This window comes from Salmonella sp. SSDFZ69 (genome assembly GCF_004010755.1).
Classification (GTDB): Bacteria; Pseudomonadota; Gammaproteobacteria; order Enterobacterales; family Enterobacteriaceae; genus Salmonella; species Salmonella enterica.
The window spans coordinates 803,716-861,386 of record NZ_CP034831.1 but is presented as its reverse complement, the minus strand read 5'-3'; the positions used below and the strand labels follow the sequence as shown (position 1 = coordinate 861,386).

The 57,671-nt window shown below is 52.7% G+C and carries 54 protein-coding genes, 1 tRNA gene, 1 other RNA gene and 1 pseudogene (2 of these 57 only partly in view); 15 read left to right on the top strand and 42 right to left on the bottom strand.

The features are described from left to right. The 7 genes and pseudogenes from EOS98_RS04275 to vapC all read right to left on the bottom strand — a co-directional run. Positions 1-553: the 5' portion of a fimbrial protein gene (locus tag EOS98_RS04275; protein WP_126523849.1), read on the bottom strand. 515 nt of this gene lie to the left of the window's left edge; only the first 553 of its 1,068 coding nucleotides appear in the window; the start codon lies at positions 551-553; its stop codon lies beyond the left edge, outside the window. Further along, positions 550-1,293, bottom strand: coding sequence for a fimbrial biogenesis chaperone StdC (gene stdC, locus EOS98_RS04270; protein WP_000798491.1), 744 nt, complete (start codon positions 1,291-1,293; stop codon positions 550-552). Before stdC ends, EOS98_RS04275 begins: the two co-directional genes overlap by 4 nt. 40 nt (positions 1,294-1,333) lie before the next feature. Next, positions 1,334-3,823: a fimbrial outer membrane usher protein StdB gene (stdB, locus tag EOS98_RS04265; RefSeq protein ID WP_064013109.1), complete on the bottom strand. Its 2,490-nt coding sequence runs from the start codon at positions 3,821-3,823 to the stop codon at positions 1,334-1,336. A 119-nt stretch (positions 3,824-3,942) separates the two neighbouring features. Then, positions 3,943-4,530 carry a fimbrial protein gene (locus tag EOS98_RS04260; protein WP_001244645.1) on the bottom strand — a complete coding sequence of 196 codons (588 nt, stop codon included), beginning with the start codon at positions 4,528-4,530 and terminating at the stop codon, positions 3,943-3,945. A 718-nt stretch (positions 4,531-5,248) separates the two neighbouring features. Further along, the gene (locus EOS98_RS04255) at positions 5,249-5,881 is read right to left on the bottom strand and encodes a YfdX family protein (RefSeq protein ID WP_001727960.1); all 633 of its coding nucleotides are present in this window, start codon (positions 5,879-5,881) and stop codon (positions 5,249-5,251) included. Positions 5,882-5,927: 46 nt separating this feature from the next. Next, entirely contained in the window at positions 5,928-6,464 is a 537-nt protein-coding gene (locus EOS98_RS04250) for an STM3031 family outer membrane protein (RefSeq protein ID WP_001038500.1), read from the bottom strand. A gap of 801 nt (positions 6,465-7,265) precedes the next feature. Then, a pseudogene (vapC, locus tag EOS98_RS24595) lies at positions 7,266-7,436 on the bottom strand (tRNA(fMet)-specific endonuclease VapC); the annotation flags it as partial. Between the two features lie 190 nt (positions 7,437-7,626). On the opposite strand from vapC, the gene EOS98_RS04235 reads away from it, so the two are divergent. Then, on the top strand, positions 7,627-8,433 hold the full coding sequence (locus EOS98_RS04235) for a DUF1460 domain-containing protein (protein ID WP_077951111.1): 807 nt from the start codon (positions 7,627-7,629) through the stop codon (positions 8,431-8,433). A gap of 131 nt (positions 8,434-8,564) precedes the next feature. Here the strand turns inward: EOS98_RS04235 and EOS98_RS04230 are convergent. After that, positions 8,565-8,638, bottom strand: a tRNA-Gly gene (locus EOS98_RS04230). 79 nt (positions 8,639-8,717) lie between these two features. Then, entirely contained in the window at positions 8,718-9,476 is a 759-nt protein-coding gene (gene actS, locus EOS98_RS04225; RefSeq protein ID WP_000244328.1) for an amidase activator ActS, read from the bottom strand. Between the two features lie 264 nt (positions 9,477-9,740). On the opposite strand from actS, the gene idi reads away from it, so the two are divergent. Then, positions 9,741-10,286 (top strand): isopentenyl-diphosphate Delta-isomerase, encoded by a 546-nt coding sequence (idi, locus tag EOS98_RS04215; RefSeq protein ID WP_000133985.1) that lies wholly within the window; start codon positions 9,741-9,743, stop codon positions 10,284-10,286. Positions 10,287-10,361: 75 nt separating this feature from the next. On the opposite strand, the gene lysS is transcribed toward idi, so the two are convergent. From lysS to xerD, 5 genes are all read right to left on the bottom strand, one after another. Beyond that, positions 10,362-11,879 (bottom strand): lysine--tRNA ligase, encoded by a 1,518-nt coding sequence (lysS, locus tag EOS98_RS04210; RefSeq protein WP_000003339.1) that lies wholly within the window; start codon positions 11,877-11,879, stop codon positions 10,362-10,364. A gap of 9 nt (positions 11,880-11,888) precedes the next feature. Further along, positions 11,889-12,987, bottom strand: a protein-coding gene (gene prfB / locus EOS98_RS04205; protein WP_010989230.1) for a peptide chain release factor 2 whose coding sequence is annotated in 2 segments (ribosomal slippage) — positions 11,889-12,911 and positions 12,913-12,987 — 1,098 coding nt in all. Because the reading frame shifts where the segments join, the coding sequence is not laid out codon by codon here. Positions 12,988-13,091: 104 nt separating this feature from the next. Further along, complete coding sequence (gene recJ, locus EOS98_RS04200; protein WP_064012850.1) at positions 13,092-14,825, bottom strand: single-stranded-DNA-specific exonuclease RecJ; 1,734 nt, start codon at positions 14,823-14,825, stop codon at positions 13,092-13,094. 5 nt (positions 14,826-14,830) lie between these two features. Next, complete coding sequence (gene dsbC / locus EOS98_RS04195) at positions 14,831-15,544, bottom strand: bifunctional protein-disulfide isomerase/oxidoreductase DsbC (RefSeq protein WP_000745614.1); 714 nt, start codon at positions 15,542-15,544, stop codon at positions 14,831-14,833. A 23-nt stretch (positions 15,545-15,567) separates the two neighbouring features. After that, positions 15,568-16,464 (bottom strand): site-specific tyrosine recombinase XerD, encoded by an 897-nt coding sequence (gene xerD, locus EOS98_RS04190; protein ID WP_000434302.1) that lies wholly within the window; start codon positions 16,462-16,464, stop codon positions 15,568-15,570. 112 nt (positions 16,465-16,576) lie between these two features. Here xerD and fldB point away from each other — a divergent pair, with 112 nt between their 5' ends. Continuing rightward, complete coding sequence (gene fldB, locus EOS98_RS04185; protein ID WP_001055885.1) at positions 16,577-17,098, top strand: flavodoxin FldB; 522 nt, start codon at positions 16,577-16,579, stop codon at positions 17,096-17,098. Positions 17,099-17,150: 52 nt separating this feature from the next. Here the strand turns inward: fldB and EOS98_RS04180 are convergent, their stop codons facing one another. Both EOS98_RS04180 and sdhE read right to left on the bottom strand, forming a co-directional pair. After that, a complete protein-coding gene (locus tag EOS98_RS04180; RefSeq protein ID WP_000244756.1) occupies positions 17,151-17,564 on the bottom strand; it encodes a protein YgfX in 414 nt (137 codons plus the stop codon). Further along, complete coding sequence (gene sdhE / locus EOS98_RS04175) at positions 17,545-17,811, bottom strand: FAD assembly factor SdhE (protein WP_000351186.1); 267 nt, start codon at positions 17,809-17,811, stop codon at positions 17,545-17,547. The genes EOS98_RS04180 and sdhE overlap by 20 nt, the downstream gene beginning before the upstream one ends. 249 nt (positions 17,812-18,060) lie before the next feature. On the opposite strand from sdhE, the gene ygfZ reads away from it, so the two are divergent. Next, positions 18,061-19,041 carry a tRNA-modifying protein YgfZ gene (ygfZ, locus tag EOS98_RS04170; RefSeq protein WP_023254245.1) on the top strand — a complete coding sequence of 327 codons (981 nt, stop codon included), beginning with the start codon at positions 18,061-18,063 and terminating at the stop codon, positions 19,039-19,041. A 115-nt stretch (positions 19,042-19,156) separates the two neighbouring features. Here the strand turns inward: ygfZ and trhA are convergent, their stop codons facing one another. Both trhA and yqfB read right to left on the bottom strand, forming a co-directional pair. Beyond that, positions 19,157-19,816 carry a PAQR family membrane homeostasis protein TrhA gene (trhA, locus tag EOS98_RS04160; protein WP_000250289.1) on the bottom strand — a complete coding sequence of 220 codons (660 nt, stop codon included), beginning with the start codon at positions 19,814-19,816 and terminating at the stop codon, positions 19,157-19,159. A gap of 163 nt (positions 19,817-19,979) precedes the next feature. Further along, on the bottom strand, positions 19,980-20,291 hold the full coding sequence (gene yqfB, locus EOS98_RS04155; RefSeq protein ID WP_001182976.1) for a N(4)-acetylcytidine aminohydrolase: 312 nt from the start codon (positions 20,289-20,291) through the stop codon (positions 19,980-19,982). A 157-nt stretch (positions 20,292-20,448) separates the two neighbouring features. Here yqfB and bglA point away from each other — a divergent pair, with 157 nt between their 5' ends. Continuing rightward, entirely contained in the window at positions 20,449-21,882 is a 1,434-nt protein-coding gene (gene bglA / locus EOS98_RS04150) for a 6-phospho-beta-glucosidase BglA (protein WP_001230141.1), read from the top strand. A gap of 47 nt (positions 21,883-21,929) precedes the next feature. Here the strand turns inward: bglA and EOS98_RS04145 are convergent, their stop codons facing one another. The 8 genes from EOS98_RS04145 to EOS98_RS04105 form a co-directional block, all read right to left on the bottom strand. Beyond that, on the bottom strand, positions 21,930-22,823 hold the full coding sequence (locus tag EOS98_RS04145; RefSeq protein ID WP_126523847.1) for a transporter: 894 nt from the start codon (positions 22,821-22,823) through the stop codon (positions 21,930-21,932). Positions 22,824-23,278: 455 nt separating this feature from the next. Beyond that, the gene (gcvP, locus tag EOS98_RS04135; protein ID WP_000194964.1) at positions 23,279-26,152 is read right to left on the bottom strand and encodes an aminomethyl-transferring glycine dehydrogenase; all 2,874 of its coding nucleotides are present in this window, start codon (positions 26,150-26,152) and stop codon (positions 23,279-23,281) included. Between the two features lie 162 nt (positions 26,153-26,314). Next, the gene (gene gcvH / locus EOS98_RS04130) at positions 26,315-26,704 is read right to left on the bottom strand and encodes a glycine cleavage system protein GcvH (RefSeq protein ID WP_001295377.1); all 390 of its coding nucleotides are present in this window, start codon (positions 26,702-26,704) and stop codon (positions 26,315-26,317) included. 25 nt (positions 26,705-26,729) lie between these two features. Then, a complete protein-coding gene (gcvT, locus tag EOS98_RS04125; protein WP_000068738.1) occupies positions 26,730-27,824 on the bottom strand; it encodes a glycine cleavage system aminomethyltransferase GcvT in 1,095 nt (364 codons plus the stop codon). A gap of 454 nt (positions 27,825-28,278) precedes the next feature. Next, on the bottom strand, positions 28,279-29,481 hold the full coding sequence (gene ubiI, locus EOS98_RS04120) for an FAD-dependent 2-octaprenylphenol hydroxylase (RefSeq protein WP_001192144.1): 1,203 nt from the start codon (positions 29,479-29,481) through the stop codon (positions 28,279-28,281). A 125-nt stretch (positions 29,482-29,606) separates the two neighbouring features. Beyond that, positions 29,607-30,785 (bottom strand): 2-octaprenyl-6-methoxyphenyl hydroxylase, encoded by a 1,179-nt coding sequence (gene ubiH / locus EOS98_RS04115; protein WP_023138765.1) that lies wholly within the window; start codon positions 30,783-30,785, stop codon positions 29,607-29,609. After that, the gene (pepP, locus tag EOS98_RS04110) at positions 30,782-32,098 is read right to left on the bottom strand and encodes a Xaa-Pro aminopeptidase (protein ID WP_000193681.1); all 1,317 of its coding nucleotides are present in this window, start codon (positions 32,096-32,098) and stop codon (positions 30,782-30,784) included. Before pepP ends, ubiH begins: the two co-directional genes overlap by 4 nt. Positions 32,099-32,123: 25 nt before the next feature. Next, positions 32,124-32,702, bottom strand: a complete 579-nt coding sequence (locus EOS98_RS04105) for a YecA family protein (protein ID WP_000027236.1) — start codon at positions 32,700-32,702, stop codon at positions 32,124-32,126. A gap of 166 nt (positions 32,703-32,868) precedes the next feature. Here EOS98_RS04105 and zapA point away from each other — a divergent pair, with 166 nt between their 5' ends. The 3 genes from zapA (at position 32,869) to EOS98_RS04090 (ending at position 34,040) form a co-directional block, all read left to right on the top strand. After that, positions 32,869-33,198 carry a cell division protein ZapA gene (gene zapA / locus EOS98_RS04100; RefSeq protein ID WP_001276011.1) on the top strand — a complete coding sequence of 110 codons (330 nt, stop codon included), beginning with the start codon at positions 32,869-32,871 and terminating at the stop codon, positions 33,196-33,198. A 41-nt stretch (positions 33,199-33,239) separates the two neighbouring features. Next, positions 33,240-33,423: non-coding RNA, 6S RNA (gene ssrS / locus EOS98_RS04095), on the top strand. Positions 33,424-33,443: 20 nt separating this feature from the next. After that, positions 33,444-34,040: a 5-formyltetrahydrofolate cyclo-ligase gene (locus EOS98_RS04090; RefSeq protein ID WP_079981935.1), complete on the top strand. Its 597-nt coding sequence runs from the start codon at positions 33,444-33,446 to the stop codon at positions 34,038-34,040. A 380-nt stretch (positions 34,041-34,420) separates the two neighbouring features. Here the strand turns inward: EOS98_RS04090 and serA are convergent, their stop codons facing one another. Next, the gene (serA, locus tag EOS98_RS04085; RefSeq protein ID WP_001151627.1) at positions 34,421-35,653 is read right to left on the bottom strand and encodes a phosphoglycerate dehydrogenase; all 1,233 of its coding nucleotides are present in this window, start codon (positions 35,651-35,653) and stop codon (positions 34,421-34,423) included. Between the two features lie 266 nt (positions 35,654-35,919). Next, entirely contained in the window at positions 35,920-36,579 is a 660-nt protein-coding gene (gene rpiA / locus EOS98_RS04080) for a ribose-5-phosphate isomerase RpiA (RefSeq protein WP_000189741.1), read from the bottom strand. Positions 36,580-36,731: 152 nt separating this feature from the next. Between rpiA and argP the strand changes: the two genes are divergently transcribed. Beyond that, positions 36,732-37,625 (top strand): DNA-binding transcriptional regulator ArgP, encoded by an 894-nt coding sequence (argP, locus tag EOS98_RS04075; RefSeq protein WP_000828345.1) that lies wholly within the window; start codon positions 36,732-36,734, stop codon positions 37,623-37,625. A gap of 265 nt (positions 37,626-37,890) precedes the next feature. Here the strand turns inward: argP and EOS98_RS04065 are convergent, their stop codons facing one another. From EOS98_RS04065 to epd, 7 genes are all read right to left on the bottom strand, one after another. Next, positions 37,891-38,637, bottom strand: coding sequence for an oxidative stress defense protein (locus EOS98_RS04065; RefSeq protein ID WP_126523845.1), 747 nt, complete (start codon positions 38,635-38,637; stop codon positions 37,891-37,893). A 93-nt stretch (positions 38,638-38,730) separates the two neighbouring features. Next, positions 38,731-39,366 (bottom strand): arginine exporter ArgO, encoded by a 636-nt coding sequence (gene argO, locus EOS98_RS04060; RefSeq protein ID WP_000626863.1) that lies wholly within the window; start codon positions 39,364-39,366, stop codon positions 38,731-38,733. Positions 39,367-39,566: 200 nt separating this feature from the next. Further along, on the bottom strand, positions 39,567-40,427 hold the full coding sequence (locus EOS98_RS04055) for a small-conductance mechanosensitive channel MscS (protein WP_000389833.1): 861 nt from the start codon (positions 40,425-40,427) through the stop codon (positions 39,567-39,569). 289 nt (positions 40,428-40,716) lie between these two features. Beyond that, on the bottom strand, positions 40,717-41,175 hold the full coding sequence (gene tnpA, locus EOS98_RS04045; protein ID WP_000502119.1) for an IS200/IS605-like element IS200F family transposase: 459 nt from the start codon (positions 41,173-41,175) through the stop codon (positions 40,717-40,719). A gap of 189 nt (positions 41,176-41,364) precedes the next feature. Then, positions 41,365-42,444, bottom strand: coding sequence for a class II fructose-bisphosphate aldolase (fbaA, locus tag EOS98_RS04035; protein ID WP_000034387.1), 1,080 nt, complete (start codon positions 42,442-42,444; stop codon positions 41,365-41,367). A gap of 101 nt (positions 42,445-42,545) precedes the next feature. Beyond that, positions 42,546-43,709 (bottom strand): phosphoglycerate kinase, encoded by a 1,164-nt coding sequence (gene pgk / locus EOS98_RS04030; RefSeq protein ID WP_000111274.1) that lies wholly within the window; start codon positions 43,707-43,709, stop codon positions 42,546-42,548. 21 nt (positions 43,710-43,730) lie between these two features. After that, positions 43,731-44,777 carry an erythrose-4-phosphate dehydrogenase gene (gene epd / locus EOS98_RS04025; RefSeq protein WP_000218338.1) on the bottom strand — a complete coding sequence of 349 codons (1,047 nt, stop codon included), beginning with the start codon at positions 44,775-44,777 and terminating at the stop codon, positions 43,731-43,733. Between the two features lie 373 nt (positions 44,778-45,150). Between epd and EOS98_RS04015 the strand changes: the two genes are divergently transcribed. From EOS98_RS04015 to EOS98_RS03995, 5 genes are read left to right on the top strand one after another with little or no spacing between them, the layout of a single operon-like run. Continuing rightward, positions 45,151-45,576 carry a PPC domain-containing DNA-binding protein gene (locus EOS98_RS04015; RefSeq protein WP_094914083.1) on the top strand — a complete coding sequence of 142 codons (426 nt, stop codon included), beginning with the start codon at positions 45,151-45,153 and terminating at the stop codon, positions 45,574-45,576. Between the two features lie 25 nt (positions 45,577-45,601). Further along, positions 45,602-46,180 (top strand): ECF transporter S component, encoded by a 579-nt coding sequence (locus tag EOS98_RS04010; RefSeq protein ID WP_126523844.1) that lies wholly within the window; start codon positions 45,602-45,604, stop codon positions 46,178-46,180. Continuing rightward, positions 46,181-46,888 carry an energy-coupling factor transporter transmembrane component T gene (locus EOS98_RS04005; RefSeq protein WP_001524856.1) on the top strand — a complete coding sequence of 236 codons (708 nt, stop codon included), beginning with the start codon at positions 46,181-46,183 and terminating at the stop codon, positions 46,886-46,888. Then, positions 46,876-47,553 (top strand): ABC transporter ATP-binding protein, encoded by a 678-nt coding sequence (locus tag EOS98_RS04000; RefSeq protein ID WP_164550765.1) that lies wholly within the window; start codon positions 46,876-46,878, stop codon positions 47,551-47,553. Before EOS98_RS04005 ends, EOS98_RS04000 begins: the two co-directional genes overlap by 13 nt. Next, the gene (locus EOS98_RS03995) at positions 47,547-48,203 is read left to right on the top strand and encodes an ABC transporter ATP-binding protein (protein WP_126523842.1); all 657 of its coding nucleotides are present in this window, start codon (positions 47,547-47,549) and stop codon (positions 48,201-48,203) included. The genes EOS98_RS04000 and EOS98_RS03995 overlap by 7 nt, the downstream gene beginning before the upstream one ends. A gap of 43 nt (positions 48,204-48,246) precedes the next feature. On the opposite strand, the gene tkt is transcribed toward EOS98_RS03995, so the two are convergent. Further along, positions 48,247-50,238 carry a transketolase gene (gene tkt / locus EOS98_RS03990; RefSeq protein WP_000098650.1) on the bottom strand — a complete coding sequence of 664 codons (1,992 nt, stop codon included), beginning with the start codon at positions 50,236-50,238 and terminating at the stop codon, positions 48,247-48,249. A gap of 275 nt (positions 50,239-50,513) precedes the next feature. On the opposite strand from tkt, the gene EOS98_RS03985 reads away from it, so the two are divergent. Then, positions 50,514-51,272 carry a M48 family metallopeptidase gene (locus tag EOS98_RS03985; protein ID WP_000701830.1) on the top strand — a complete coding sequence of 253 codons (759 nt, stop codon included), beginning with the start codon at positions 50,514-50,516 and terminating at the stop codon, positions 51,270-51,272. A gap of 100 nt (positions 51,273-51,372) precedes the next feature. Here the strand turns inward: EOS98_RS03985 and speB are convergent, their stop codons facing one another. From speB to EOS98_RS03955, 6 genes are all read right to left on the bottom strand, one after another. Then, positions 51,373-52,293 carry an agmatinase gene (gene speB / locus EOS98_RS03980; protein ID WP_000105550.1) on the bottom strand — a complete coding sequence of 307 codons (921 nt, stop codon included), beginning with the start codon at positions 52,291-52,293 and terminating at the stop codon, positions 51,373-51,375. Between the two features lie 204 nt (positions 52,294-52,497). After that, complete coding sequence (locus EOS98_RS03975; protein ID WP_126523841.1) at positions 52,498-53,454, bottom strand: alpha/beta fold hydrolase; 957 nt, start codon at positions 53,452-53,454, stop codon at positions 52,498-52,500. 192 nt (positions 53,455-53,646) lie between these two features. Then, on the bottom strand, positions 53,647-54,141 hold the full coding sequence (locus EOS98_RS03970; protein ID WP_000965540.1) for a YhcH/YjgK/YiaL family protein: 495 nt from the start codon (positions 54,139-54,141) through the stop codon (positions 53,647-53,649). 38 nt (positions 54,142-54,179) lie between these two features. After that, the gene (locus EOS98_RS03965) at positions 54,180-55,187 is read right to left on the bottom strand and encodes an Ldh family oxidoreductase (protein ID WP_000104231.1); all 1,008 of its coding nucleotides are present in this window, start codon (positions 55,185-55,187) and stop codon (positions 54,180-54,182) included. A 13-nt stretch (positions 55,188-55,200) separates the two neighbouring features. Then, positions 55,201-56,217, bottom strand: coding sequence for a zinc-binding alcohol dehydrogenase family protein (locus EOS98_RS03960; RefSeq protein WP_000853913.1), 1,017 nt, complete (start codon positions 56,215-56,217; stop codon positions 55,201-55,203). A 2-nt stretch (positions 56,218-56,219) separates the two neighbouring features. Further along, positions 56,220-57,671 carry the 3' portion of a mannitol dehydrogenase family protein gene (locus EOS98_RS03955; RefSeq protein WP_023242890.1) on the bottom strand. It continues 21 nt past the right edge of the window, so 1,452 of the gene's 1,473 nt are visible here — the last part of the coding sequence; the start codon falls outside the window, past its right edge; the stop codon is at positions 56,220-56,222.

Below are 57,671 nucleotides of genomic sequence, written 5' to 3'. Positions count from 1 at the left end.
CATTTGGGTCATAGGGTAATATGTTAATCGTGCTTGATGGTATAGTTATGTTCAAAAAGTTATTCTTAAACGCCTGATACACAAATATACGAAACGTCAGCGTTCCGCTCCGGTTATATGTTTTCTCCGGGTCCATATATTGCCCGAATACTTTTGAGCTGCTCCAGCCAGAAAATCCTGCCTGTATCTCTTTCCATGTAAATGTTACGGAAGCCGACGTCCCTTCCTGAACAGTGATATCCATGCCGAGACCGCTTTTTCTTAGTGCAGTTACTACCTCCCCCATATTGTAAAGATTAAGAGTTGTGTAGTAAGAGGGTCCGTAACTTTTCCATTTTGTATAACAGGTATAACTAATGGGAACGGTAACGCTCTGCAGCTCCTGACCAGTGAAGAATGTTCCACCCTTCAGATTAATATTCTGAATGCCGACATGTCCATTCGCGTCACAATATGACCATTCGATATTTGCCCTCGCAGAATCACAGACAGCAAAGAAAAGAAACACACCTGACAGTATCAGTGATTTCATATTGAATAATCGTCCTGTCATGATGTCGCCCCTGCGTCCTTAAACGCGCAGTTCAGGGCATCGCAGGCGTAGCGGTTCATCTGCAGTCCACCGTAATCATCAATATACCCCACCCACAGCGTCCGGGTTTCTGCCGGCAGAACAGCCTTTAAAGGCAGGCTCCCCAGGGGCGGCACCATCACGCCCTCGCGGAAACCGCTGAGCCTGTGGCTACGGTCTGCTCCCAGCCACGCCACAGTGATGTAGTACGGCGTCGGGTTTCTGAGGGTCAGGTGTCCCGCATTCCGCTCAGCGGTCAGCTTTCTTTCCGGCTGGTCATTGCTGCTTCTGATAATGGCTTTCGGACGGTAAAACAGTTTCAGCTGGCTCTGCATGGCCAGCTGCAGGACGTTGTCGTCTTCCGGCTTCGGGGGAACGCCCCGCACGTTAAACCAGAACAGTGTTTCTCTGTCCTGAGGGAGCTTATCTGTCAGCCCACGAACCTGGGTAATGCGGACCTGGGATTTCTGTCCGGCATCAATACGCTGCAGCGGCGGCAGCGCCATCAGCGCATCGGTTCTCACCCCGTCAGCGTCCGTCACCCAAGACTGCGCCAGAAACGGCGTGGTTTTGTCATCGTTATTCAGCGTGATGGCCACCGTTTTCTGCGGCGCATCCATGATAATACGGGTCCGGTCGACATTGACGGCCGCCGGGCTGCACTGGCTCCATGCTGCCGCCAGCGCGAGTAAAATCACACGGCTTCTTCTGCTGTTTTTCACCTGTTTTCTCCGTTAGTCCTGCTCTGTGACAGGGATATTTTTATCTGCAGGGCAGTAACAGCGGCCCCCGGCTGAGTGTCACCGTTTCCGGCAGGGTGAGTCTGCACTGCACCCGGCCATCCCAGGACACGTTCAGGGTCCGGCGGTCTTCCCCGCTGAGGCCTGTCAGGTAGGCCAGACCGTCATCTCCGACCATCCCCGCGGTTCTGCCGCTTTTCCCGGACACTACCAGAGCGCCAAACGGTGGACTGGCGCCATCAGCCAGCCGGATATGACCGAGCACCTGCGCCCCCTGGCTGGCGTCAATCTTCCGGTAGCCCACCGCGCCCTCCGTCAGCACCTGGCTGACGACGGAGCTGCTGACGTCCACGTCCTCCGGCAGGGCGGCCACATCAACCGAAATATCGCTGCGGCGATAGCTGCTGCCGGCGCTCACCACGCCCACCCCGAAGCGGTTGGTCACCCCGCTGTTGCCGTTCACCGGCACACCGGCCACGTCTCCGGTATCTATCATCATGCGAGGCTCATTCCCGGCCATCGACTGGCTGAAGGCGGCGCCGTGGGCGGTGGCCGTCACCGAGCCGTACCAGCTCAGGCCCAGGCTGCGGTACTGTCCGGGCTGCAGGGTGGCGTCCGCTGCCGCCTGGCCCCACGGCAGACGGCTCTGCACGCTGCCGCTAAAGCTGCTGTTACTGCCGGTGTCATAGCGGTTATGACCGGCGCTGATGTTCCATGTGGTATCCGGGTTATGGAAATCGCTGTAATTCACGGTCTGCTGCAGGCCGCCCCGGTTATCTTTCTGTACGCTGTAGCTCACCTGACGGCTGTCGCCCCACGGGATACTGATGGTGGCGTAGACCTGGTTCTGACTCCCCCCGCCGGTGTACTGGTTACGGGCAAACGACACCGAGGCCGAGAGCCCCTGAAGGTCGCCGAGACTGAACACTTTGTTGAAGCTGAGCATGTAGTTATTGTTGGACTGCGCATTCCAGTAATTGAGCCGGCTTACCGAGAGGGCCGCGCTCATATTGAGTACCGGAACGGACTGGCTGTAAGTCACGGTGTAGCTCTGTTTTTCATGCCATGCATCGCCGCCGTCGGTGGCCCGACGCTGCAGGTACTCCGGCATGGACAGAAAATGGCGGTCCGAGAAGCGGTATCCGACGAACGCCAGGGTACTGCCGGTTTTATCAAACGTTTTGGCATAGTTGATACGGTAGCTGTAACCGGACTGCTTCTTCCCATGCGGCAACCGCGCATCTGAGCGGGTGACGTCCGCAGACAGAGCGCCCAGCAGCCCCATATTCTGGCCGATCCCGAGCGCCGCGGACTGGTAGTCGCCGGTGGAGGCAATGAGGCCGCCATACAGCGACGTGTTGTTAAATGCTCCCCAGGTGGCCTCCCCGAGCAGAAAGTCAGGGCTGACCGTGCTGTTGTTATGCGTCCCGCCGTACAGCGGACGTCCGGCGGCCACCTTATAGCGAACCTGTCCCTGGCGTGCCATAAAGGGGACGCTGGCCGTGTTGACCTGCCAGGTCCGGACGCTACCGTCGCTTTCCCGGACGCTGACATCCAGGTTGCCGCTGATATTCTGGCTCAGGTCGGGAAGCTCAAAAGGCCCCGGTGACACTCGGGTCTGGTACAGAATGCGGCCATTCTGGCTGACGGTAACCTGTGCATTACTGTTCGCAATGCCGCTGATTTTCGGGGCATACCCCTGAAGAGAGGGCGGCAGCATGCGCTCATCGCTGGCCAAAGTGAGCCCGGCAAAGCGGAAGGAGTCAAAAATAGCGGAACTGAGGTACGTCTGTCCGAGCGTCAGTTTTGAGCGCAGTGCTGGCAGGGCACGGAACAGATACGTCTGCGGTAGATAAAAATCGGACTGTGATGCGCCCCGCCCACTGTCAAAACGGCTGTACTGATAATCGCTCCGCAACCGCCAGGCGCCGAGATTAAACCCGGCGGTGCCGTAGAGGCTGTAGCTGGTAGAGGTCTCCCCCTGCTGCGGCATATAGCGGTTGGCCATCAGGCTGTAATCGAGCAGGCCGGCGGTGACGCCGTCGCTCCAGCGTGAAGGAGGCACCCAGTCCGGGTCCTGATAACGCATCCAGGCCTGGGGGATAATGAAGGTCAGACGCTGATTTTCAGCGCTGTACCGTACCTGACTGTCAGCGGAGCGCAGCTCAAGGCATTGCCCGTCCGGGATACCGGTAACGGGTTTCAGGCCATGAATAATCTTATCCTTAAGACCCAGCATGGCCACCATGTCTGTTGTCACACAGATGACGGCCGCGTCGCGTCCGGCAACCGGTACAACTCTGACCGGATACTGTTCCCGTACCGGCTGGTCATTGAGCCAGATATCGAGAATATAGTTACCGGGCGCCACATACCCCTCGCGGCTGAAGGCCGTGAGGTCCACGTTGGACAGGTTCCCGCTGTCCAGCAGGCTGGCATTGAACTCCGTGGCCTGCGACTTCAGGACGGAAAATGTCAGGGTAATCAGAATGGCAAGCCGGGTAATTTTCATGGCATGGCGCTTTCGTGTTGTCGTCCGTGTAACAGACAGCCCGCAGGCACAGTCAGATATAAAAGCCGTCCGATCCCCTCCGTGGACGGCTTCTCCCTGTCGTTATTTACTGCGTAAAATCACAAGTATTTCAGGGTGTAGGTGACGGATGCGTTAACATCGCCAGGAGTTGCGGCATTTGTCAGGGCTATCAGGCGGGCAAAGAAGTTAAGTTCGTTATTCCCGGCTTGCAGTTGCTGAGCTTCGCCATCCGGCATCGGGGTATTGGGCGTAATCAGTGAGGTATTGTCACTTTTCAGAAGCTGCACACCAACATGCTGGGCACTGCCGGTGCTGACGTAAGCTTTACCTGAGGTATCAGCTGTGCCACTGAAAGAGACGGTTACTTTAGACATTTTCCCTGCGGAGCCAGCAGGATTTGAACCTGCATCATTCGGATCGAAGGCGCAGTTCTGCAGATGAATAGTGAACGGTTTTGAGTCCGTGGTTGCATCGGCGGTATTCAGTTTACGGTAAGAAATCTGTCCAAACGGAACGGTGATCGCATCGTCACCCGGCGCGATATCACAGGGGGAGTTGGTGATGGTGCCAGTAAAGGTAATTTTACCTGAGCCGAACGGGCCTGCTGTTGGTGGATCGACTGCATATACAGAAGCGCCATACATCATACCGGCAGCCGCCATGGCAAGTATTATTTTATTACGCATAGATAATATGTCCTTTGGGTGAATGAGAATTATTTTGCAAAGGCTGAAAACAAATCTGAGGGTATTAATGAAAGCGTTCAGAAAAGATTCGCATGAATAATAAACGCCTGGTGTTAAACGAAGCACCTGAACTTTCCATCGAAAAATATTGATTTCAGCTAATGCCTAATCAGTTGTAAGAAAATTCTTATTCAAATTAAAACAATAAAAATAGATCGATACGATCGATGATTATGATCGTAATTTAAGAATAATCATCAAAGAAATACTTTTTAATGTAATTATAAGCGGATGAATACCTAACAGACAGATATTCGCAGCGGACATGAAATATTTTGTAATATGTTATCGGGAATGTATGTTTTGCTTTTCCATCACACTGGATATTTACAAAACATAATACTAACCATATATAACAATGAAACTACTGGCAGCATAAAAAACCAGACATAACGCAAGTGAAAGACATTTAATTTCAAAACATTAACTTAATAAATCATTATGAACCATCATAAGCGGAAGGGATAAAAAATAATAAATGAAATGATATTCTTCTGTATTTGTGATGGACATCACAATAGATATAAATGCAGGTACCCTGATATTCCTGAACTTCACGGATGAATTTTAAAAACAATGCCGACAGCAAAGAACAAACTGGTAATGGCTGTCAGACATAATGCTGCCTGCTGTAATATATACAGCAGGCTGGGGGATATTAATGCGCGGCGTCGTGCTGCACGGGGTGCGTGGGTGATTCCTGAACTGACTGAGAGTCTACAACTATGCCATCCTGAGCTGATTTCAGTATCAGACCTGCCTGATAGTATTTTCCTTCGTTCATCAAGGAAAGCGCTGTGGTCACATCCTTACGGGTTTGCTGAAGAGGAATGAGTTCCTGATTTTCAATAACACTGACGCCTGCTAGTTTCAGGGCCTCTATAGTCCCTTTTTTATCTCCTTCTTTCATTTTCTGGTTTGCTTTATTAATAGCATCATTTTTCTGGCCCGCAGGGAGATAATCTTCGGCTACCGTAATCGATGAATTTATCCGAATATAGTGGTCTCCTTCAACTGGGGCTTTTTTATCTGATTTGACATACAGCTTCCAGTCAGTGCTGTCATCGTTCAGGAGTTTTTCTGCTTGCGCAGCCAGTTGTTCCGCCTTTTGGGTCCGACCATTAAACAACTCGAATCGCGACATTCCGATATCACGCATGGCCTGCCAGGCCTGTCCGGATATCTTGTCATTATTCAGAGTAACGTTATCAGTCATGTTTGTTGCGGCCATAATATTTCCTGAAAACAGGATAACCATCAGCGCAACGCCTGGCATAATATGGCTTTTCATAATCCATCATCTCCACAAAGTAACATTTTTTATCGGATTATCCTATTCAGAACCGGTAACCCACGCCAAGATTAAAACCATTGCTATTAAGGCTTCCGCTGTTATGGGTAGCATCAAAATCCGCACCCTCATAACCCAGAGTTATAGCGACATTACTGACCGGGGTATAAGCCACGCCAGCAGAATAACCATATCCGACCTTACTATCAGACTCATTTATCCCGTGATCACGCTGATGCAATAATACGGGGCCCACTTGACTATACAGACTTAACTGGTTATTTATTTTCCATGAGGGGCCTGCAAGCAGGGAGTAATAACGGGTTGTTACACGACCATTACTGCTTTCATCGGAATAGCGCTGGCTTCCATTTAGCCAGGCAAATGAGGTTGTCAGCCCCCAGTCCGGTGACATTTCATAGTTGTTTGCCAGCCGAACCCCACGCAACGTCCCGGCGTGATTAGTATGGGACTGGGCGTATCCAAGTGAAAATGTACTGGCATTATCGTCTGCCCATACCGGACTGGCTGCAGCAGACAGCAGAACAATACCGGCACTTCCGGCTAATAGCATTTTGTTCATCTTCTTCTCTCCGGTTATTTTTACCTGATGCCTTACTGGCATGTATTAAGTTAAAATCTTTCCGTGATAACAAACTATAAATAAATCTTTTAAATTATGAGCGCTGTTACGCCAGCAAATACCTTTATCTCCGGCTGTCGGGAGGCTATTCACGAAAATATATCCAGACCAGAAACAGAATTTAATAATAAATAAACTGAAAAATAAAAACTGACAAAAATAGAAGTTCACTGATATATACCCAAAATAATTCGAGTTGCTTAAAGGCGGCAAGGGAGTGAGTCCCCAGGAGCATAGATAACGATGTGACTGGGGTGAGCGACAAATCTGCCGGGAGCAGATTTGAACGTCGCGTGCGACGGCCCGTCAGGGCGAGGCCCATGGATGGGCCGAGTAATCCGTAGCCAACACATAAGCCACTTGAAGTATGAAGGGTATATAACGGGAAAGAAGGCATATCGGCCTGGTAAATCAACGTCTGTGACTTAGTTGCAGGAAACGGCTATGGTGAGGGGGGGCGGCAGTTATCGGGCAGTAACGGCATTGTTCAGTGAGTATCCAGGAAAAAAAAGAAGGGAGCGGTACTCCCTTCGTAAACATGTCAGAATACGACATTTTGGTACTCTTTTATTTATTATCTGGCCGTAAAAGTTATGCTGTTGGCAGATATCTCCAGTCAACATAAAAAAATACCACCAGCTAAAAATGTGATGCAAACCACCATTAAGCAGGTAACCAAATTGACTGTGCCACTAAATCCGGAAAAGAGTTTGAATCCGGGGATAACATCTGATGCAGAAATTAGCACCAGTCTTCGATTCGGATACCCGGAATGCGTTCAAACTCGCGGAGATTGTTTGTGACAACGACCAGTCCGCGGCTACGGGCATGGCCAGCAATCATCTGGTCATAAGGCCCGACAGGTGTTCCCTTGCGGGCCAGTTCGGCACGGATTTGACCGGTATGTATCGCCAGCCTGAAGGGGCATGTTGGCTTTGACGATCAGGCAAAAAACAACGGCGAATAAAGTCGTATGATGATCTTCACATTTATCATCATCAGCGTTCATATTACTCAACCTGTAATCAACCTCTGGCGTTTTTCTGTATCCATCACAACCATTTCCGGTAAAGGTAAAAAAGGGATTTGAACCTTTCCGGAGATGATAATGAAGGTAAATACATGGACAATTTTGCTTATGTCGGCGCATCTGACGGCCTGTGCCGTCCCTGGCACAGAAAAATATCAGACCAGCATGGACAGCGTTACGGCAGAAAAAATAAGCCGGATTATCCAGTCGAATGTCATTCCTTATAAAGGCGAAAACCATGGAGAAGTTATCAGCCGCGTATCGTCTGCTTTTCTCGGAACACCTTATCAGGCGGATACGCTCATCGGTGGGCCCGGCACCCCCGAAGTCCTTGTAGCGAATTTCAACGGAGTGGACTGCTTTACCCTGGCTGATTACGTTGAAGCCCTGGCCCGCAGCGATAATCAGAAATCGTTTCTGCATAATCTTGCCAGGACTCGCTACGCCGCGGGCAAAGTTGCTTATCTCAGCCGCCGGCACTTCTTCTCTGACTGGTTCGCCGCAGCACCGCGTAATGCACGGGATGTAACGCCGGATATCAGCCCTGATTATGTCGTTGTTGACAAGCAGCTTAACCATAAACCTGATGGCGGCGAGTACATTCCTGGTCTGGGCATCCATCCTCGTAAAATAAATTACATTCCCGGAAGAGCCATCAACCAGCAGGTCATGAACCACCTAAAAAACGGGGATTATATCGGTGTCTACTCCCCGCTTGACGGGCTGGACGTTTCACATGTGGGTATCGTAGTTCGCCATGATGAACAGGTGTGGTTCAGGAACGCCTCCTCATTGGCCGCAAACAGAAAAGTGGTGGACACACCGTTTATGGAATACATGCATTCCAGACCGGGCATCGTTGTGCTGCGGGCTGAATGATAAAGTCATTACCGGAGTCGCCAGCTGATAATAGCCGTCCGACATAGGTATTGAAACCCTGTGTACTGTGGGGCCGACACGGAAAATTGCTGTAAATTCGTGGAGTTAGTAAATACTAGAAGATATTTGTCTGGAGCGGGCGAAGGGAATCGAACCCTCGTATAGAGCTTGGGAAGCTCTCGTTCTACCATTGAACTACGCCCGCTTTGAGATGCGTAAGGCATTATAAACCTTACGCTCTGGTTGGCAAGAGACTTACTGGCTGACTGGCGATTAATTCGCCGTCAGCACTTCGGTTTACTCCCCTGCGGCGGCAGATAACGCAGCGGATCGATGGCCGTCGCCCGGTAGCGAATCTGGAAGTGTAGTCTTACGGATGCGGCATCCGTGCTGCCCATCGTAGCGATTTTTTGCCCCGCTTTAACGCTTTGTCCATTATTAACCAGCATGGTGTCATTATGAGCGTAAGCCGTAATGTAATCTTCATTGTGCTTAATCATGATGAGATTGCCGTAACCGCGCAGCTGGTTCCCGACATAGACAACTTTACCCGCTCCCGCCGCATAAACAGGCGTTCCGCGCGCGCCCGCAATATCGATCCCCTTATTTCCGCCCTCCGCGGTGGAATAAGGTAAAATCACTTTACCGTTAGCAGGCCATACCCAACAACGCTGCCCCACCGGCGGCCAGGAGGATTTTGGCACCGAAGATGACGGTCTGACCGCAGCAGTTTTTGTTGCTGTTTTATTGCTGGTTTTGCGTGTTGAACTGCTACTCTTTGCGCTGCCGCGCACTTTAATTCGCTGCCCCACCTCAATAGTATAAGGCGGAGAAATGCCATTCAGTCGGGCCAGTTCTTTCACGCTGGTTCCCGTAGCGCGCGATATACGATACAACGTATCGCCGCGCTTAACGGTATAGACGGAGCCGGAATACGTTCCTGAGCCGGAATTACTGGAACACCCCGCCAGCAGCAGCCCTGTGCATAACAGCACCGCAATACCCAGGCTATTTTTGTTCAGGCGTCCTGCGCTCAAAACCATTCCTCACTCTATTGACAGACGCCTTATGATAGCAGCCAAATGCCGTATGCCCAATCCATTGACGCCGGAAAGGGTCCGCGCGGATGATGATGCCGCGAATATCCGATATGCCAGCATAATATCGACTCACGGCACAATGGTGCTCGTCTGCGTTCTGTCAGGGCCTGTTTTGGTAATGCCTTTCTTTCTGTTATGCGCTACGCTGATCGTCTGAGTATATGGCCTGGCCATGCTGCCGGGTCATTTTAATTTTCAGGAGCTTTCATGACTGAGGAACATGTCGTTTTATTGGATGAGCAGGATAAGCCTTCCGGCACACTGGAAAAGTATGCGGCTCATACGCTTAATACGCCTTTGCATCTGGCTTTCTCCTGCTGGCTATTTAACGAAGATGGTCAGTTGCTGGTAACACGACGGTCGCTGAGCAAGAAAGCCTGGCCAGGCGTGTGGACGAATTCGGTTTGCGGTCATCCGCAACAAGACGAAACCACCGAAGAGGCGATCATCCGCCGTTGTCGGTTCGAACTCGGCGTGGAAATTACCGATCTCACCCCCGTCTATCCGCACTTCAGCTATCGGGCGACAGATCCAAACGGTATTGTGGAAAATGAAGTCTGTCCGGTATTTGCCGCGCGGGCAACCAGTGTGTTACAGGTTAACAGCGAAGAGGTGATGGACTATCAGTGGAGCGAATTTAAAAGCGTATGGAAAAGCCTTCTCGCTACGCCGTGGGCATTTAGCCCGTGGATGGTCATGCAAGCGTCAGACGAACAAGCGCGTGAACGACTGCTCGATTACTGCCAGCGTTAAAAATTGCCTGATGGCGCTACGTCTGAACGAAGAGATGCCGGATGGCGGCTAATGCCCCATCCGGCAATTTACATCTTATTTCACCGGACGCATCGCCGGGAACAGAATAACGTCGCGAATCGTGTGGCTGTTAGTAAACAGCATCACCATACGGTCGATACCAATTCCCAGACCCGCTGTCGGCGGTAAACCGTGTTCCAGCGCCGTCACGTAGTCTTCGTCGTAGAACATGGCTTCGTCATCGCCCGCCGCTTTTGCATTAACCTGATCCAGGAAACGCTGCGCCTGGTCTTCCGCATCGTTCAACTCGCTAAAGCCATTACCGATTTCACGACCGCCGATAAAGAACTCGAAGCGGTCAGTGATTTCCGGGTTCACATCATTACGACGCGCCAGCGGAGACACTTCAGCCGGATATTCGGTGATGAAGGTCGGCTGAATCAGATGCGCTTCAGCGACTTCGTCAAAGATCTCGGTGACGATACGGCCCAGACCCCAGCTCTTCTCGACGTGAATGCCAATGCTTTCAGCAATCGCCTTCGCGGAATCGAAGTTGTCCAGATCAGCCATATCCGTTTCCGGACGATATTTCTTGATCGCTTCACGCATGGTCAGTTTTTCGAACGGCTTACCGAAGTCAAACACTTCATCACCGTACGGAACCTGGGTGGTGCCCAGAACATCCTGCGCCAGCGTACGGAACAGAGACTCAGTCAGCTCGATCAGGTCTTTGTAGTCCGCATACGCCATATAGAGTTCCATCATGGTGAACTCAGGATTATGGCGCACGGAGATGCCTTCGTTACGGAAGTTACGGTTAATTTCGAATACGCGTTCGAAGCCGCCAACCACCAGACGCTTGAGGTACAGTTCCGGCGCGATACGCAGGTACATGTCCAGATCCAGCGCGTTGTGATGGGTGATAAACGGACGGGCAGACGCGCCGCCTGGGATCACCTGCATCATCGGCGTTTCGACTTCCATAAAGCCGCGAGCAACCATAAACTGGCGAATACCGGCCAGGATCTTCGAACGGGTTTTGAAGGTGTTACGGGATTCATCGTTAGAGATGAGATCCAGATAACGCTGGCGATAGCGCGCTTCCTGGTCCTGCAGGCCGTGGAATTTATCCGGCAACGGACGCAGCGCTTTCGTCAGCAGGCGCAGTTCGGTGCAGTGGATAGACAGCTCGCCGGTTTTGGTTTTGAACAGCTTACCTTTCGCGCCGAGGATATCGCCAAGATCCCACTTCTTGAACTGCTCGTTGTAAACGCCTTCCGGCAGATCATCGCGCGCCACATACAGCTGAATGCGGCCGCCTACGTCTTGCAGGGTAACAAAAGAGGCTTTACCCATAATACGGCGAGTCATCATACGGCCCGCGACGGACACTTCAATATTCAGCGCTTCCAGTTCTTCAGCTTCTTTCGCGTCAAACTCTGCGTGCAGTTGGTCTGAGGTACGGTCACGACGGAAATCGTTCGGGAACGGGATACCCTGCTCACGCAGTGCAGCCAGCTTCTCGCGACGTGCCTTCATTTCATTGTTAAGATCGACTACCTCGTCAGCGCCCTGTGCGTTTTGTTCAGACATGTTGATTCCTCATAGCCCTGCTTTCAAACTTGCTTCGATAAATTGATCCAGACTACCGTCCAGTACCGCCTGTGTATTGCGGGTTTCCACCCCAGTACGCAGGTCTTTAATGCGGGAATCGTCCAGGACATAGGAACGAATCTGGCTTCCCCAGCCGATATCGGACTTAGTGTCTTCCATCGCCTGTTTTTCAGCGTTCTTTTTCTGCATCTCCAGTTCATAAAGCTTCGCTTTCATCTGCTTCATGGCCTGGTCTTTGTTTTTGTGCTGCGAACGGTCGTTCTGGCACTGCGTCACGATCCCGGTGGGAATATGGGTGATACGCACGGCGGACTCCGTACGGTTAACGTGCTGACCGCCTGCGCCAGACGCGCGATAGACGTCGATACGCAGATCCGCCGGGTTAATGTCGATATCGATATCGTCGTCCACTTCCGGGTACACAAACGCGGAGCTAAACGAGGTATGACGGCGACCGCCGGAGTCAAACGGACTTTTACGCACCAGACGATGTACGCCGGTTTCAGTGCGCAGCCAGCCATAGGCATATTCGCCGGAGATTTTGATAGTCGCGGACTTAATGCCGGCGACTTCCCCTTCCGACTCTTCAATGACTTCCGTCTTGAAGCCGCGCGCCTCCGCCCAACGCAGATACATACGCAGCAACATGCTGGCCCAGTCCTGCGCTTCAGTACCACCGGAACCGGCCTGAATATCGAGATAGCAATCGGCGCTATCGTACTCGCCGGAGAACATCCGACGGAATTCCAACTGCGCCAGTTTCTCTTCCAGCGTATTCAGTTCCGCGACGGCTTCGTTAAACGTCTCTTCGTCGTCAGCTTCTACCGCCAGTTCCAGCAGCCCGGAAACGTCGTCCAGCCCCTGAGTCATTTGATCAAGCGTATCGACGATCGCTTCGAGCGATGAACGCTCTTTTCCCAGCGCCTGCGCGCGCTCAGGTTCGTTCCAGACATCCGGCTGTTCCAGCTCGGCGTTTACTTCTTCCAGACGCTCTTTCTTAGCATCGTAGTCAAAGATACCCCCTAAGAACGTTGGTGCGTTCCGTGAGGTCCTGAATGCGGTTATTCACCGGGTTAATTTCAAACATGGTCTGATTTCTTTTATTTGACTTGTCAAAATGCGGTTATAAGGGCGAAATATTAGCGGATTTCGCCCCTTAATTACAGCGAAAGTGTTGTTAAATCGCCCCGATCATAGCGGCCAAATATCATCGATAATAATCTGTAAACTACGGTTGCCGCGAAACTCGTTAATGTCCAGTTTATAAGCCAGTTCTACCTCCCGCACGCCGTTATCCGGCCAACAGGTCGTATCAATATTAAATGCGATGCCATCCAACAGCGGGCCGCCGCCGACAGGCTCCACCATCACCTTGAGGTGGCGCTCGCCCACCAGACGCTGCTGTAGCAGACGGAAACGACCATCGAATAACGGTTCCGGGAACATTTGCCCCCACGGTCCGGCATCCCGCAACAGTTGCGCCACTTCCATAGACATCTCCGCCGCGCTTAATGGACCATCGGAGATCACCTCGCCTTGCAACAGGGCAGGATCGAGCCATTCCGTCACCAGCTCGCCAAAACGTTGCTGAAACTGCTCGAATTTATGCTCTTCCAGCGACAATCCCGCCGCCATAGCATGACCGCCGAACTTGATCATCAGATCAGGGTAAAGCGTATCCAGCCTTTCCAGCGCATCGCGCATATGCAGCCCCTGAATCGATCGGCCTGAGCCTTTTAGCGTGCCGTCGCCCGCAGGCGCAAAGGCGATCACCGGGCGGTGAAAACGCTCTTTAATGCGCGACGCCAGAATTCCGACCACGCCCTGATGCCATTCAGGATGATACATCGCCAGACCGCCCGGAAGCGTTTCACTACTGCGCTCAAGCTTTTCGCACAGGATAAGCGCTTCCGCCTGCATCCCCTGCTCTATTTCTTTGCGCGTCTGGTTAAGCGCATCCAGCTCGCTGGCCAGAACACGCGCTTCGCCGAGGTTGTCGCACAACAGTAACGCCACGCCAACGGACATATCATCCAGCCTGCCGGCGGCATTCAGACGAGGCCCCAACGCGAAGCCTAAATCACTGGCGGCAAGCTGCTGCGGATCGCGATTCGATATCTCCAGCAACGCTTTAATTCCCGGGCGGCATTTCCCGGCACGAATACGACTTAGCCCTTGCCAGGTCAGAATACGGTTGTTAGCGTCCAGCGGCACAACGTCTGCTACCGTTCCCAACGCCACTAAATCCAGCAGCTCCGCCAGATTCGGCGGCGCGATGTTGCGCTCGTCGAACCATCCTTTGTCGCGCAAAAATGTTCGCAACGCCAGCATCAGGTAAAACGCCACGCCGACGCCCGCCAGCGACTTAGACGGGAATTCGCAGCCGCGCAGATTGGGATTAATAATCGCTTCGGCATCCGGCAACGTGTCGCCTGGCAGGTGGTGATCGGTCACGATCACCGGAATCCCCAACGTCTTTGCATGCGCTACGCCGGCGTGGGATGAAATGCCGTTGTCTACGGTGACGATAAGCTGCGCGCCGCGCGCCTTCGCCTGATCGACCACTTCCGGGCTTAAACCGTAGCCGTCTTCAAAGCGATTAGGCACCAGATAACTGATGTTGTCACATCCCAACGCACGCATTCCCAATACGCTTAGCGCAGTACTGGTCGCGCCGTCGGCGTCAAAATCGCCAACAACAATAATGCGGGTACCTTCGCGAAAGGCGTTGTAGAGGATCTCCACCGCGTTATCTATGCCGCTAAGCTGTTGCCAGGGCAGCATTCCTTTCACGCTGCGCTCCAGTTCGCGGGCGCTACGAACGCCCCGGCTGGCATATAAACGTCGTAGTAATGGAGGAAGATCGACGGGGAGTTCCGCCGTCTCATCAGCCTCGCGCCGACGAAGTTGTCTCTGTTGTTTCACGCGTATTATTTACCACTGGTCTGTTTTTGATGCTCATCAAGAAACGCTTTCATCTCTTTCGGTCCCTGATAGCCAGGCACCACATAGCCGTTACTCAATACAATGGCTGGCGTACCGCTAACGCCCAACTGCACGCCCAACGCATAATGATCAGCAATGTTCACGTCACAGCTTGCCGGTTTCACGCCCTTGCCTGCCATGGCGTCATCAAACGCTTTGTTTTTGTCTTTGGCGCACCAGATAGATTTCATATCCTGCTCCGCCTGGCTTTCCAGCCCCTGGCGCGGGAAGGCCAGATAACGTACCGTGATCCCCAGCGCGTTATAATCTTTCATCTCTTCATGTAGCTTATGACAATAGCCGCAGGTGATATCGGTAAAAACAGTAATGACATGTTTCTCATCCGGCGCTTTATAGACGATCATCTCTTTTTCCAGCGCATTTAGCTGGCTCATCAGCAGTTTGTTCGTCACGTTTACCGGATGCGCGCCGCTCACGTCATACATCGGCCCTTGAATAATATGTTTGCCGTCATCAGTGACGTACAGTACGCCGCTGTGAGTGAGGACGGTTTTCATCCCTGCCACTGGCGAGGCCTGAATTTCCGTACTCTGAACGCCCAGCTTAGCCAGCGACTGACGGATAGCCGCATCATCCGCATGGGCCACGCCTGAAAACGCCGCCGCCAGTAAAGTGAACATCATAAAACGCTTTTTCATAAACTATCCTTTCCTGTCAGCACTCATGCCCGCGGATGGTGCTGTTGATGAAGTTGACGCAAACGCTCCGTTGCGACATGCGTATAAATTTGTGTCGTCGAAAGATCGCTATGCCCAAGTAGCATTTGTACAACGCGCAAGTCGGCGCCGTGATTCAGCAAATGCGTGGCGAAAGCGTGACGTAAAACATGCGGCGATAGTTTTTCGCTATCGATTCCAGCCAGTACCGCATAATGTTTAATACGGTGCCAGAAGGTCTGCCGCGTCATCTGTTGCGCACGCTGGCTGGGGAATAATACGTCAATCGATACTCCATTGAGTAACCAGGGACGCCCATGCTCCAGATACGTTTCCAGCCAATATACCGCCTCTTCGCCTAACGGCACCAACCGCTCTTTATTGCCTTTACCGATAACCCGCACCACGCCCTGCCGCAGACTGATATCGCTCATTGTCAGCCCCACCAGTTCCGACACGCGCAAACCGGTGGCATACAGCACTTCCAACATAGCTTTATCGCGCAACTCCAAAGGTTGATCAATAAGCGGCGCCTGCAAGAGCCGCTCAACCTGCGCCTCGCTAAGATCTTTCGGTAAACGCTGCGGAAGCTTAGGCGAGGCCAACTGCGCGCTCGGATCATCCTCACGATACTTTTCACGGTACAGATGCTGGAAAAAGCGCCGCATAGCGCTTAACAGGCGTGCGGAACTGGTCGCTTTGTATCCGCCCTCCACCCGTTCAGCCAGCAGCGTTTGTAAATCATCAGCCTGCGCCGTCGCAAGCGTTTTTCCGCGATGATGCAACCACGCAACGACCATCGATAAATCGCGACGATACGCGCTTAATGTATTTTCCGCCAGATTTCGTTCCAGCCACAGGGCATCCAGAAACTGCTCAATACGCGCTAAATCCTGTTCCATTCGCGCTCCCCACTTCACGCTGACTTTGGGTGCATTATGCCTCATTGTGCCGTGAATGCAGCGATTCTGTTACACTACCCGCAACGCTATAGCAGAATCGAGATGTAACGTAATGAACATGGGTCTTTTTTACGGTTCCAGCACGTGCTACACCGAGATGGCCGCAGAGAAAATTCGCGATATCCTCGGCCCGGAGCTGGTGACATTACATAACCTTAAGGATGACGCCCCCGCCTTAATGGAGCAGTACGACGTGCTCATTTTAGGCATCCCCACCTGGGATTTTGGCGAAATTCAGGAGGACTGGGAAGCCGTCTGGGAGCAACTGGACGATCTCAATCTGGAAGGCAAAATCGTTGCGCTTTACGGTATGGGCGACCAGCTCGGCTACGGTGAGTGGTTCCTGGATGCGCTGGGTATGTTGCATGACAAACTTGCCCTCAAAGGCGTTAAATTTGTCGGCTACTGGCCCACAGAAGGCTACGAATTTACCAGCAATAAACCGGTCATTGCGGATGGGCAACTGTTTGTCGGCCTGGCGCTGGATGAAACGAACCAGTACGATCTCAGCGATGAACGTATACAGACCTGGTGTGAACAAATTCTCGGCGAAATGGCCGAACACTACGCCTGAAACCTTACTCGCTGTATTTCCCTCTCGACGGAACCGCGTTTACGCCGTTCCGTCAGTGTTGGCCTGATATCGGCTGCTGTAACAGTATCCGACGCAACTCACGCCATTCCGCTTCTTCCATGCTATCCGCCGCCAGCCATAAATGCTGATGACGTCCAGACTCTGCGCGTAAACGCAACACCATCCCGCTTTTCAGTAACCAGGGCGGACGCAAGAGCGTCCAGTCCTGCCCCTGCCAGCGTAAGCGGCCGTCCATGAGTAGCTTGATCTCTCCCTGACAGGTATTAATCCTGCGCTGGCTACGTACACAGTCAAACACGACCAGCGACAGTAGTATCATCCATAACGGGGTATAACTCAGCGGCCAGGGCATCAATAAAATCACCGCGGCAACCAGCCCATGAATGAGCAATGAGATCCACTGAGCGCGCCATGAGACGCGTAAATCAGATTGCCACAGGACCACGTTCCCGATTCCGTGTCTGAATGAGTCGGACCATCTGTTCCAGTTCAGCGTCAGCCGGTTTACCGTGATTCATTAACCAGTTAAATAAATCCGGGTCATCACTCTGCAACAAACGGACAAAAATACGCTTTTCTTCATCACTTAAACTATCGTACTCATGTTCAAAAAACGGCATGATGGAAATATCAAGTTCGCGCATACCGCGACGACATGCCCAGTGAATACGTGCTTTATTGTGAATATCCATGTTCTTCCTGCCTCGCGAAAATGAAGTACCGGGCTATTGTAACGTGTTTTTGGCGTTGTTTTACGGGAATCTCAGTAATCTGGAACGCGATCGCGAAATAAAAGGCTGGGAATCAATATGTTCATCCATTTTGGATACCGCCTCGCAAAACGATCAATCCGCTCTCAATGGGCTATTTAAAGCACTTGCAATGACCGATGGCTCTTTTACCATTAACCATTATTGTTGCAGCTAACCAGGACATTATTTATGGCTTTTATCTCCTTTCCACCACGTCATCCTTCATCGTCAGCCCGCCTGCCGCTGACGCTGATCGCGCTTGACGACTGGGCGCTGTCGACCATTACCGGCGTAGACAGTGAAAAGTATATTCAGGGCCAGGTCACCGCTGACGTAAGCCAGATGACTGAACAGCAACACCTTCTCGCCGCCCACTGCGATGCTAAAGGTAAGATGTGGAGCACTCTGCGCCTGTTCCGTGAGCACGACGGTTTCGCCTGGATTGAACGCCGTAGCGTGCGTGAAGCACAATTAACGGAGCTGAAAAAGTACGCCGTATTTTCCAAAGTGGTCATCGCGCCGGATGACGAACGCGTATTGCTTGGCGTGGCAGGTTTTCAGGCCCGCGCGGCGCTGGCTAATGTCTTTAGCGAACTGCCCAATAGCGAAAATCAGGTGGTCAGAGACGGCGCCTCCACGCTGCTATGGTTTGAACATCCTGCGGAACGATTCCTGCTTGTCACCGATGTCGCGACGGCCAACATGTTAACGGAGAAGTTGCATGGCGAAGCCGAACTGAATAACAGTCAACAGTGGCTGGCGTTGGATATTGAAGCAGGCATTCCGGTGATTGACGCGGCGAACAGCGGTCAGTTTATCCCCCAGGCGACTAACCTACAGGCGCTGGGCGGCATCAGCTTCAAGAAAGGCTGCTACACCGGGCAGGAGATGGTCGCACGGGCAAAATTCCGCGGCGCCAATAAACGCGCGCTTTGGTTGCTGGCGGGCAAAGCCAGCCGGGTACCGGAAGCAGGAGAAGATCTGGAGCTACAGATGGGCGAGAACTGGCGTCGTACCGGCGCTATTCTGGCGGCGACGCAGTTAGACGACGGTCAGTTACTGGTTCAGGCCGTCATGAATAACGATTTAGAAGCCGAAAGCGTCTTCCGCGTTCGCGACGATGCCAACACCCTGCATATCGTCCCGCTGCCTTACTCGTTGGAAGAGTGATATCACGTTAAAAGCCGGATAGCCTGATAGCGCAACGCCATCAGGCTCGCACGTGCTGTTCTCGTAGGCCGGATAAGGTACGACAGCGCCGCCATCCGGCACGGGCATCCGGGAATTACGCCTGTCCCACATACAAATAGATGGCCAGGAAGTGGCACACGCTGCCGCCCAGCACAAAACCATGCCAGATGGCGTGGTTATAAGGTATGCGTTTGCAAACATAGAAAATTACGCCTAGCGAGTAAACGACGCCACCTACCGCCAGCAGCGTCACGCCGCCTATCGCCAGCTTAATCGCCAACTGATAAACCACTATCAACGACAGCCAGCCCATTGCCAGATACGTAACCAGTGAAAGCACTTTAAATCGGTGCGCAATCGTCAACTTGAAGAGGATACCGAATAGCGCCAGGCTCCAGATCACAATCATTAGTCCGCGCGCCAGCGGCGAATCCAGACCTACCAGCAGAAATGGCGTATAGGTTCCGGCAATGAGCAGATAGATAGCGCAGTGATCAAATTTCTTTAACCAGATTTTTGCCCGCTGATGAGGAATGGCATGATAAAGCGTTGAGGCAAGAAAAAGCAGGATCATGCTCCCGCCATATAAACTGTAGCTGGCGATAGCCGTCATACCCGCATTCGCCTCTACCGCCTGAACCAACAACAGCACCAGGCCGACAATACCAAATACCAATCCAATGCCGTGGCTAATACTGTTGGCGATTTCCTCAGCCAGCGAATATCCCTGCGTCATTAATGGTTTTTGCACCATAACTTACTCCGGAGAAACGTTCATAACGATGAACTGCGCCTCTAGCGTAACTGAGAATGGTTCCAGTGAACACATGTTAGCTAAAATAAATTCGCAAAATTAAATTTTGTTTATTATTCAATAAGTTAATTACAAAAACTCAACTAACACGCGTTCATATTTATCAAAGGCATTTAAAATCAATCACATAAAATTGCGTCTGGTTGGGATAGATTTCAGCAATGACCCGTTTCAGCTCATCAAGCGACATATTTTCCTGTTGCGCATGTTTTTCGTTCAGCGTATCCAGCGTCACAGTTGACGTTCCTGTCACTTCGATTGTGCAAAAATAGCCATCATCTTCGAACCGTCCCACGCGTAGCACATCGCCTGCTTTAAAGTGGGACTCGGAGGCATCACGAATAGTGATGGTTTTACGCCCTGCCAGAATGTCATTCTGGAAACGTTGAAAGAAAGTAATGTCGTTTGGCTGCATGTGGTTATCCCCTGAATATGCCCCGTTGAAGTGAATGCTACGATCTGAATATGTTCTTGTCCCGACACGCGAGCATCCTGGAATTTTGCGTACGCTTTACATGCCACTTGGTGCAGAATGAATGATAACAGACTAAATAAATTGAGATTATGCAACAATGAGAAAACTCACCTTGCCAAAAGATTTTTTATGGGGCGGCGCGGTTGCTGCACACCAGGTTGAAGGCGGCTGGAATAAAGACGGTAAAGGCCCCAGCATCTGCGACGTGCTAACCGGCGGCGCACACGGCGTGCCACGCGAAATCACCCAGAATGTCGTTGCTGGCAAATACTATCCGAACCACGAGGCGGTGGATTTTTACGGACATTACAAAGAAGACATCCGTCTTTTCGCCGAAATGGGGTTCAAATGCTTCCGTACCTCTATTGCCTGGACGCGTATCTTCCCGAATGGCGACGAATCCCAGCCAAACGAGGCCGGTCTGAAATTCTACGACGACATGTTTGATGAGTTACTCAAATACAACATCGAACCGGTCATTACCCTTTCTCACTTTGAAATGCCATTACATCTGGTACAGCACTACGGCGGCTGGACCAATCGTAAGGTCGTTGATTTCTTTGTCCGTTTTGCTGAAGTCGTGTTTGAACGCTACAAACATAAGGTCAAATACTGGATGACCTTCAACGAAATTAACAACCAGCGAAACTGGCGCGCGCCGCTGTTTGGCTACTGCTGTTCCGGCGTAGTGTATACCGAGCATGAGAATCCAGAAGAAACCATGTATCAGGTCTTACATCATCAGTTTGTCGCCAGCGCGCTGGCGGTAAAAGCGGCACGTCGTATTAATCCACAGATGAAAGTTGGCTGTATGCTGGCGATGGTCGCGCTGTATCCTTTCTCCTGTAAACCAGAAGATGTGATGTTTGCTCAGGAATCGATGCGTGAACGCTACGTCTTTACCGATGTGCAGCTGCGCGGCTATTACCCGTCCTATGTGTTGAACGAGTGGGAGCGCCGCGGATTTAACATCAAAATGGAAGATGGCGATCTTGAAGTGCTGCGCGAAGGCACCTGCGATTATCTTGGTTTCAGTTATTACATGACCAACGCGGTCAAAGCCGAAGGCGGTAGCGGCGATGCGATTTCCGGTTTTGAAGGCAGCGTACCGAACCCCTATGTTAAAGCATCTGACTGGGGCTGGCAGATTGACCCGGTGGGCCTGCGTTATTCATTGTGTGAACTGTACGAACGCTATCAAAAGCCGCTGTTTATTGTCGAAAACGGTTTTGGTGCTTACGACAAAGTAGAAGAAGATGGCAGCATCAACGACGACTACCGAATTGACTACCTGCGCGCCCATATTGAAGAGATGAAAAAAGCGGTCACTTACGATGGTGTCGACCTGATGGGCTACACGCCGTGGGGCTGCATCGACTGCGTGTCGTTCACCACCGGTCAGTACAGCAAGCGCTACGGCTTCATCTACGTGAACAAGCACGATGACGGTACGGGCGATATGTCGCGTTCGCGTAAGAAGAGCTTCAACTGGTACAAAGAGGTGATTGCCAGCAACGGCGAGAAGCTTTAACTCCTGCACGTTACCCGCCAGTCGGCGGGTAACACTTTGAACGAGTCTTACCAGGTCTTACCTATTTTAAATTCCCAGCGTACATCTTCCATTTTGGTTGGCGACTTCGCTTCCTGCATTACCGGGAAGAAGGCTCCGGCACCAAACCATAATTTCAGTGAATCGACGGCAATATTAAATGACGGACCAACAACCCATTCGGTAGTTCCAGAATGGTTATTAATTACGCTGCCATTAGACAGTTTTTTCGTTCCAGAGGCATTATTGCTGTAGGCACTTTCCAGACCAAGATCCAGCGGTAAATCGCTAAACATATACCGCACCTGGGTATTCCACTGGAATTCGTTACCTCGTTTCACGTCCTGGTTACCGCGCTCAAATGGTCCCTGATATACAAAACCCATATCCCCTTTAATGTTAGGAGTAAATAATTTTGTTAAAGTGAGTGTTACTCTTCCTCCCCAGGCGCTATTCCCAGGCAAATGATTATCTCCATCTTGCCCGGTGGGTAGTAATACTGCCCCACCTACCGTAACCCAAAACGGATCACCTCTTCGCTGGCTCATTAAAGCATAATTGACCCCCACCGATTGGTCGCCCATTCCCTCTATGTGCTCAGGAGACAGATTGTCTCGTTTGTTATTGATATAGGAACCCACAGTTGATAATTCCAGTCTGTCGGTCAAACCGTAACGAATCTTCAATAACCATATCTGGGAGTAAACATCCGGACTTCCGTGCCCCTCGATTTGATGATCTTTATCGCGAAATGAGCTATTCACGGCGGTTAATAACTTTCCTTCCGGCAATACTGAACCACCAGAAATAGCGGTATTAACTGGTGCACCTAATAGACTACTGGGATTATTTTCTCCGTTAGCTGCCATTGCATTCATTAATAGAAAATATGTCATTAATGGCAGAAATATAAATCGTTTCATTATTCCCTCCAGGTATAAAAAACAAAGCGCTAAGTTAATAAATATTTACGTTATTTATGCTTATTTTTAATTTATAATTTAAATTAATAACTTGATGAATTTAATATACGGAAATTTTTGTAACTATATTGAGAGGTAAATAACGATTCCGGAGAGAAACTATTTGTAACCACATGTAAATATACTGTGTTGTTTTGATTAAATAACAGCAAGGTAAAAATGATGCACAATGAATCATTAGACTCTAAAAAACCGGTAATTTAATTCTGGCTAATACACTGATACAAACGCCAGGTTGCCTGACAGGAGCCAACGATTTACTGTAATATATTGAATTAGTAACACTTTGTAGCCTGAATAAGGCACTCACACTGCATCCGACATAAACAAAGCGCACTTTATTAACAAGCTGAAAAGGCGCCGAAGCGCCTTTAGAAAACAGTCGAATCAGTAAATTACTGGTAGTCGCTAATCGGTACGCAGGAGCAGAACAGGTTACGGTCGCCATAAACATCATCCAGACGTTTCACCGTCGGCCAGTATTTGTCTGCCACGCCTGCCGGGAATACGGCAACTTCACGGCTGTACGGATGCGCCCACTCGGCGACCAGTTCGCTCTGAATGTGCGGCGCGTTCACCAGCGGGTTATCTTCCAGCGGCCAGACACCCGCTTTCACCTGGTCAATCTCTGCGCGAATAGCCAGCATCGCATCGATAAAGCGATCCAGCTCAGCCTTACCTTCAGATTCCGTCGGCTCTACCATCAGCGTGCCCGCCACCGGGAACGACATGGTTGGCGCATGGAAACCGTAGTCGATCAGACGCTTGGCAATATCCAGCTCGCTGATGCCGGTTTCTTCTTTCAATGGGCGAATATCAAGAATACATTCGTGCGCCACACGGCCATCGCGACCAGTATACAGTACCGGATAGGCATCTTTCAGACGGCTGGCAATGTAGTTAGCGTTAAGAATCGCGACCTGACTTGCCTGCTTCAGGCCTTCTGCGCCCATCATGCGGATGTACATCCAGCTGATTGGCAGGATAGAGGCACTACCGAACGGCGCCGCAGAAACCGCGCCCTGACGGGTTAACATGCCTTCGATTTGCACCACGCTATGGCCCGGTACGAACGGTGCCAGATGCGCTTTCACGCCGATCGGTCCCATGCCTGGGCCACCGCCGCCGTGCGGAATGCAGAAAGTTTTATGCAGGTTAAGATGCGAAACGTCCGCGCCAATAAAGCCCGGTGAGGTAATGCCGACCTGAGCGTTCATGTTCGCGCCGTCAAGGTAAACCTGACCGCCGAACTGGTGCACAACTTCACACACCTCACGGATCGTTTCTTCATACACGCCGTGGGTGGACGGATAGGTCACCATGATGCAAGAAAGGTTCGCAGCATGTTGTTCTGCTTTTGCCCGCAGATCGTCCAGGTCGATGTTGCCGTTCTTATCACAGGCGACTACCACCACCTGCATTCCTGCCATATGTGCAGAAGCAGGGTTAGTGCCGTGAGCAGAGGCCGGAATCAGGCAGATATCGCGATGCCCTTCGTTGCGGCTTTCGTGATAGTGACGAATCGCCAGCAGCCCCGCGTATTCCCCCTGTGCGCCGGAGTTAGGCTGCATACAGACAGCGTCGTACCCGGTGAGTTTCACCAGCCAGTCAGAAAGCTGGCTAATCATCTGATGATATCCTTCCGCCTGTTCCGGCGGGCAGAACGGATGCAGTTCAGCGAATTCCGGCCAGGTGATAGGGATCATCTCGGCGGCGGCGTTCAGCTTCATGGTGCAGGAACCCAGCGGGATCATCGCCTGATTCAGCGCCAGATCTTTACGCTCCAGCGAGTGCATATAGCGCATCATCTCGGTTTCGCTGTGGTAACGGTTAAATACCGGATGCGTCAGAATCGCATCGTCACGCAGCATACTTTGCTGAATGGAACGGCTATCAAGCGCCACGTCTTTATCCAGTGTTTCAATGTTCAGACCGTGGCTGTCGCCCAGCAAAACATTGAACAACTGCGCCACATTCTCACGGGTGGTGGTTTCATCAAGGGTAATACCCACCGCGTTATGAATATCGCTGCGCAGATTGATCTCTGCCGCTTCCGCACGCGCCAGTACCGCAGCTTTATCAGCTACTTCCACACACAGCGTGTCAAAGTAGTGCGCATGACGCAGCTTTAAGCCTTTCTGTTGCAGACCTGCCGCCAGAATATCGGTCAGGCGGTGGATACGATTCGCAATGCGTTTCAGGCCAACCGGTCCATGATAAACGGCATACAGACTGGCGATGTTAGCCAGCAGTACCTGCGAGGTACAAATGTTGGAGTTCGCTTTCTCACGGCGGATATGCTGCTCGCGAGTCTGCATCGCCATGCGCAGTGCGGTATTGCCCGCCGCATCTTTTGAGACGCCGATAATACGGCCTGGCATGGAGCGTTTAAATTCGTCTTTGGCGGCAAAGAACGCCGCGTGCGGGCCACCGTACCCCATCGGTACGCCGAAGCGTTGCGCAGAGCCGAAAACAATGTCCGCGCCCTGTTTACCCGGCGCGGTAAGCAGCACCAGCGCCATAAAGTCGGCGGCGACGCTGACAATCACTTTACGGGCTTTGAGTTCGCTAATCAGCGCGCTGTAATCGTGAATTTCGCCCGTGGAGCCAACCTGCTGCAACAGCACGCCAAACACATCCTGGTGATCCAATGCTTTCGCCGCGTCATCCACAATGACGTCAAAGCCAAAGGTTTCGGCACGCGTACGCACGACGTCCAGAGTTTGCGGATGGACATCAGAGGCGACAAAGAACCGGTTGGCATTTTTCAATTTGCTGACGCGCTTTGCCATCGCCATCGCTTCAGCGGCGGCGGTCGCTTCATCCAGCAGCGAGGCGGAAGCCATGTCCAGCCCCGTCAGGTCCAGCGTCACCTGTTGGAAGTTGAGCAGCGCTTCCAGACGCCCCTGAGAGACTTCCGGCTGATAAGGGGTGTAGGCGGTATACCAGCCTGGATTTTCCAGCATGTTGCGCAGGATAACCGGCGGTAGCTGCACGGCGGTGTAGCCCATGCCAATATAGGACGTGAAGCGCTTGTTACGCCCGGCGATGGCTTTTAATTCCGCCAGTGCGGCATATTCGGTTGCCGCCTCGCCAACCTGCGGCGGAGTCGCGAGCTGAATGTCTTTCGGCACAATCTGACCTGTCAGCGCGTTTAACGACTCGGCGCCAACCGCATTCAGCATCTCTTGCTGCTGCGCGGCGTCCGGTCCGATGTGGCGTTCAATGAAAGCGCCGCGGTTTTCAAGCTGGCTTAACGTCTGTGTCATGGGCGATGGTTCCTGAAACGTGCAGTGAATCGTGATTGTCTCTAACTCAATTGCCCGGTGGCGCTGACGCTTACCGGGCCTACGCGTGCGAAAACGAATACGCAAAATCATTCGCGTTGCAGTGAGTAGGCCGGATAAGCATTAGCGCCATCCGGCACAACATTATTCGTCTTCTAACAATGCTTCATACGCGGTGGCATCCAGCAGCGATTCAAGTTCGCTTTCATCGCTGGCTTTGATTTTAAAGATCCAGCCACCGGCATACGGTTCGCTGTTCACCAGCTCCGGGGAGTCGCTCAGCGCATCGTTTACCGCCACGATCTCACCGCTTACCGGCGCATAAATGTCGGACGCCGCTTTTACGGACTCCGCCACGGCGCAGTCGTCGCCCGCGCTTACGGTCGCGCCGACTTCCGGCAGATCAACAAAAACCATATCGCCCAACAGCTCCTGAGCGTGTTCAGTAATGCCAACGGTGTAAGTGCCATCCGCTTCTTTACGCAGCCATTCGTGTTCTTTGCTGTATTTCAGTTCTGCGGGTACGTTGCTCATCAATTAATCTCCAAAAAAGGATGAATCACGCGACGGCTTTGCCGTTACGCACAAAAACAGGTTTAGTCACTTTTACCGGCATTTCACGGTTACGAATTTGTACAATCGCCGTCTCGCCGATGCCCGCCGGAACGCGCGCCAGCGCAATGCTGTAGCCCAACGTTGGGGAAAACGTCCCGCTGGTGATAATGCCTTCTTGCTGATTGCCCTGCGCATCGGTAAAACGCACCGGCAATTCATTACGCAATACGCCCTTCTCGGTCATCACCAGACCGACAAGCTGCTCATGGCCTTTTTCACGCTGCATCTCCAGCGCCTCACGGCCAATAAAGTCGCGGTCAGCAGGTTCCCAGGCGATAGTCCATCCCATATTAGCCGCCAGCGGAGAGATACCTTCATCCATCTCCTGACCGTACAGGTTCATGCCTGCTTCCAGACGCAGCGTGTCGCGCGCGCCAAGACCGCACGGCTTCACGCCCGCCTCCACCAGCGCACGCCAGAAATCCGCCGCTTTTTCATTCGGCATGGCGATTTCATAGCCTGCTTCGCCGGTATAACCGGTGGTGGCGATAAACAAATCGCCCGCCTGAACGCCGAAGAACGGCTTCATACCTTCTACTGCATGGCGCTGTTGGTCAGTAAACAGAGTCGCCGCTTTTTCCTGCGCATTCGGCCCCTGTACCGCAATCAGCGACAGGTCGTCACGAACGGTAATGTCGATGGCATAAGGTTCAGCGTGTTGGGTAATCCAGGAGAGGTCTTTTTCGCGGGTGGCGGAGTTAACAACGAGACGGAAGAAATCTTCAGTGAAGTAGTAGACGATAAGGTCATCAATCACGCCGCCCGATGCGTTAAGCATACCGGAGTAGAGGGCTTTACCCGTCTTCGTTAGCTTCGCGACGTCGTTGGCCAGCAGATAACGTAGAAACTCTCGTGTACGGCTGCCATGAAGATCGACAATGGTCATATGCGATACATCAAACATCCCGGCATCGGTGCGCACAGCGTGGTGTTCATCAAGCTGAGAGCCGTAATGCAGGGGCATCATCCAGCCATGAAAATCGACCATGCGGGCGCCGCATAGCGTGTGTTGTTCGTACAAAGGCGTCTGTTGGGCCATCTTTTCCTCGTTGAATTAGCGGGGGCTAACAACCATTTTCATGGGAAATCTTCGCCACGAAACCTGGCATCGACGCCCTTTTTCCTGCGCCGACGCAAACGTTCTCTTGCTCCTGAACTTACCACCGAACCAGGCGCTAAACCATAAGGCTGAATTTACCATCACATTAGCTTATGACTAAAAAACGCTAAAATCCCATCAGCACAAAAAACCACTATTACGCTAAATAACCGTCATAAAAAGGAAGCTGATACGATTTACCACAACATAAATTAATATTAAATGCGGAAAAAATGTCGAAAATCGCGTTCGCCAAAAATAGTGGCATTAGAAAATATAATGCGAAATAAGCGGTGAAATTAGATTATTTCAAACGAGGAAAGCCCCCCGGCGCGATAGCCGGGAAAGCAAAGTGTGACGGGTTTCAAACTCTTGCTGGCGTGCAGTCAGACGCTTAACGAAGCCATTGCGGAAGGTCGTTTAGCCCCATTGCCTGGCGAAGCAGTTGGGGTTTGACGCCGGGGAGCGTATCCGCCAGTTTCAGCCCGATGTCGCGCAGCAATTTTTTTGCCGGGTTTTCGCCGGCAAACAGGTCACGAAAACCTTGCATCCCGGCAAGCATCATCGCCGCGCTATGTTTACGGCTACGCTCATAACGACGGAGATAAAGATGTTGACCAATGTCTTTGCCCTGACGCTGAAGCCGGCGCAGATCGTCCACCAGTTCGGCCGCGTCCATAAAGCCGAGGTTGACGCCTTGCCCTGCCAGCGGATGGATGGTGTGCGCGGCATCGCCGACTAACGCCAGACGATGCGCGGCAAACTGGCGAGCATAGCGGCCCGTCAGCGGAAAAACCTGCCGTTCGCTTTCCAGGCGGCATAAGCCCAGCCGATTATCGAAGGCGATAGTCAACGCCTGGTTAAACGCCTCGTCGCCGCTCTGTTGCATACGCTCCGCATCCTGCGGAGAAAGCGACCAGACAATGGAACACAGATGCGGATCGCTTAACGGCAAAAACGCCAGAATACCTTCACCATGAAACACCTGGCGAGCAACCGCGCCGTGCGGCTCTTCGGTGCGGATAGTCGCTACCAGCGCATGGTGACGGTAGTCCCAGAAAGTTAAGGGAATATCCGCTTTGTTACGCAGCCAGGAGTTGGCGCCATCCGCGGCAATCACCAGACGCGCGGTTAACATCGCGCCGTCTTTTAAAGTCAGGAAGGCGTCGTTCTCCCCCCAGGCGACCTGCTGTAACTCCGCTGGCGCCATTAAGGTGATATCCGCCGCTTGCTGCGCTTTTTGCCACAATGCGTAGTGAATGACGCTGTTTTCAACAATATGCCCCAGATGGCTATATCCCATGCTTGCGTCATCAAACGTAATACGGCCAAAGCTGTCTTTATCCCAGACTTCCATACCGTGGTAGCAACTTGCCCGTCGCGCCACAATGTTTGACCATACGCCAAGACGGGTAAGCAGTTTTTCGCTGGCGGCATTAATCGCCGACACCCGAAGCTGAGGCGGCGCATCGTTCGCCAACGGCTGGGGGACAACGTGATCCAGTACCGCAACGCGCAAACCGCTCCCCTGCAAGCCGCAGGCGACAGCCAGTCCCACCATGCCTCCGCCAACTATTGCTACATCAACACTTTGCACTATTTACTCCTGGAAACCGGAACAATCAAAACCGTAGGCCGGATAAGGCGAAGCTGCCATCCGGCATTTTTACGAACACGATGCCGGATGGCGGCGTAAATGCCTTATCCGGCCTACAGATCTGCTTAACGCGCAACCCAACCTAAGGTCCGCTGTGCCAGCGCATCGCGCGCAGGCGGTAATAACTCCATCGCCATTAAACCGATATTGCGCCCAATAACCAGCGGCGCCCAACGATTTGCAAACAGATGGACCAGACCGTTCGTTACGCCAATCGTCGTATCCCGGTCAACCTGACGACGCTGCTGATAGCGCGATAATACGTGCCAGGCGCCAATATCCTCGCCCGCGTCCTGTGCCGCGACCAGCGTTTCCGCCAGGCTCATGACATCGCGCAGACCGAGATTAAACCCTTGTCCGGCGATAGGATGCAACGTCTGCGCCGCATTGCCGACCACGACAGTCCGGTGAGTAAACACTTTTGCCGCCGTAGTCAGGGCAAGCGGATACACGCTGCGCTTACCGGCCTGAGTAATTCGCCCCAGCCGCCAGCCGAACGCGGCCTGCAATGCATGGCAGAACTGCGCGTCGGACCAGCTCAGCACCTCATCGCGCTGGTCGAGCGGGTGACACCAAACCAGCGAACATCGGCCATGCGACATCGGCAACATCGCCAGCGGGCCATTGGGAGTAAAACGTTCAAAGGCGCGTCCCTGATGCGGGATAGCGGTCGCGACATTCGCTATCACCGCTAACTGTTCGTAAGGCTCCTGATGCCAGTCAACGCCGCAGGCTGACGCCAGCGCGGAGTGGGTACCGTTAGCCGCCACCAGCACGCTGCCAGCTATCACATTGCCATTTTCCAGTGTGACGTTAACCTGCTGTTGGGTACGCGACACGCTGGCTACGCGCTCCGGGCAGTGCAGCGTAACGCCTGGCGCTTTACGCAAGAGCGCAAACAGACGCAGCCCGATATCATGCAGCTCCGCAACGTGACCCAACGCTGCCAGGCTGTAATCCTGCGCGTCGAGAGTCACAAATCCGGCATGACCGCGATCGCTGACGTGTACGGTGTTGATTGCCGTTGCGCAATCGGAAATCGCCTGCCAGACGCCAATTCGCGCCAGTTGCTGACAAGTGCCCGCCGCCAGCGCAATCGCTCTGGCGTCAAAGCCGGGATGACCGTCGGCTTCAGGCGCTTTCGCTTCAATCAGGTGTACCGGCAACGTCCCATGACTGAACTGAGAGATGGCCAGCGCCAGCGTCGCGCCTGCCATGCCGCCGCCAACGATAATGACGCTCATTGCTGCCGCGCCGCCGCCATTAATGCCTCAATGTCATCCGCCTTCTTCACAACACCAGCGGTCAGGTTTTCATTACCGGTTTCGGTAATGACAATGTCATCTTCAATTCGAACGCCAATGCCGCGATACGCTTCCGGCACGTCGGCATCCGGCGCGATATAGAGACCTGGCTCTACGGTCAGCACCATGCCCGGCTCCAGGATGCGGGAGCGATCCGGCCCATAAACGCCGACATCATGAACATCCAGCCCCAGCCAGTGGCTCAGGCCATGCATAAAGAAAGGACGATGCGCGTTTTCGGCAATCAGTTGATCAACCTCTCCTTGCAAAATCCCCAGCTTCACCAGCCCGGTTATCATGATGCGCACGACTTCGCCGGTCACCTCCTGAATAGAGGTACCAGGACGGAACAGTCGCAGGCTGGTCTCCAGCGATTCCAGAACGATGTCATAAATTTCACGCTGAGCTGGCGTGAATTTCCCGTTCACCGGGAAAGTACGCGTGATGTCGCCCGCGTAACCTTTATATTCACAGCCCGCGTCGATAAGCACTAAATCGCCGTCGCGCATTTCACTTTCGTTTTCAGTGTAATGCAGGATACAGCCATTTTCGCCGCTGCCGACAATGGTGTTATAGGAGGGATAGCGCGCGCCGTGGCGATTAAATTCGTGGTGAATTTCCCCCTCCAGCTGATACTCAAACATCCCCGGACGGCATTTTTCCATCGCGCGGATATGCGCCAGCGCGCTAATTTCCCCGGCGCGGCGCAGGACAGCAATCTCTTCCGGCGATTTGAACAGGCGCATCTCATGGACGATCGGTCGCCAGTCAGTCATGGTGGCCGGCGCGGTCAGATTCTGGCGGGAGCCTTTACGCAGCTTCTCCAGCGCAGCCAGAACAATCTCGTCGGCATACGCATATTCGCCCTGCGCGTGGTACACCACATCCAGACCATTAAGCAACTGAAAGAGTTGCTGGTTGATTTCGCTAAACGCCAGCGCCCGGTCAACGCCCAGTTTTTCCGGCGCGGCATCCTGTCCTAAACGGCGACCAAACCAGATTTCCGCCGTCAGGTCGCGAACGCGGTTGAACAAAACGCTGTGGTTGTGGGTGTCATCACTCTTAATCAGTACCAGCACGGCTTCCGGTTCGTTAAAACCGGTGAAATACCAGAAGTCGCTACTCTGGCGATACGGATATTCACTGTCTGCGCTGCGCGTCGCCTCCGGCGCGGCAAAGATCAGCGCGGCGCTGCCGGGCTGCATTTGCGCCAGTAATGCCTGGCGACGGCGTTGGTATTCCTGCTGAGTCATGACATGGCCTCCATTTCGTTTTTTCTTAGTGTAGCGTCGGTTTACGCACTTCCGGCGCAGTCGGCTGTTGGCGCGTGAAAGTGTCATGACATAACAGCGCCGCAACACGGACATATTCGATGATCTCTTCGAGCGACATCTCCAGCTCTTCCTGATCTTCGCTCTCATCATAACCAAGCTGCGCAATATTACGCAGGTCGTCAATCGCTTCACCCGTTTCGCCGGTGACTTTATCAAGTTTAGGCTGCGTTACGCCGAGGCCAAGCAAAAAGTGGTTAACCCACCCGGCTAAGGCATCTGCGCGATCGAATACGCTGACATCGTCGCCTTCAGGCAGATAAAGCTGAAAAAGAAAGCCGTCGTCTTCCAGCGCGTCGCTGGTCGCCGCGTGCATTTTGCGCAGCGCCTGAGCAAGCTCATGCCCGAAGGCCAGACCTTCGTTCGTCAGGTCGTGCAACAGCGGCTGCCATGAGCTATCGTTGTTGCCGCCGCAAATCATCCCGCTGATTAAACCATGCATTTCAGCCGGGGTCAGACCGGCCCCTTGTTGATTCAAAAACCGGTTCATTTCGTTGTAACCAGGCATTTCGTTCTGTATAGACATAAGCATTCGTCATCAAAGGGAGGATATTCATGATATGCTACCACTTTGGACCCTGGTGAACCAGAAAAGGGCTTGTATCTTCACACCAGGGTAGCTATAGTGTCGCCCCTTCGCGGACCCTGGGTCTGGAGACGAAGGCAGCGCAGTCAATCAGCAGGAAGGTGGCATGTCTGCACAACCCGTCGATATCCAAATATTTGGCCGTTCACTGCGAGTGAATTGCCCGCCTGACCAAAGGGATGCGTTGAATCAGGCTGCGGACGATCTGAATCAGCGGTTGCAAGATCTGAAAGTTCGCACTAGAGTCACAAATACTGAGCAGTTGGTTTTCATTGCCGCATTGAATATCAGCTATGAGTTAACTCAGGAAAAAGCGAAGACCCGCGATTACGCGGCGAGCATGGAACAACGTATTCGGATGCTACAACAGACCATCGAACAGGCGTTGCTTGATCAAGGTCGCATAACCGAAAAAACGGGCCAAAACTTTGAATAACACTTTTCGCTTTACTATGGTAAAGTGATTGTGAAAACAGAATTTCTCTGAGATGTTTGCAAGCGGGCCAGTCCCCTGAGCCGATATTTCATACCACAAGAATGTGGCGCTCCGCGGTTGGTGAGCATGCTCGGTTCGTCCGAGAAGCCTTAAAACTGTGACGACACATTCACCTTGAACCAAGGGTTCAAGGGTTACAGCCTGCGGCGGCATCTCGGAGATTCCCCTTCTGACTGGCGACAGCCATGACGCAACTTCCCGAACTCTCTTTATCACGACAAGAAATCCGCCGAATGATTCGGCAACGTCGCCGTGCGCTGACGCCAGAGCAGCAACGCCGTTTTGGTCAACAGGCTGCCGCCCGAATGCTCAGCTTTCCTCCCGTCGTGATGGCGCACACTGTCGCCGTGTTTCTCTCCTTTGATGGCGAACTCGACACCCAGCCGCTGATTGAACAGCTATGGCGAGCGGGCAAGCGCGTCTACCTTCCGGTTCTTCATCCCTTCAGCCCTGGCAACCTCCTGTTCCTGCACTATCATCCGCAGAGTGCGCTGGTGACCAACCGCTTAAAGATCCGGGAGCCACGGCTTGATGTCCGCGACGTATTACTGCTGGCAAAGCTGGATGTGCTGGTAACGCCGTTAGTCGCGTTTGACGAAGACGGGCAGCGCCTGGGGATGGGCGGCGGATTTTATGACCGTACGTTGCAAAACTGGCAGCAGCATAAGATCCTACCTGTGGGCTACGCGCATGATTGCCAGTTAGTAGAAAAGCTGCCGGTTGAAGAGTGGGATATCCCGCTGCCTGCGGTGGTGACGCCGTCAAAAGTTTGGGAATGGTAGCCGTGTTTTACCGATTGACAGCGTCGCTTTTTTGACCTAAATTTCTCGGTGAAGGGTGAGGGAGGCGAACCTCCCTCCTGCGTACTCTCTGTTAATATGCTGGCGTAGCGATGATTAACAGGATCAGCAGCATGATGACGTATCTCATCATCGTCCCTTTCCTTTTTAGAGCCCCTGCTTCGCCAGGGGCTTTCCCGTTTCAGCGCTATGCTGAGCCTTTATCGTAAATTCCTTTTATTGCTGTACAACACGCAACGCTGCCTTTAATTACCAATTGCGGCAAGGCTCGAAAACAGAATGTATGCGTTACACGAAGAGATGTTGAGGCAGGGAAACCAGAGAAAGGATGGGCAGGTCATCTCCTGCCCATTTAGAAGAAATTAGTACAGCAGACGGGCGCGAATGGTGCCCGGAATCGCCTTCATCGCCAGCAGCGCTTTCTCCGCCACATCGCCATCGGCTTCTATATCAATCACCACATACCCCATTCGGGCGGAGGTTTGCAGATACTGCGCGGCAATGTTAACGCCCTGCTCGGCAAAGATCTGGTTAAGCGCGGTCAATACGCCCGGGCGGTTTTCGTGGATATGCATCAGGCGACGACCGCCGTGCAGCGGCAGCGACACTTCCGGGAAGTTCACGGCGGACAGCGTCGAGCCGTTATCCGAGTACTTAATCAGTTTTCCTGCGACTTCCAGACCGATGTTTTCTTGCGCCTCCTGCGTCGAGCCGCCGATATGCGGCGTCAGGATCACGTTATCGAATTCGCACAGCGGAGAGGTAAACGGATCGCTATTAGTGGCCGGTTCCGTCGGGAAGACGTCGATAGCCGCCCCCGCCAGATGTTTCGTCGCCAGCGCGTCGCACAAAGCCGGGATATCCACTACCGTACCGCGCGCGGCGTTAATCAGCAGCGAACCCGGCTTCATCAGGGCAATCTCTTTTGCGCCCATCATGTTTTTGGTGGAGGCGTTTTCAGGTACGTGCAGACTGACCACATCGCTCATATTCAGCAATTCAGACAGATGCTGCACCTGAGTTGCGTTACCAAGCGGCAGTTTATTTTCAATATCATAGAAATAGACATGCATCCCCAGCGATTCCGCCAGAATGCCCAACTGCGTTCCGATATGGCCGTAACCGATAATGCCAAGCTTTTTACCGCGCGCTTCGAACGATCCCGCCGCCAGTTTATTCCATACGCCGCGGTGCGCTTTGGCGTTCGCTTCCGGCACGCCGCGCAGCAGCAGCAATAGCTCGCCAATCACCAGCTCCGCCACGGAACGGGTATTCGAGAATGGCGCGTTAAAGACCGGAATACCGCGTTTTGCCGCCGCATTTAAATCCACCTGGTTGGTGCCGATGCAAAAACAGCCAATCGCCACCAGCTTCTCTGCGGCGTTAATCACTTCTTCTGTCAGATGAGTACGGGATCGCAGACCGATGAAATGGGCATCGCGGATGGACGCTTTCAACTGTTCAGCGTCCAGCGCGCCCTTGTGATATTCAATGTTGGTGTAACCTGCCGCACGAAGGCTTTCCAGCGCCTTTTGATGCACCCCTTCAACCAGCAGAAATTTAATTTTATCTTTCTCCAGCGATACCTTTGCCATTTCCCCGATCCTGTCTTTTTTTGCCATCTGATGTTGTGTGTGGATTTGCATCCGTCCTTCAACATATCAAAAAAAATTATCACGGCAATATGAACGTTTGCGCCAGCGTCGTGAAGGAATCGCATACAGCGGGAAATAGCAGATGAAAATACCGGGAATAACTTTTTCTTTGGAGGGATCGGCAGGGCAAACGATTAAACGTGATACATGTCACCAAATTTGCCCTGACCGAATTTTTTACGCGGCAGGAAATACGCCTGGCGGGATCATTTTACGATGGTTTTCACCCCGTCCGGCGTGCCGATCAGTGCGACATCGGCGCCACGGTTGGCGAACAACCCTACGGTCACGACGCCCGGAATCGCGTTAATGGCGTTTTCCAGCGCGATAGGGTCAAGGATTTCCATCCCATAAACATCCAGAATCACGTTGCCGTTATCCGTGACCACGTTCTGACGGTACTCCGGACGCCCGCCCAGCTTCACCAGTTGACGAGCGACCGCGCTGCGCGCCATCGGAATCACTTCAACCGGCAACGGGAATTTGCCAAGAATATCCACCTGTTTAGAGGCATCCGCAATACAGATAAATTTCTCCGCCACGGAAGCAATAATTTTCTCACGGGTTAATGCCGCGCCGCCGCCTTTGATCATCTGCATATGACCGTTGATTTCGTCCGCGCCGTCGACATAGATACCCAGGCTATCCACTTCGTTGAGATCAAACACGTGAATACCGAGGCCTTTGAGTTTTTCAGTCGAGGCGTCCGAGCTGGAGACCGCGCCTTCAATCTGGCCTTTCATTGTGCCCAGCGCATCAATAAAGTGTGCGGCCGTTGAGCCTGTACCAACGCCCACAATGGTGCCGGGCTGTACATACTGAAGTGCCGCCCATCCTACCGCTTTTTTCAGTTCATCCTGCGTCATAGATCGTTTCGCCTGTGGTGTGAAAATACAGCCGCATTATAGAACATTGTCGGGAAAAATCTCCGTGTCCGTACACAGGCTACGGATTTCATCTGTACCGACGGCAAATTTATGTCATAGTGCGAAAAAAATAACAGGAGCATGACACAACAATGAAACGTCCGGACTACAGAACACTACAGGCGCTGGATGCCGTTATACGTGAACGAGGATTCGAGCGCGCCGCCCAGAAGCTGTGCATCACGCAATCCGCCGTCTCACAGCGCATAAAACAGCTTGAGAATATGTTCGGACAACCTTTGTTGGTGCGTACCGTTCCTCCTCGCCCCACGGAGCAAGGGCAAAAATTACTGGCTCTGCTGCGTCAGGTTGAACTGCTGGAAGAAGAGTGGCTGGGCGATGAACAAACCGGCTCTACGCCGCTGCTGCTGTCGCTGGCGGTTAACGCCGACAGTCTGGCGACCTGGCTGCTTCCGGCGCTAGCGCCGGTGCTGGCGGACTCCCCTATCCGTCTCAATTTACAGGTGGAAGATGAAACGCGCACGCAAGAACGTCTGCGTCGCGGCGAGGTGGTGGGCGCGGTGAGTATCCAGCATCAGGCGCTGCCCAGTTGCCTGGTGGACAAACTGGGCGCGCTCGACTATCTGTTTGTCGCGTCAAAGCCGTTTGCCGAGCGCTATTTCCCCAATGGCGTTACCCGGTCGTCGCTGCTGAAAGCGCCCGCCGTCGCGTTCGACCATCTGGATGATATGCATCAGGCCTTTTTACAACAGAATTTCGATCTACCGCCCGGCAGCGTGCCGTGCCATATCGTTAATTCATCCGAAGCGTTTGTACAGCTTGCGCGTCAGGGCACGACCTGCTGCATGATCCCTCACCTGCAGATTGAGAAAGAGCTGGAAAGCGGCGAGTTGATCAACTTAACGCCTGGTTTGCTACAGCGCCGGATGCTTTACTGGCACCGCTTTGCCCCAGAAAGCCGGATGATGCGCAAAGTGACCGACGCGCTGCTGGAGTACGGGCACAAGGTACTGCGTCAGGATTAGCCTCTCTATGAATGCCGGATGGTGGCGTGAACGTCTTATCCGGCCTGCATGACCCATTATTCCCCCGTCACTTCTTTGGAATTCATCACAAAATCATTGCGTTCAGGCGGCAAAAAACGACGCGTCATTGGCTATTTTTTGCTGGCGACAAGAAGATTCAAAACGCTCACCGTATTAGCAAATCTTCATTTCAATGCGTAATACGGAGCAAAAAACGCGAACGCCGGGAGAAAACGCGGCCTGGAAGCGCCCAGGCCGGGCGAGATTACTGCGTGCTGGCGGCCGTTGTCGACGTCTGCCCTGCTCCAGGTTCAAGCTGGAATACCACATCGACCTGATCGTCGAACTGAATGGTCGGCTGCTCGTAAGTTTCCTGCGCGGATACTGGCGCAGCATCTGCGGCTTTCATCATTCGCACCACCGGACTCGGCTGATAATTAGAGACATGGTAACGAACGCTGTAAACCGGCCCCAATTTGCTGTTAAAACCGGCTGCCAGCGCTTGCGCCTGATGAATCGCGTCATCAATGGCGGCTTTACGGGCCTTGTCTTTATAGGCGTCCGGTTGCGCCACGCCCAGCGATACCGAACGAATCTCGTTCAGACCCGCCTTCAGCGCGCCGTCCAGCAGCGAATTGAGTTTATCTAACTGACGCAGCGTCACCTCAACGGTTCGCACCGCGCGATACCCTTTCAGAATGCTTTTACCGTTTTGGTAATCATAATCCGGCTGTGTGCGCAGATTCGCCGCGCTAATGTCTTTTTTCGCAATCTGATTTTGCTCAAGGAAGGAAAGATATTGCGCCACGCGCTCATCGACCTGCTTCTTCGCCGTCGCCGCATCCTTCGCCGCGACGTTCACTTCAATCGCTAAGGTGGCGATATCAGGCACAGCATCGACGCTTGCCGTACCGGAAGTCACGATGTGCGGGCCTTCCGGCAATTCGCTTGCCTGCGCCGACATTGCACTTAAACCCACTAATGCCGCCAGGGCCATCACTTTGAACTTCACAGTCTCTCCTCCATATTACAGTCATTGCCCTGATATACAGGGCGCATGCAGGCAAGCTTAGCGGATATCGGCCTGTTGTCCATCAGACAACGCTTAGTTGAAAAGCGCGTGCATATGCGCGACGCCTTCCCGCGCCAGTTGGAAGGCTATAAGCCACATCACCACCCCAACCAGAATGTTGATAATGCGTTGAGCTTTCGCCGTACGCAGTCGAGGCGCAAGCCAGGCCGCCAGTAGCGCTAACCCAAAAAACCATAAGAACGACGCGCTAATCGTGCCGAGGGCGAACCAGCGCTTTGGCTCCATAGCCAGTTGTCCGCCGAGACTGCCCAACACGACAAACGTATCCAGATAAACGTGCGGATTCAGCCACGTTACCGCCAGCATCGTAGCAATAATTTTCCAGCGCCCCTGCTTCATAACCTCGGCGCTGGCCAGCTCCAGATTACTGCTCATTGCCGTTTTCAGCGCGCCAAAACCGTACCATAACAAGAACGCGACCCCGCCCCATGTGACCAGCGCCAGCAGCCACGGCGACTGCATCAGCAACGCGCTGCCGCCAAAAATACCGGCGCTAATCAGGACTAAATCACTTAACGCGCAAAGCAGCGCTATCATGAGGTGGTACTGGCGGCGAATTCCCTGATTCATCACAAACGCATTTTGCGGGCCAAGCGGAAGGATCATGGCGGCGCCAAGGGCAAACCCTTGAAAATAATAAGATATCACGTTAACTACCCTGAGCTGTTTTTCTTAAAGGCAGACTATAGCGCGGGAATATTATTAGCGGAAATTGATAATTTTAATCACTAATAAGAAAAGCTAATGAAGAGACTGAATAACGGATGGCGGCTACGCTTATCCGCTCAATAACCAGAGAATACTGGAGGCGGATAAGCGCAGCGCCGGCAGGCAGCGCGGGAGAAAAATTACTCCGCGGCGTTATCTTTCACGCGTTTAAAATTGACGTCCATCTGCGGGTACGGGAAGCTAATACCAGCGGCGTCGAATTCACGTTTAATACGTTCCAGCACGTCCCAGTAGACATTTTGCAGGTCGCTGCTTTTACTCCAGACACGCACCACAAAATTAATTGATGAGGCGCCCAGCTCATTCAAACGCACCGTCATTTCGCGATCTTTTAAAATACGATCGTCGGACTCGATAATCGTCGTTAGCAGCTGTTTCACCTGATCGATATCCGAATCGTAGGCCACCCCAATAATGAATTCGTTACGGCGAACCGGCTCACGAGAATAGTTGATGATATTTCCCGCGATAATTTTGCCATTCGGAATCACAATAATTTTGCCGTCTACCGCGCGCATTGTTGTGGAAAAGATTTGCACATTCAGTACCGTACCGGCAACGCCGCCTAAATCGACATACTCACCGGCGCGAAACGGACGGAACATAACCAGCAATACCCCAGCCGCAAGGTTAGAAAGCGATCCCTGTAATGCCAGGCCAACGGCTAAACCAGCGGCGCCCAGTACGGCAATAACCGAGGCGGTTTGAACCCCCACGCGACCCAGAGCCGCAATCAGCGTAAAAGCGATAACCCCATAGCGCACCAGCGCAGAAAGAAAGTCGGCCACTGTCGCATCAATATGACGCGCACGCATCAGACGATTTACCGTATTGGAAATCACGCGCGCTACAATCAAGCCGATGATGATAATAGCGATAGCCGCAACAATATTCACAGCATAGCTGAGCAATAACGCCTGGTTGCGTACCAGCCAGGTGCCCGCACCATTTATGCTGTCGACAACATTCAAATCTTCCATTCAATATTCCTTGGTCATAGCAAAACAAGCAAATGAGATCATTCTCACGAAAAGAACTTTTTAAAGGTAAACAAAAACAGAAGAATATGCCATTTTTCGGCATCATCCCAAAAAAGGCAGGTACACTGTGAGTTGGCCGGATGAAAGCGCTAACTAACGCCGCTCTCCGGAAATAACGATAATAAATATCCTCCGGCATAGCCGGAGGTTTTTCAGATGCGCCTGTAAGGCTCTCTTACCAGCCGCGCCCTAACAGGCGCATACGATCTGACATTTGCATCAAACTTCGTTACTTACGGCCCGTAAACGGGCTGCCCGGATAAGGGATCGATAATTGCTCACCCATTTTATCCTCTTCAAGCTGGTGCTTTATGTAGTCCTGTATCTTCGCCGTGTTCTTACCCACCGTATCGACATAGTACCCTCTGCACCAGAACTCCCTGTTCCTGTATTTGAATTTTAGATCCCCAAACTGCTCGTAAAGCATCAGACTACTTTTACCCTTCAGATATCCCATGAAGCTCGACACACTCATCTTCGGCGGGATCTCCAGAAGCATGTGAATATGATCTGCACAACATTCTGCTTCCAGAATTCGTACGTTTTTCCATTCACACAATTTTCTTAATATGCTGCCTACTGCCCTACGCTTCTCTCCATAGAACGCTTGTCTTCGGTATTTGGGCGCGAAAACTATGTGATATTTACAGTTCCATCGGGTGTGCGCTAAGCTCTTTTCGTCCCCCATTGGGACCCCCTTTTGATTTCTTGTTGAACTTTTGCAGTTGCCAGACCGCAAGATGTTTTAACAAATCAAAAGGGGTTTTAATAACTGGCTTAAAGCTGAAAGCTTTCCGGAACCCCCAGCCTAGCTGGGGGTTTTCCATAGACAAAAAAATGGCTTCCCAAGGGAAGCCATTTCAATCAGCAGACTATATTACAGAACGTCAATCGCGTTCAGTTCTTTAAATGCTTTTTCCAGACGAGCGATCATCGAAGTCTGGCCAGCACGCAGCCATACGCGCGGGTCATAGTATTTCTTGTTCGGCTGATCTTCGCCTTTCGGGTTGCCCAGCTGACCTTGCAGATACGCTTCGTTTTCTTTGTAGTAGTTCAGAACACCTTCCCAGGTTGCCCATTGGGTATCGGTATCGATGTTCATTTTCACTACGCCGTAGCTTACGGAGTCTTTGATTTCCTGAGCAGTAGAACCGGAACCACCGTGGAAAACGAAGTTCAGGCTGTTGTGCGGCAGGTTATGTTTCTTAGAAACATACTCCTGAGAATCACGCAGAATGGTCGGGGTCAGAACCACGTTACCCGGCTTGTAAACGCCGTGTACGTTACCGAAGGAAGCGGCAATGGTGAAACGCGGGCTGATTTTGCTCAGTTCAGTGTACGCGTAATCAACGTCTTCCGGCTGGGTGTACAGAGCAGAAGCGTCCATGTGGCTGTTGTCCACGCCGTCTTCTTCACCACCGGTGCAACCCAGTTCGATTTCCAGAGTCATGCCAATTTTGGACATGCGCGCCAGGTATTTGGAGCAGATTTCGATGTTTTCGTGCAGAGACTCTTCAGACAGGTCAATCATGTGAGAAGAGAACAGCGGTTTACCGGTAGCCGCGAAGTGTTTTTCACCCGCATCCAGCAGACCGTCGATCCACGGCAGCAGTTTCTTCGCGCAGTGGTCAGTGTGCAGGATAACCGGCACGCCGTAGTGCTCAGCCATCTGATGAACGTGATGCGCGCCAGAGATAGCGCCCAGGATTGCCGCGCCCTGAGGTACGTCAGTTTTCACGCCTTTACCCGCGATGAAGGACGCGCCGCCGTTGGAGAACTGAACGATGACCGGCGCTTTAACTTTTGCAGCGGTTTCCAGAACAGCGTTGATGGAATCAGTGCCCACGCAGTTAACTGCCGGCAGAGCAAAATTGTTTTCTTTTGCTACCTGGAACACTTTCTGTACGTCATCACCAGTGATCACGCCTGGTTTTACGAAATCAAAAATTTTAGACATGTTTCGTTGTCCTGTATCGTCGGGCTTTGGGAAAAAACACGGGCCGCCCTGAATGTCAGATCGGCGATAAATCAACGGGCAGGAATCCCTGCCCGTAACGATTACTTCTTAGCGCGCTCTTCGAGCATCGCTACGGCTGGCAGAACTTTACCTTCCACGAATTCGAGGAATGCGCCGCCGCCAGTAGAAATGTAGGAAATTTTGTCAGCAATGCCGAACAGGTCGATTGCAGCCAGGGTGTCGCCGCCGCCAGCGATGGAAAACGCTTCGCTATCAGCGATGGCATTCGCCACGATTTCAGTCCCTTTACGGAAGTTCGGGAACTCAAACACGCCAACCGGGCCGTTCCACAGAATGGTTTTGGCATTCTTGAGGATTTCAGCCAGCTGCTGAGCGGAAGCATCGCCGATATCCAGGATCTGCTCGTCTTCTTTCACGTCGTTAACGGATTTCAGAGTCGCCGGTGCGGTTTCGGAGAACTCGGTGGCAACGCGAACATCGGTCGGAACCGGGATATCGCAAGTGGTCAGCAGACGTTTTGCTTCGTCAACCAGGTCAGCTTCGTACAGGGATTTACCGACACTGTGGCCCTGAGCGGCAACGAAGGTGTTGGCGATACCGCCGCCGACAATCAGCTGGTCAGCGATTTTAGACAGGGAATCCAGAACGGTCAGTTTGGTAGATACTTTAGAACCACCAACGATAGCCACCATCGGACGAGCCGGTTCTTTCAGCGCTTTACCCAGCGCATCCAGTTCAGCGGCCAGCAGCGGGCCTGCGCACGCGACGTCAGCAAATTTGCCGATACCGTGGGTAGAAGCCTGCGCGCGGTGCGCAGTACCAAAGGCGTCCATCACGAATACGTCACACAGGGCGGCGTATTTTTTAGACAGCGCTTCGTCGTCTTTCTTTTCGCCTTTGTTAAAGCGAACGTTTTCCAGAACCACCAGCTCACCTTCGGCCACGTCAACGCCGTCCAGGTAATCTTTGACCAGGCGAACCGGATTAGACAGTTTGTCTTTCAGATAGTTAACAACCGGCAGCAGAGAGAATTCTTCGTTGTACTCGCCTTCGGTAGGACGACCCAGGTGGGAAGTTACCATCACTTTCGCGCCCTGTTTCAGAGCCAGTTCGATGGTCGGCAGAGAGGCGCGGATACGCGCGTCGCTGGTCACTTTCCCTTCTTTAACAGGTACGTTCAGATCCGCACGGATAAAAACGCGTTTCCCGGCCAGATCCAGATCGGTCATCTTAATTACAGACATGGTGAATCCTCTCAATGATGCTTAAAGTTTTGTCGACGCTGACGCGTCGAGCCTGAAACCAACTGCGGCCATCGCTAACGTGGTGTCGAGCATCCGGTTAGCAAAGCCCCATTCATTATCGCACCAGACCAGCGTCTTGATCAGGTGGGCGCCACTGACCCGGGTTTGCGTGCCATCAACAATGGCGCTGTGCGGGTCGTGGTTAAAATCTATCGAGACCAACGGTGATTCCGTATAGTCAACTATACCATGAAATGCACCTTGTGCTGCTTTTTGCAGCAACTGATTGACTTCACTGGCTTTTACTGGTTTTTTCACCGTCACGCTTAAATCGATCGCCGTCACATTAATGGTTGGAACGCGCACCGCAATCGCCTCAAAACGATCGTTAAACTGCGGGAATATACGCGTAATGCCTGCCGCCAGTTTTGTATCTACCGGGATAATCGACTGGCTGGCCGCGCGCGTGCGCCGTAGATCGGAGTGATACGCGTCGATCACCTGCTGATCGTTCATCGCGGAGTGGATCGTCGTGACGGTACCAGACTCGATGCCGTAAGCATCATCCAACAATTTAATGACGGGAATTATGCAATTCGTGGTACAGGACGCGTTTGAGACAATACGATGTTCCGCACGCAGTTGGTTCTGGTTCACGCCAAAAACGACGGTGGCGTCAAGATCGTTGCTGCCCGGATGAGAAAAGAGCACTTTCTTCGCGCCAGCGGCAATATGCGCCTCGCCATGCTCCCGGTTGCCATATACGCCCGTACAATCCAACACGACATCCACGCCCAGTTCGCGCCACGGCAGATCCGCCAGCGTTCGTTCATGCAGAATACGAATGACATCGTCGCCGACAAAAAGCTGCTCGCGCTCGTGGCGAACCTCCCATGCAAAACGCCCGTGGCTGGTATCGTATTTCAACAAATGCGCCATGCCTGCGGCATCCGCCAGCTCGTTGATGGCCACCACGGTAATTTCCGCCCGACGTCCGGATTCATACAAAGCACGAACCACGTTACGCCCGATGCGACCAAAGCCATTAATCGCTATGCGTACGGTCATAGGTCTCCTGCAAGGCTATCCCGATTCAGATGAGGCTGACAGAGTAATGCAGCTCATCGTCGAGTAAAACCTCACCTGTCGCAAACTGCGACTGATTGGTTAATTGTCGAACATTTAACTAACTGAAACGCTTCAGCTAGAATAAGCGAAACGGGGAATAAAAGGAATGTTTGTCCAGTCGAAGAAGACAGTTATCTGACCTGCATCACATTTCATGGCCGCTTACGCTGCAATTTATTCCATATTTAAGAATCACCAGTACATCCGTCAGATCTTTTCATCGTCGCGTCACAAATACTGATTTATATCAGAAAGCGCTGCCGCCAGCGTCTATATTATCAGCGCCACGTCCGAGTCTCGGAGTCCTGTAACGATGACTGTATCTCACCACAACGCCTCTACAGCGCGCTTTTACGCGCTTCGTCTGCTTCCCGGCCAGGAAGTGTTTTCCCAATTACACGCCTTTGTGCAACAGAACCAATTACGTGCCGCCTGGATAGCAGGGTGTACCGGCAGTCTGACCGATGTTGCGCTGCGTTATGCCGGGCAAGAGGCGACCACATCGCTCACCGGCACGTTTGAAGTTATCTCGCTAAACGGCACGCTTGAATTGACCGGCGAGCATCTGCATCTCGCGGTATCGGATCCCTACGGGGCCATGCTCGGCGGCCATATGATGCCAGGGTGTACCGTGCGTACCACGCTGGAGCTGGTTATCGGCGAGCTGCCAGCGCTGACGTTCAGCCGTCAACCGTGCACCATTTCCGGTTATGACGAACTGCATATTTCTTCCCGTTAATTGACGACTCTTTAAGAGGTACTTTATGGCGCGTCGCCCGTTTTCCAGCCAGTCTCTGGTGCTGATTGTCATCGCTATTGCCATCAATATGATTGGCGGACAGCTTATTAGCATGTTGAAGCTGCCTATTTTTCTCGACTCGATCGGCACCTTAATTAGCGCGGTACTGTTAGGGCCGTTCATCGGCATGTTGACTGGGCTTCTGACCAACTTGCTGTGGGGGCTGCTTACCGACCCTATCGCTGCCGCGTTTGCCCCGGTAGCGATGGTTATCGGTCTGGTCGCCGGGTGGCTGGCGCGCGCAGGCTGGTTTCGTACCCTGCCCAAAGTGATCGTCAGCGGGGTCGTCATTACGTTGGCGGTGACGCTGGTCGCCGTACCGCTTCGTACCGCGCTTTTTGGCGGCGTTACCGGCAGCGGCGCTGATTTGTTCGTCGCCTGGATGCATTCAATGGGCCAAAACCTGGTGGAGTCAGTCGCGATTACCGTCATAAGCGCTAATCTGGTCGATAAAATTCTGACGGCGATCATCGTTTGGGTGCTGTTGCGTCAGCTACCGTTACGTACGACACGGCATTTTCCTGCGATGTCAGCTGTACGCTAAATGCATCCGTTTACCTCGTTAACCTTATGGGCGTTGGCGGCCTGCACCACGCTGCTACTCCCTGCGCAGACCGTGCTCCCGGTTTATAGCGCGGCGGCCTTCCTCTGTCTGCTGGCGCTGAAATCAACGCGGCGGCGGGCGAAGTATGTCGCCTGGCTGATGCTGTCTTTAGGGTTTGGGCTATGGCTGGTACATGGCGGTTGGCTAACGGAATGGATAAGCGGGCAGCCTCGCGATCCGCAGCGCTGGGTATATGCCGTTACGCTATGGCTACGTCTGCTGGCGATCGTGTCGACGTCGCAGCTATGGATGCAGTATGTGCCGGTTCAGCGGTTTATTCGCGCCCTGTTCGCTTCACGTCTGCCGCCCGGCATCGCTTACCTGTTCGCTGGCCCTCTGCTGGTCGTCGAACAGCTCAAACGACAACTGACGATCGTTCATGAAGCCCAGCGCGCGCGTGGCGTACCGCTGGATGAAGGCTGGTATCAGCGGCTACGGGCAATGCCTGCGCTGATCGTGCCGCTTACGCAAAATGCGCTTAACGATCTGACAATACGCGGCGCGGCGTTGGATATGCGGGGGTTTCGGCTGCATCGAGCCCGAACCACGCTGTGGGCGCCGAAAGATAGCATGTTACAACGGGTTGCGCGGTATGGCATGGTACTGCTAATAGTGGCGGAAGCGGGAGTATGGATATGGTTACGTTAGAGCAGTTTCGTTATCTTCCGTCCGATGCGACACGCCCGCCGGCATGTTTTGATTTCCACTATTCAACACCCGGAATAGTGGCGATAGTCGGCGATAACGGCAGCGGAAAAAGTACGCTGGCGCAACTGATGGCTGGCTGGTATCCGGATTATCTCCCCGGCAATATTAACGGCACAGGCCTACTGCTTGGCGTACCTATCGGGCGGCTCCCGCTGGTAGAACAGTCGCCCACCATCCAGCTGGTGCAGCAATCGCCTTATTTACAGCTTTCCGGCTGTACCTTTAGCGTAGAGGAAGAGGTGGCGTTTGGCCCGGAGAATCTCGGCCTCCATGAAGCGGAAATTCTACGGCGCATTGACGAGGCGCTGACTCTGACAAACTGCCAGTCGTTACGCCATCGCCATCCCGGCACGCTCTCCGGCGGCGAAACGCAGCGGGTAGTAATTGCCAGCGCGCTTGCCATGCAGCCCAGATTATTAGTTCTTGATGAAGCCTTCAGTCGGCTGACGTCAGCGGCCACCGGGACACTGCTGGAACGGCTACAACAGTGGGCGCTGGAACGTCATTCTCTCATTGTGCTTTTTGAACGTAATCACTTTCCTTTTCTGACGCGATGCCAGCGGGTATGGCAATTGCGCGACGGAGCGCTAACCCCATTATGTTGACGTTAAATCAGGTCGCTTATCGCTGGCCGGATGCCGCAGCCGACTGTCTGCACGCCATCTCGCTTGAACTTCGTGACGGCGAATGGCTGGCGTTGACCGGCGATAACGGCGCGGGAAAATCAACGCTGTTACGGATTATGGCCGGCCTGCTTTCCCCCACTTCCGGCTCGGTTACGCTTAATGAAGAGCCGATTGCGCAGCTTAAAAATCGTCAACGCGCCGCCGCTATCGGCGTACTCTTTCAGGAAGCGGAAAACCAGATTTTCCACAGCAATGTCGCGCAAGAGGTCGCTTTTGGGCTGAAACTACAACGCTTATCGGCGGAGGAAATTTCACGGCGCACGCAGGCCGCGCTGCGGTTATGCCAGCTAACGGACGTCGCCGAGGCACACCCGCTTGATCTGCACGCCGCGCAGCGCCGGATGGTGGCGGTCGCCAGTCTGGAGGCGATGGCGCCGCCTGTGTTATTGCTGGATGAACCCAGCCGGGATTTTGACGCCCACTGGCTAACCGTATTTGAACACTGGCTGGCGACATGCCGGGGACGGGGAACCAGCGTCGTGGCGATTAGCCATGACGCTGCGTTTACCCGGCGTCATTTTTCACGGGTGGTACGGCTGGAAAACGGCAGGTTGTCAAAGGAGGAATAAAAAACGGGTCGCCGAAGCGACCCGTTTTATGCCGTATTAAGGATTACAGCAGTGCTTTCGCTTTGGCGATCACGTTGTCCACCGTGAAGCCAAACTCTTCAAACAACAGCTCTGCCGGGGCGGATTCACCGAAGGTGGTCATCCCGACAATAGCGCCGTTCAGGCCGACGTATTTGAACCAGTAGTCAGCGATACCCGCTTCAATCGCCACACGCGCAGAGACCGCTTTCGGCAGGACAGCTTCACGGTAGGCCGCATCCTGCTTGTCGAACGCGTCGGTGGACGGCATGGAAACCACGCGCGCCTTCACGCCTTCGGCAGTCAGTTTTTCGTAAGCGGCAACCGCCAGCTCAACCTCAGAACCGGTCGCAATGAAGATAATCTGCGGCTGGCCCGCACAATCTTTCAGTACGTAACCACCGCGGGCGATATTCGCCAGTTGCTCTTCAGTACGTTCCTGCTGCGCCAGGTTCTGACGGGACAGAATCAGCGCGGTTGGGCCATCCTGACGCTCAACGCCGTATTTCCACGCCACCGCGGATTCCACCTGGTCGCACGGACGCCATGTGGACATGTTCGGCGTTACGCGCAGGCTTGCCACCTGCTCGACCGGCTGGTGCGTCGGGCCATCTTCGCCCAGACCGATGGAGTCGTGGGTGTACACCATCACCTGACGCTGTTTCATCAACGCTGCCATACGCACTGCGTTACGGGCATATTCGACGAACATCAGGAAGGTGGAGGTGTACGGCAGGAAACCGCCGTGCAGGGCGATACCGTTGGCGATAGCGGTCATACCGAATTCGCGCACACCGTAGTGAATATAGTTACCCGCCGCGTCTTCGTTGATAGCCTTAGAACCGGACCACAGGGTCAGGTTAGACGGTGCCAGGTCTGCAGAGCCGCCAAGGAATTCCGGCAACAGCGGACCGAAGGCTTCGATGGCATTCTGGGACGCTTTACGGCTGGCGATTTTGGATGGATTCGCCTGCAGTTTAGCGATGAACTCATTCGCTTTCGCATCGAAGTCAGCCGGCATGTCGCCTTTCATACGACGAGTGAATTCAGCAGCTTCCTGCGGGAAGGCTTTCTCATAAGCCGCGAATTTCTCATTCCATGCAGACTCTTTCGCCTGGCCGGCTTCTTTCGCATCCCACTGGGCGTAGATTTCAGACGGGATTTCGAACGGCGCGTACTTCCAGCCCAACTGTTCGCGGGTCAGCGCGATTTCCGCGTCGCCCAGCGGCGCGCCGTGGGAATCGTGGGTACCCTGTTTGTTCGGCGAACCGAAGCCGATGATGGTTTTGCACATCAGCAGGGACGGTTTGTCAGTCACGGCGCGAGCTTCTTCCGTGGCGCGTTTAATGGCGTCGGCATCGTGACCGTCAATGCCACGGATAACGTGCCAGCCATAGGCTTCAAAACGTTTCGCGGTGTCATCGGTGAACCAGCCTTCAACATGACCATCGATAGAGATACCGTTGTCATCATAGAACGCGATCAGTTTGCCCAGTTTCAGAGTACCAGCCAGAGAGCACACTTCGTGAGAAATGCCTTCCATCATGCAGCCGTCGCCCATAAAGACGTAGGTGAAGTGGTCAACGATGTCGTGGCCAGGACGGTTAAACTGCGCCGCCAGAGTTTTCTCGGCAATCGCCATCCCGACGGCGTTGGCAATACCCTGACCCAGCGGGCCAGTAGTGGTTTCAACACCAGCGGTGTAGCCCACTTCCGGGTGACCCGGGGTTTTTGAATGTAGCTGACGGAAATTCTGCAGTTCGGACATCGGCAGGTCATAGCCGGTGAGGTGCAGCAGGCTGTAAATCAGCATTGAGCCGTGGCCATTGGACAGCACGAAGCGGTCGCGGTCGGCCCAGGACGGGTTGGTCGGGTTGTGGTTCAGGAAATCACGCCACAGGACTTCGGCAATGTCAGCCATACCCATCGGGGCACCCGGGTGACCGGATTTGGCTTTCTGTACTGCGTCCATGCTCAGCGCACGAATAGCATTGGCAAGCTCTTTACGTGAGGACATTTTGACTCCAGATCGGATGTTGAAAGGCCATGCCCGTAACGACTTGACGACAGCGCGTTTTGGGCTACGCCGGAAAATTTGCCAACAATTTACCCCAAGCCGCGCGTCATGTACATGGAACATCCTTTTACCGCTTCAGAAATCTCCGGATCGTGCTCGCATGTTGCGCAATTAGCTAACTTGCCTGCCACGCTTTTCTTTATACTTAACCCAGGCGCTAATTCATCTGCAACGGGCGCATTTCAAAATAATATTAATTCGTATGGAAGAGAAAAATGAAAATTCGCGCTTTACTGCTTGCTTTGGGCATGGCGACGGTGCTGACCGGTTGCCAGAATATGGACTCTAATGGACTGCTTTCTTCGGGTGCTGAAGCTTTTCAGGCCTATACGTTAAGCGATGCGCAGGTAAAAGCGCTGAGCGATCAATCCTGTCAAGAGCTCGACAGCAAAGCGAAAATCGCGCCGGCGAGCAGCGAATACACTAAACGACTGGCAAAAATTGCCGCCGCGCTGGGGGATAACATTAACGGCCAGCCGGTGAACTATAAGGTTTACGAGACGAAAGACGTCAACGCGTTTGCCATGGCGAACGGTTGTATCCGCGTCTACAGCGGACTGATGGATATGATGACCGACAACGAAGTTGAAGCCGTGATCGGTCATGAAATGGGCCATGTCGCGCTGGGTCATGTAAAGAAAGGGATGCAGGTCGCGCTGGGCACTAACGCAGTGCGCGTCGCGGCGGCATCGGCAGGAGGCGTTGTCGGCAGCCTGTCGCAATCACAGCTTGGCGATCTTGGCGAAAAACTGGTGAACTCGCAGTTCTCCCAGCGTCAGGAGTCCGAAGCGGATGATTATTCTTACGATCTGTTGCGCAAACGCGGTATCAGTCCGGCAGGACTCGCCACCAGCTTTGAGAAACTGGCAAAACTGGAAGCGGGTCGTCAAAGCTCGATGTTCGACGATCACCCGGCGTCCGCCGCACGCGCACAGCATGTGCGCGATCGTATGAGCGCAGACGGGATCAAATAACCCCCGAACAGTGCCGGATGACGGCGTGAACGCCTTATCCGGCCTACAAGCATCAATCAGCTGTAGGCCGGATAAGCGCAGCGCCATCCGGCAAAACAACTTACTCGCCCTTCTTCGCCGCCTGGATATAGAGCATTTCTAATGCCAGCGTCGCGGCCGCCAGAGCGGTGATCTCCGACTGATCGTAAGCCGGCGCGACTTCCACTACATCCATACCGACAATGTTCAGATCTTTCAGACCGCGTACCAGTTTAATGGCGCGATCGGAGGTCAGGCCGCCGATCACCGGCGTACCGGTACCAGGCGCAAACGCCGGGTCCAGACAGTCGATATCAAAGGTCAGATAGACCGGCATATCGCCGACGATCTGTTTCACCTGAGCGAGAATATCATCCACGCCGCGATCGTTGACCTGGCAGGCATCCAGCACGGTAAAGCCATTGTCTTTGTCAAACTCCGTGCGAATACCGATCTGTACCGAATGATGCGGATCGATCAGGCCTTCTTTCGGCGCGGTGTAGAACATCGTGCCGTGATCGAATTCGCAGCCGTTAGCGTAGGTATCGGTATGCGCGTCAAAATGTACCAGCGCCATTTTGCCAAAATGTTTCGCGTGGGCGCGCAGCAGCGGCAGCGTGACGAAGTGGTCGCCGCCGAAAGAGAGCATACGCTTGCCTGCAGACAGCAGTTTTTCAGCGTGCGCCTGTAATTTTTCGCTCATTTCACGGGCATCGCCAAACGCATACACCAAATCGCCGCAGTCCACGACGTTCAGGCGCTCGCGCATGTCAAAATTCCACGGGAAACGGTGATGTTCCCAGGCGAGGTTGGTCGACACCTGACGGATCGCCGCCGGGCCATGACGGCCGCCAGCGCGACCGGACGTTGCCATATCAAACGGTACGCCAGTGATCACCCAGTCGGCATCGCTGTCATACGGCTGGAAGTTCATTGGCAGACGTAAAAAACCAAACGCATTAGAAACCAGTGAGTTATCGTACTGATGACCTAAGGTGCTCATGGCAAAAACCTCTTCTTAGTCAATATAAAAAAACCCTCCCGCGTCGTTAGGCCCGACGAGGAAGGGTTTGAATTTGTTTACGGCTCAAAGTTTACTCTGACAGACCGCATTATTGAAGTCAGTTTAGCCAGGTACAGTAGACAACGCCCGAAAAAAATATATATCCAGCGCAAATCAGTAGGCTCATACGTCCATCGCGGCCAGTTAAGAGGTCTTAGGGATTTGCCGCTGTAAAAACTCAAGCACTAATGCGTAAAACAGCGGTGTTTTTCCTGGCGTCTGGAAAATGGCGTGACCGCTACCGGGAATGAGGGTCATCTCCGCCTGAGGCAGCAGCCGGTACAGCTTCGTTACCTCTTCAACGGTGAAAAATTCATCCCGGTCGCCGTCCAGTAATAGCACAGGAATGTGGATTTTTTTCACCTCTTCTTCCGCCAGCGATGTGGGCGTTGTCCACATTGGCCAGACACCTTTGAGGAACGTGCGCCAGTAGTCTTTTTGCTCTGGATGATGCATGTTCTGATAAAATTTAACCATCCCGGGCGCATCCGAAGCCATTTTATCCAGATCGCGATCGGTCAATTGCCCCTGAGGCATTCCTTTACCATAAAAAATTTCCATCCCCTGCATGTAATGAGCCGTAGCAAAGCGATGCGTTGCGCCGCCGACGATAGCAGCGCGCGCTAGATCCGGGTATCGGCTGGTTAACTTCAGAACGACCATGCCGCCATCGCTGTAACCCATCACCAGCGGTTTTTCCAGCTTCAGCGCTTTAACAAAAGCCGCCATATCTTCCGTCATCAGATCATAGCTAAACGTTCCTTGCGGGTTATTGGTTAATCCATGTCCACGACTGTCCGGCATGATGACGCGAAAATATCGAGATGCCTCTTTCGCTAATCCCTGCCAACTTTTCGCCGTCAGACCACCACCATGAATCAACAGCAGCGGAGGCCCCTCGCCCTCTTCAACGTAATGAATTTTGATACCATTCGCTTCCACAAATTTATCTTTGTCCATCGTTGTTGCTGAAGCATTTATTAAAAATATAATATTGACAATAAAAATAAATGCTAATTTAAAAATATGATTCATAACACCTCGCCAATCACTTTCCGTGTAAAAGACCATATTATTCAGATTGAACAAAAATAACATCAAAATCGATTTGTATCATTTTCACTTATTTACCGGGGAGACCCCGCATCCTCTTTTTACAGAACGTAAAAAGCCTTTCCGCGATTAGCCTCAACGCGAAAAGGCTCTGAAGTCAGAAAAGTGCCACCTTATTCATTCTGGCTGTAATTCAGGATGACTTGAAGGTCTCTTCCTGAATTGTATTTGGCGCTTTCTTTATTCCTTCGTCTGACAGGGCAAGCTTGACTCGCTAAATGCCGTGGCCGGAATTTTCACAATCGCTTTTTTAACCGGCGCAGGTTTACCACGCGTACAAAGCGGACGGTGGATCTGGTTGGGGTAAAAAAGCGCGAAATCGCCAGGATTTAATGTAACGAACTGCTCATTAGCGACACATTCAGGAAAGATGATGTCATCAGGAAGATGCTCAAGCTCCTTTATCCTGGTATCAATTTTGTTGGAATAGCCAATCTCCTCATAACCGCTTAGTAAAATCTGAACATCGATATATTTTTTATGAAGTTCAGCTTTGCGGTTTAACGAAGAGTGCGTTTCTCCTTCGCTTATCATAAGAAATGATTCCGGGAAAGAAAGTTCATATCTACCAGCAGGCTGGTCTTCAGCTATCTTCACCGCTTCGATGATAAGTTTTTTAATAATGTTGTTAACGTAAGGTAATAAAGTAAGCTGCTCTATATTTCCATATAGCATACTATAGTTATCCTAAATAATGGTCGTGATTATAATTATCAGCCAATCAGGTACTGGTAAATACCCTCAGCCACAGGAATACCTTCTTTTAAACATTTTTCTTTATAGGCGATTTGCGGATCGTTTGGCGCCAGCACTTTATCAACACCGGGCATCGGTTTTACAGCCCTTAGCTCATTGACCATTGTGCTCATTATCGAGGAAAACAGCGGATTGCCCAACATCTGCGGATCAATAACGATAACCAGACTCGCTAACTTGCGCATCTTGTCATAGTCGCCATACATCCGAACAATATGGTTGCTAAAGTTTGCCCCCATCAGAACGCCCGTGAGCGCATCAATCGCCAGGGCAATACCAGAACCTTTGTGTCCGCCAAAGGGCAGCAGATTTTCAATTTTATGCGGATCGGTAGTGATATGTCCCTCTTTATCCAGCGCCAGGCCATGACCTATTGGTTTCCCGGTTTCTTTGGCGTGCAGAATTTTACCAAACGCAATGGCGCTGGTCGCCATATCGACGATCATCGGATGGCTGTCTTTAACGGGGAAGCCGAAGGCGATTGGGTTAGTCCCCAGAAAGCGCTCCGCGCCGCCATACGGCGCAACGCAGGTATCCGTTTGCGTCATGGCGATAGCCACCATTCCCTGGCTTGTCGCCTGCTCAATGAACCACGAGAGCGCGCCGCAGTGGGACGTATTTTTGACGCTGACGAAGCCCAGCCCCGTCTCTCTTGCCAGACTAATAGCGTGGTCTGTCGCCTTTATCAGCGCGCAGTGCCCCATTCCATCATCAGAGTCCAGAATAGCGACAGAAGGCGAAATCTGTTCGATGCTGAATGTTGCTTTTGGATTGAGCCCGCCTGCGTTCAGGCGGGTACAATAGTGCTCTACGCGAATAACGCCGTGGGAGTGAACGCCGGTGATATCGGCATGAACCAAAACGTCGGCTACCTGCTGCGCCGTTTGCGCGTCAAGACCCGCCTGGGTGAGTTTATTAAACGCCAGCGCTTTCAATTCATTTTCTTTGACTAATATTGTTGACATAACTATCCCGCTATTAAAATTTGATAACGCCTTTAACCAATTTTTTGTTTTCTACCACGTTCTTCTGGTACTGGTTGCCGAACGTATAGAAATCGAATTCCTGGTTTTTCATCATTGTTTCGCTAATAGCGCCCTGAGCCATGAGCTCAATGACACATTCGAAGTCTTCCCGCGTCGCGTTACGGCTGCTCAATAGCGTGGTCTCTTTTTTATGGAAGGTCGGATCGTCAATGACGAGCTCGCCGATATACAGCCCGATGAAGACGATTTTTCCGCCGTGACGAATCAGATCGACAGCGCGGCTCATGGAGGATTTATTGCCGGTGGCATCAAGCACAGTGCCGGCTAATTCACCGGAGAAACAGGCTTTCAGCGCATCAATATAGTCGTCTGACGACGGATCGAGCGTTGCAACGCCTACCTTTTCGGCTACCAGACGACGGCGTTCGGCGTCAATATCAGCTACCGCGACGCGAGCGCCTTTGGCTTTTGCTATCGCGGCGGCGGCCAGCCCAATCGGCCCGGCGCCGACCACCACAATGTTTTGCTGCGGCTTCACGTCAGCGCGGCGTACTGCGTGGGCGCTGATGGCGAAACACTCAACCAGCGCGCCCGCGCTGTCGGTGAGGTTATCCGACAGTTCAACCAGATTTTGTTCACGAACGGCCAGATATTCGCTAAAGCCGCCGTCCTGGTGAACGCCATACAGCGAGACGTTCTCACAGCAGTTGGTTTTTCCTTCCCGGCAGGCTGCGCAAGCGCCGCAAGGAATACAGGGAATAACGCTATAGCGTTGGCCGACCTTCGCCGTGCTGCACGATTTACCCAACATTTCCGCCACGCCGCAAATTTCATGACCCAGCACGCGCGGATAGGCAAAAAAGGGCTGGCGGCCAGCAAACGCATGGATATCGGTGCCGCAAATACCAACCGCTTTAATTTTTAACAGTACTTCATCGTCTTTTAAATGAGGAATATCCCTTTCAATGTATTCGATATTTCCCGGATTATTACAGATAAGCGTTTTCATACTTAACCCTTTGAAGATAAACGGTGAATGGTGGCCGTGACGCCATGTAATTCAATATGGTTAAAGGCCTGCTGAATGTCGTTTAAAAAGTCTGCGTTGTCGCCGGCCAGCGTTCCAAAGATGCTATTTATCTGCAGCAAAGACAGCGCTTGTTCCCATCGCGTGTTTTTATTTTTAATAGCCGCATTGAAGGTATCATTGAGCGGGTCGGCCACACTCTGCCCCTGAGAGAGGGTATTAATGACGTAATGGAGCCAGCCCGCAATCAGCGTCGCCAACGCCCTGCCCTTAACGCCGCGCGCCTGGAGCGTCAGATAAGGATCGACGGCCCGCTGAGGCAGCTTCTGAGAACCGTCCATCGCAATCTGTCCGGTCTTATGTTTAATATTCGGGTTGCTGAATCGATCAATGAGCAACTGCGCATATTGATGTACATCTACCGCCAAATTCGGGCGCAGCGATTTTGCCTGCTCTTCCGTCATTAAATGATGTACGGCGGTTTTAAAAGCGTCGTCTTCCATGCACTGATAGATAAACTCATATCCGGCCAGGCTGCCGTTATAGGCGAGAAACGAATGGCTGCCATTCAGCATACGAAGTTTCATTTCTTCATAGGGAAGCACGTCCGAGACGAACATCGCCCCTGCTTTATCCCAGTCAGGACGACCGGCAACGAAATTATCTTCGATAACCCACTGACGGAAATCCTCGCATACGATGCCGCAGGGATCGGCAAAACCGATCTGGTCTTTAATCATGTCAAATTGCTCTGGCGTCATTGCCGGCACGATGCGATCGACCATGGTGCCAGGAAAGGTGACATGCTTCGCTATCCAGGCCGCCAGCTGCGGATCGAGATTATCGGCAAACGTAACGATCGCCGTTTTGGTCAAATGACCGTTTTCCGGAATGTTATCGCACGACAGTACACTAAACGGGGGAAGCCCTTGCTGGCGGCGTATCCGTAGCGCTTCGACGATCAGTCCGAGTGCTGACCGGGGATGTTCAGGATCGGCAAGATCGTGTTTGATGAGCGGATGGCTGAGATCGAGCGTTCTGGACCGCGGATCGGTGCAGTAACCTTTTTCCGTTATCGTCAACGAAACAATTTTTACCTGCGGCTCAGTTAGCTTCTCGATCGCCGCCTGAATACCTGACTTCGGCGTATGCAACGCGCCGGTGACGGTACGAACCAGGCGACTGTTGATGGCGCTGGCTGACGTTTCCACCACTGAAAACAGCCCCTCTTGCGCATTTAGCGCATCCACCAGCTCCGCATCGCCGAACAGATTTAGTTCAAAAATCCCCCAGCGGTTGCCGGTTATCTCATTCGTGAGATCGTTATAAACAGCCTGATGACCACGGTGAAAGGCGCCAAATCCAATATGTACGATGTTGGCTTCCATTCCCTGACGTGAATAAGTCGTTTTGAATTGGTGCCTTGCGGCGTCTAA

Coding starts and splice junctions, on each gene's coding strand:
- stdB (WP_064013109.1), bottom strand. CDS start 3,823: ATGAAAATTACCCGGCTTGCCATTCTGATTACCCTGACATTTTCCGTC.
- EOS98_RS04260 (WP_001244645.1), bottom strand. CDS start 4,530: ATGCGTAATAAAATAATACTTGCCATGGCGGCTGCCGGTATGATGTAT.
- EOS98_RS04255 (WP_001727960.1), bottom strand. CDS start 5,881: ATGAAAAGCCATATTATGCCAGGCGTTGCGCTGATGGTTATCCTGTTT.
- EOS98_RS04250 (WP_001038500.1), bottom strand. CDS start 6,464: ATGAACAAAATGCTATTAGCCGGAAGTGCCGGTATTGTTCTGCTGTCT.
- EOS98_RS04235 (WP_077951111.1), top strand. CDS start 7,627: ATGATAATGAAGGTAAATACATGGACAATTTTGCTTATGTCGGCGCAT.
- actS (WP_000244328.1), bottom strand. CDS start 9,476: ATGGTTTTGAGCGCAGGACGCCTGAACAAAAATAGCCTGGGTATTGCG.
- idi (WP_000133985.1), top strand. CDS start 9,741: ATGACTGAGGAACATGTCGTTTTATTGGATGAGCAGGATAAGCCTTCC.
- lysS (WP_000003339.1), bottom strand. CDS start 11,879: ATGTCTGAACAAAACGCACAGGGCGCTGACGAGGTAGTCGATCTTAAC.
- dsbC (WP_000745614.1), bottom strand. CDS start 15,544: ATGAAAAAGCGTTTTATGATGTTCACTTTACTGGCGGCGGCGTTTTCA.
- xerD (WP_000434302.1), bottom strand. CDS start 16,464: ATGGAACAGGATTTAGCGCGTATTGAGCAGTTTCTGGATGCCCTGTGG.
- fldB (WP_001055885.1), top strand. CDS start 16,577: ATGAACATGGGTCTTTTTTACGGTTCCAGCACGTGCTACACCGAGATG.
- sdhE (WP_000351186.1), bottom strand. CDS start 17,811: ATGGATATTCACAATAAAGCACGTATTCACTGGGCATGTCGTCGCGGT.
- ygfZ (WP_023254245.1), top strand. CDS start 18,061: ATGGCTTTTATCTCCTTTCCACCACGTCATCCTTCATCGTCAGCCCGC.
- trhA (WP_000250289.1), bottom strand. CDS start 19,816: ATGGTGCAAAAACCATTAATGACGCAGGGATATTCGCTGGCTGAGGAA.
- yqfB (WP_001182976.1), bottom strand. CDS start 20,291: ATGCAGCCAAACGACATTACTTTCTTTCAACGTTTCCAGAATGACATT.
- bglA (WP_001230141.1), top strand. CDS start 20,449: ATGAGAAAACTCACCTTGCCAAAAGATTTTTTATGGGGCGGCGCGGTT.
- EOS98_RS04145 (WP_126523847.1), bottom strand. CDS start 22,823: ATGAAACGATTTATATTTCTGCCATTAATGACATATTTTCTATTAATG.
- gcvP (WP_000194964.1), bottom strand. CDS start 26,152: ATGACACAGACGTTAAGCCAGCTTGAAAACCGCGGCGCTTTCATTGAA.
- gcvH (WP_001295377.1), bottom strand. CDS start 26,704: ATGAGCAACGTACCCGCAGAACTGAAATACAGCAAAGAACACGAATGG.
- gcvT (WP_000068738.1), bottom strand. CDS start 27,824: ATGGCCCAACAGACGCCTTTGTACGAACAACACACGCTATGCGGCGCC.
- ubiH (WP_023138765.1), bottom strand. CDS start 30,785: ATGAGCGTCATTATCGTTGGCGGCGGCATGGCAGGCGCGACGCTGGCG.
- pepP (WP_000193681.1), bottom strand. CDS start 32,098: ATGACTCAGCAGGAATACCAACGCCGTCGCCAGGCATTACTGGCGCAA.
- EOS98_RS04105 (WP_000027236.1), bottom strand. CDS start 32,702: ATGTCTATACAGAACGAAATGCCTGGTTACAACGAAATGAACCGGTTT.
- zapA (WP_001276011.1), top strand. CDS start 32,869: ATGTCTGCACAACCCGTCGATATCCAAATATTTGGCCGTTCACTGCGA.
- EOS98_RS04090 (WP_079981935.1), top strand. CDS start 33,444: ATGACGCAACTTCCCGAACTCTCTTTATCACGACAAGAAATCCGCCGA.
- serA (WP_001151627.1), bottom strand. CDS start 35,653: ATGGCAAAGGTATCGCTGGAGAAAGATAAAATTAAATTTCTGCTGGTT.
- rpiA (WP_000189741.1), bottom strand. CDS start 36,579: ATGACGCAGGATGAACTGAAAAAAGCGGTAGGATGGGCGGCACTTCAG.
- argP (WP_000828345.1), top strand. CDS start 36,732: ATGAAACGTCCGGACTACAGAACACTACAGGCGCTGGATGCCGTTATA.
- EOS98_RS04055 (WP_000389833.1), bottom strand. CDS start 40,427: ATGGAAGATTTGAATGTTGTCGACAGCATAAATGGTGCGGGCACCTGG.
- tnpA (WP_000502119.1), bottom strand. CDS start 41,175: ATGGGGGACGAAAAGAGCTTAGCGCACACCCGATGGAACTGTAAATAT.
- fbaA (WP_000034387.1), bottom strand. CDS start 42,444: ATGTCTAAAATTTTTGATTTCGTAAAACCAGGCGTGATCACTGGTGAT.
- pgk (WP_000111274.1), bottom strand. CDS start 43,709: ATGTCTGTAATTAAGATGACCGATCTGGATCTGGCCGGGAAACGCGTT.
- epd (WP_000218338.1), bottom strand. CDS start 44,777: ATGACCGTACGCATAGCGATTAATGGCTTTGGTCGCATCGGGCGTAAC.
- EOS98_RS04015 (WP_094914083.1), top strand. CDS start 45,151: ATGACTGTATCTCACCACAACGCCTCTACAGCGCGCTTTTACGCGCTT.
- EOS98_RS04010 (WP_126523844.1), top strand. CDS start 45,602: ATGGCGCGTCGCCCGTTTTCCAGCCAGTCTCTGGTGCTGATTGTCATC.
- EOS98_RS04005 (WP_001524856.1), top strand. CDS start 46,181: ATGCATCCGTTTACCTCGTTAACCTTATGGGCGTTGGCGGCCTGCACC.
- EOS98_RS04000 (WP_164550765.1), top strand. CDS start 46,876: ATGGTTACGTTAGAGCAGTTTCGTTATCTTCCGTCCGATGCGACACGC.
- EOS98_RS03995 (WP_126523842.1), top strand. CDS start 47,547: ATGTTGACGTTAAATCAGGTCGCTTATCGCTGGCCGGATGCCGCAGCC.
- tkt (WP_000098650.1), bottom strand. CDS start 50,238: ATGTCCTCACGTAAAGAGCTTGCCAATGCTATTCGTGCGCTGAGCATG.
- EOS98_RS03985 (WP_000701830.1), top strand. CDS start 50,514: ATGAAAATTCGCGCTTTACTGCTTGCTTTGGGCATGGCGACGGTGCTG.
- speB (WP_000105550.1), bottom strand. CDS start 52,293: ATGAGCACCTTAGGTCATCAGTACGATAACTCACTGGTTTCTAATGCG.
- EOS98_RS03970 (WP_000965540.1), bottom strand. CDS start 54,141: ATGCTATATGGAAATATAGAGCAGCTTACTTTATTACCTTACGTTAAC.
- EOS98_RS03965 (WP_000104231.1), bottom strand. CDS start 55,187: ATGTCAACAATATTAGTCAAAGAAAATGAATTGAAAGCGCTGGCGTTT.
- EOS98_RS03960 (WP_000853913.1), bottom strand. CDS start 56,217: ATGAAAACGCTTATCTGTAATAATCCGGGAAATATCGAATACATTGAA.